This window comes from Thalassobaculum sp., assembly GCF_040219215.1.
Taxonomy (GTDB): Bacteria; Pseudomonadota; Alphaproteobacteria; order Thalassobaculales; family Thalassobaculaceae; genus Thalassobaculum_A.
The window spans coordinates 112,266-165,319 of sequence record NZ_JAVJSX010000034.1 but is presented as its reverse complement, the minus strand read 5'-3'; the positions used below and the strand labels follow the sequence as shown (position 1 = coordinate 165,319).

Annotated in this window: 50 protein-coding genes and 1 tRNA gene (1 of these 51 only partly in view); 31 read left to right on the top strand and 20 right to left on the bottom strand. The window is 66.9% G+C overall.

All coding sequences use genetic code 11. The annotated features are described in order from the left end of the window. A partial coding sequence (locus tag RIC54_RS23605) for an AMP-binding protein (RefSeq protein ID WP_350151485.1) occupies nt 1-531 on the bottom strand: 531 nt, incomplete at its 3' end. A 326-nt stretch (nt 532-857) separates the two neighbouring features. Here RIC54_RS23605 and RIC54_RS23600 point away from each other — a divergent pair. After that, entirely contained in the window at nt 858-3,035 is a 2,178-nt protein-coding gene (locus RIC54_RS23600) for a methyl-accepting chemotaxis protein (protein ID WP_350092116.1), read from the top strand. A gap of 39 nt (nt 3,036-3,074) precedes the next feature. Here the strand turns inward: RIC54_RS23600 and RIC54_RS23595 are convergent, their stop codons facing one another. Beyond that, nucleotides 3,075-3,650 carry a regulatory protein RecX gene (locus RIC54_RS23595; protein WP_350092113.1) on the bottom strand — a complete coding sequence of 192 codons (576 nt, stop codon included), beginning with the start codon at nt 3,648-3,650 and terminating at the stop codon, nt 3,075-3,077. A 110-nt stretch (nt 3,651-3,760) separates the two neighbouring features. Here RIC54_RS23595 and RIC54_RS23590 point away from each other — a divergent pair, with 110 nt between their 5' ends. From RIC54_RS23590 to RIC54_RS23560, 7 genes are all read left to right on the top strand, one after another. After that, a complete protein-coding gene (locus RIC54_RS23590) occupies nt 3,761-4,585 on the top strand; it encodes an ABC transporter permease (RefSeq protein WP_350092110.1) in 825 nt (274 codons plus the stop codon). Between the two features lie 135 nt (nt 4,586-4,720). Beyond that, nucleotides 4,721-5,905 carry an aspartate aminotransferase family protein gene (locus RIC54_RS23585; RefSeq protein ID WP_350092107.1) on the top strand — a complete coding sequence of 395 codons (1,185 nt, stop codon included), beginning with the start codon at nt 4,721-4,723 and terminating at the stop codon, nt 5,903-5,905. Nucleotides 5,906-5,930: 25 nt separating this feature from the next. Continuing rightward, entirely contained in the window at nt 5,931-6,842 is a 912-nt protein-coding gene (gene argF, locus RIC54_RS23580) for an ornithine carbamoyltransferase (RefSeq protein ID WP_350092104.1), read from the top strand. Further along, nucleotides 6,839-7,807 (top strand): Hsp33 family molecular chaperone HslO, encoded by a 969-nt coding sequence (locus RIC54_RS23575; RefSeq protein WP_350092101.1) that lies wholly within the window; start codon nt 6,839-6,841, stop codon nt 7,805-7,807. Before argF ends, RIC54_RS23575 begins: the two co-directional genes overlap by 4 nt. Before the next feature lie 21 nt (nt 7,808-7,828). After that, nucleotides 7,829-8,458 carry a hypothetical protein gene (locus tag RIC54_RS23570; protein WP_350092098.1) on the top strand — a complete coding sequence of 210 codons (630 nt, stop codon included), beginning with the start codon at nt 7,829-7,831 and terminating at the stop codon, nt 8,456-8,458. A 101-nt stretch (nt 8,459-8,559) separates the two neighbouring features. Next, on the top strand, nt 8,560-9,780 hold the full coding sequence (locus tag RIC54_RS23565; RefSeq protein WP_350092095.1) for a BtaA family protein: 1,221 nt from the start codon (nt 8,560-8,562) through the stop codon (nt 9,778-9,780). Beyond that, the gene (locus tag RIC54_RS23560) at nt 9,777-10,445 is read left to right on the top strand and encodes a class I SAM-dependent methyltransferase (protein ID WP_350092092.1); all 669 of its coding nucleotides are present in this window, start codon (nt 9,777-9,779) and stop codon (nt 10,443-10,445) included. Before RIC54_RS23565 ends, RIC54_RS23560 begins: the two co-directional genes overlap by 4 nt. A 19-nt stretch (nt 10,446-10,464) precedes the next feature. Here RIC54_RS23560 and argE read toward each other — a convergent pair whose 3' ends face one another. The 4 genes from argE to RIC54_RS23540 all read right to left on the bottom strand — a co-directional run bounded on the left by argE (nt 10,465) and on the right by RIC54_RS23540 (nt 14,087). Then, nucleotides 10,465-11,646: an acetylornithine deacetylase gene (gene argE / locus RIC54_RS23555; protein WP_350092089.1), complete on the bottom strand. Its 1,182-nt coding sequence runs from the start codon at nt 11,644-11,646 to the stop codon at nt 10,465-10,467. A gap of 16 nt (nt 11,647-11,662) precedes the next feature. After that, nucleotides 11,663-12,295, bottom strand: coding sequence for a GTP cyclohydrolase I FolE (folE, locus tag RIC54_RS23550; RefSeq protein ID WP_350092086.1), 633 nt, complete (start codon nt 12,293-12,295; stop codon nt 11,663-11,665). A 142-nt stretch (nt 12,296-12,437) separates the two neighbouring features. Then, nucleotides 12,438-12,830, bottom strand: a complete 393-nt coding sequence (gene apaG, locus RIC54_RS23545) for a Co2+/Mg2+ efflux facilitator ApaG/CorD (RefSeq protein WP_350092080.1) — start codon at nt 12,828-12,830, stop codon at nt 12,438-12,440. A 141-nt stretch (nt 12,831-12,971) separates the two neighbouring features. Next, nucleotides 12,972-14,087 (bottom strand): calcium-binding protein, encoded by a 1,116-nt coding sequence (locus RIC54_RS23540; RefSeq protein ID WP_350092074.1) that lies wholly within the window; start codon nt 14,085-14,087, stop codon nt 12,972-12,974. A 163-nt stretch (nt 14,088-14,250) separates the two neighbouring features. Here RIC54_RS23540 and RIC54_RS23535 point away from each other — a divergent pair. Beyond that, nucleotides 14,251-14,324 (top strand) — tRNA-Gly (locus tag RIC54_RS23535). A gap of 26 nt (nt 14,325-14,350) precedes the next feature. Here the strand turns inward: RIC54_RS23535 and RIC54_RS23530 are convergent. Further along, on the bottom strand, nt 14,351-15,136 hold the full coding sequence (locus RIC54_RS23530) for an enoyl-CoA hydratase/isomerase family protein (protein WP_350092067.1): 786 nt from the start codon (nt 15,134-15,136) through the stop codon (nt 14,351-14,353). A gap of 203 nt (nt 15,137-15,339) precedes the next feature. Here RIC54_RS23530 and RIC54_RS23525 point away from each other — a divergent pair, with 203 nt between their 5' ends. Next, nucleotides 15,340-17,118 (top strand): flavin-containing monooxygenase, encoded by a 1,779-nt coding sequence (locus tag RIC54_RS23525; RefSeq protein WP_350092062.1) that lies wholly within the window; start codon nt 15,340-15,342, stop codon nt 17,116-17,118. Nucleotides 17,119-17,222: 104 nt separating this feature from the next. Here the strand turns inward: RIC54_RS23525 and RIC54_RS23520 are convergent, their stop codons facing one another. Then, nucleotides 17,223-17,825, bottom strand: a complete 603-nt coding sequence (locus RIC54_RS23520) for an NUDIX hydrolase (protein ID WP_350092057.1) — start codon at nt 17,823-17,825, stop codon at nt 17,223-17,225. Beyond that, on the bottom strand, nt 17,822-18,853 hold the full coding sequence (cobT, locus tag RIC54_RS23515) for a nicotinate-nucleotide--dimethylbenzimidazole phosphoribosyltransferase (RefSeq protein WP_350092052.1): 1,032 nt from the start codon (nt 18,851-18,853) through the stop codon (nt 17,822-17,824). The genes RIC54_RS23520 and cobT overlap by 4 nt, the downstream gene beginning before the upstream one ends. 95 nt (nt 18,854-18,948) lie before the next feature. On the opposite strand from cobT, the gene cobS reads away from it, so the two are divergent. Both cobS and RIC54_RS23505 read left to right on the top strand, forming a co-directional pair. After that, nucleotides 18,949-19,746, top strand: a complete 798-nt coding sequence (cobS, locus tag RIC54_RS23510) for an adenosylcobinamide-GDP ribazoletransferase (protein WP_350092048.1) — start codon at nt 18,949-18,951, stop codon at nt 19,744-19,746. A 24-nt stretch (nt 19,747-19,770) separates the two neighbouring features. Continuing rightward, nucleotides 19,771-20,394, top strand: a complete 624-nt coding sequence (locus RIC54_RS23505) for a histidine phosphatase family protein (protein WP_350092045.1) — start codon at nt 19,771-19,773, stop codon at nt 20,392-20,394. On the opposite strand, the gene RIC54_RS23500 is transcribed toward RIC54_RS23505, so the two are convergent. Further along, nucleotides 20,357-21,133, bottom strand: a complete 777-nt coding sequence (locus tag RIC54_RS23500; RefSeq protein WP_350092042.1) for a precorrin-6A/cobalt-precorrin-6A reductase — start codon at nt 21,131-21,133, stop codon at nt 20,357-20,359. The two genes, RIC54_RS23505 and RIC54_RS23500, sit on opposite strands and share 38 nt — an antisense overlap. Nucleotides 21,134-21,261: 128 nt before the next feature. Between RIC54_RS23500 and RIC54_RS23495 the strand changes: the two genes are divergently transcribed. The 3 genes from RIC54_RS23495 to RIC54_RS23485 all read left to right on the top strand — a co-directional run bounded on the left by RIC54_RS23495 (nt 21,262) and on the right by RIC54_RS23485 (nt 23,865). Next, nucleotides 21,262-21,855, top strand: coding sequence for an SCO family protein (locus tag RIC54_RS23495; protein ID WP_350092039.1), 594 nt, complete (start codon nt 21,262-21,264; stop codon nt 21,853-21,855). 105 nt (nt 21,856-21,960) lie between these two features. Next, nucleotides 21,961-22,881, top strand: coding sequence for a dihydrodipicolinate synthase family protein (locus tag RIC54_RS23490; protein ID WP_350092036.1), 921 nt, complete (start codon nt 21,961-21,963; stop codon nt 22,879-22,881). A 51-nt stretch (nt 22,882-22,932) separates the two neighbouring features. Beyond that, nucleotides 22,933-23,865, top strand: coding sequence for a DUF6963 family protein (locus tag RIC54_RS23485; protein WP_350092033.1), 933 nt, complete (start codon nt 22,933-22,935; stop codon nt 23,863-23,865). A gap of 15 nt (nt 23,866-23,880) precedes the next feature. On the opposite strand, the gene RIC54_RS23480 is transcribed toward RIC54_RS23485, so the two are convergent. Continuing rightward, nucleotides 23,881-25,665 carry an SLC13 family permease gene (locus tag RIC54_RS23480; protein ID WP_350092030.1) on the bottom strand — a complete coding sequence of 595 codons (1,785 nt, stop codon included), beginning with the start codon at nt 25,663-25,665 and terminating at the stop codon, nt 23,881-23,883. A 104-nt stretch (nt 25,666-25,769) separates the two neighbouring features. On the opposite strand from RIC54_RS23480, the gene RIC54_RS23475 reads away from it, so the two are divergent. Together RIC54_RS23475 and RIC54_RS23470 are read left to right on the top strand one after the other, a co-directional pair. Next, the gene (locus RIC54_RS23475; RefSeq protein WP_350092027.1) at nt 25,770-27,209 is read left to right on the top strand and encodes a TrkH family potassium uptake protein; all 1,440 of its coding nucleotides are present in this window, start codon (nt 25,770-25,772) and stop codon (nt 27,207-27,209) included. Between the two features lie 124 nt (nt 27,210-27,333). Then, nucleotides 27,334-28,773, top strand: coding sequence for a TrkH family potassium uptake protein (locus RIC54_RS23470; protein ID WP_350092024.1), 1,440 nt, complete (start codon nt 27,334-27,336; stop codon nt 28,771-28,773). Nucleotides 28,774-28,797: 24 nt separating this feature from the next. On the opposite strand, the gene RIC54_RS23465 is transcribed toward RIC54_RS23470, so the two are convergent. The 4 genes from RIC54_RS23465 to ugpB all read right to left on the bottom strand — a co-directional run bounded on the left by RIC54_RS23465 (nt 28,798) and on the right by ugpB (nt 33,150). Further along, nucleotides 28,798-29,892: a sn-glycerol-3-phosphate import ATP-binding protein UgpC gene (locus tag RIC54_RS23465; RefSeq protein ID WP_350151482.1), complete on the bottom strand. Its 1,095-nt coding sequence runs from the start codon at nt 29,890-29,892 to the stop codon at nt 28,798-28,800. A gap of 11 nt (nt 29,893-29,903) precedes the next feature. Beyond that, entirely contained in the window at nt 29,904-30,839 is a 936-nt protein-coding gene (locus RIC54_RS23460; protein ID WP_350092021.1) for an ABC transporter permease subunit, read from the bottom strand. Nucleotides 30,840-30,841: 2 nt separating this feature from the next. Beyond that, nucleotides 30,842-31,726: a sn-glycerol-3-phosphate ABC transporter permease UgpA gene (ugpA, locus tag RIC54_RS23455; protein ID WP_350092018.1), complete on the bottom strand. Its 885-nt coding sequence runs from the start codon at nt 31,724-31,726 to the stop codon at nt 30,842-30,844. Nucleotides 31,727-31,824: 98 nt separating this feature from the next. Continuing rightward, nucleotides 31,825-33,150: a sn-glycerol-3-phosphate ABC transporter substrate-binding protein UgpB gene (gene ugpB / locus RIC54_RS23450; RefSeq protein WP_350092015.1), complete on the bottom strand. Its 1,326-nt coding sequence runs from the start codon at nt 33,148-33,150 to the stop codon at nt 31,825-31,827. Between the two features lie 360 nt (nt 33,151-33,510). On the opposite strand from ugpB, the gene RIC54_RS23445 reads away from it, so the two are divergent. Together RIC54_RS23445 and RIC54_RS23440 are read left to right on the top strand one after the other, a co-directional pair. Next, nucleotides 33,511-34,593: a WD40/YVTN/BNR-like repeat-containing protein gene (locus tag RIC54_RS23445; RefSeq protein WP_350092012.1), complete on the top strand. Its 1,083-nt coding sequence runs from the start codon at nt 33,511-33,513 to the stop codon at nt 34,591-34,593. A gap of 6 nt (nt 34,594-34,599) precedes the next feature. Next, entirely contained in the window at nt 34,600-34,878 is a 279-nt protein-coding gene (locus RIC54_RS23440; protein ID WP_350092009.1) for a MoaD/ThiS family protein, read from the top strand. On the opposite strand, the gene RIC54_RS23435 is transcribed toward RIC54_RS23440, so the two are convergent. Then, complete coding sequence (locus RIC54_RS23435) at nt 34,865-35,008, bottom strand: hypothetical protein (protein ID WP_350092006.1); 144 nt, start codon at nt 35,006-35,008, stop codon at nt 34,865-34,867. The genes RIC54_RS23440 and RIC54_RS23435 overlap by 14 nt on opposite strands. 144 nt (nt 35,009-35,152) lie before the next feature. On the opposite strand from RIC54_RS23435, the gene ada reads away from it, so the two are divergent. Next, nucleotides 35,153-36,259 (top strand): bifunctional DNA-binding transcriptional regulator/O6-methylguanine-DNA methyltransferase Ada, encoded by a 1,107-nt coding sequence (gene ada, locus RIC54_RS23430; RefSeq protein ID WP_350092003.1) that lies wholly within the window; start codon nt 35,153-35,155, stop codon nt 36,257-36,259. Nucleotides 36,260-36,316: 57 nt separating this feature from the next. On the opposite strand, the gene ubiB is transcribed toward ada, so the two are convergent. Together ubiB and ubiE are read right to left on the bottom strand one after the other, a co-directional pair. Beyond that, nucleotides 36,317-37,864 (bottom strand): 2-polyprenylphenol 6-hydroxylase, encoded by a 1,548-nt coding sequence (ubiB, locus tag RIC54_RS23425; RefSeq protein ID WP_350092000.1) that lies wholly within the window; start codon nt 37,862-37,864, stop codon nt 36,317-36,319. 19 nt (nt 37,865-37,883) lie between these two features. Continuing rightward, nucleotides 37,884-38,642, bottom strand: coding sequence for a bifunctional demethylmenaquinone methyltransferase/2-methoxy-6-polyprenyl-1,4-benzoquinol methylase UbiE (ubiE, locus tag RIC54_RS23420; RefSeq protein WP_350091997.1), 759 nt, complete (start codon nt 38,640-38,642; stop codon nt 37,884-37,886). A 98-nt stretch (nt 38,643-38,740) separates the two neighbouring features. Here ubiE and mutM point away from each other — a divergent pair, with 98 nt between their 5' ends. From mutM to RIC54_RS23375, 9 genes are all read left to right on the top strand, one after another. Then, nucleotides 38,741-39,571, top strand: a complete 831-nt coding sequence (gene mutM, locus RIC54_RS23415) for a bifunctional DNA-formamidopyrimidine glycosylase/DNA-(apurinic or apyrimidinic site) lyase (protein ID WP_350091994.1) — start codon at nt 38,741-38,743, stop codon at nt 39,569-39,571. A 17-nt stretch (nt 39,572-39,588) separates the two neighbouring features. After that, complete coding sequence (locus RIC54_RS23410; RefSeq protein ID WP_350091992.1) at nt 39,589-39,972, top strand: hypothetical protein; 384 nt, start codon at nt 39,589-39,591, stop codon at nt 39,970-39,972. A 57-nt stretch (nt 39,973-40,029) separates the two neighbouring features. Beyond that, nucleotides 40,030-40,806 carry an enoyl-CoA hydratase gene (locus RIC54_RS23405; protein WP_350091991.1) on the top strand — a complete coding sequence of 259 codons (777 nt, stop codon included), beginning with the start codon at nt 40,030-40,032 and terminating at the stop codon, nt 40,804-40,806. A gap of 109 nt (nt 40,807-40,915) precedes the next feature. Next, nucleotides 40,916-41,182 carry a 30S ribosomal protein S20 gene (rpsT, locus tag RIC54_RS23400; protein WP_350091988.1) on the top strand — a complete coding sequence of 89 codons (267 nt, stop codon included), beginning with the start codon at nt 40,916-40,918 and terminating at the stop codon, nt 41,180-41,182. A gap of 834 nt (nt 41,183-42,016) precedes the next feature. Continuing rightward, nucleotides 42,017-43,438, top strand: coding sequence for a chromosomal replication initiator protein DnaA (gene dnaA / locus RIC54_RS23395; protein ID WP_350091985.1), 1,422 nt, complete (start codon nt 42,017-42,019; stop codon nt 43,436-43,438). 171 nt (nt 43,439-43,609) lie between these two features. After that, entirely contained in the window at nt 43,610-44,731 is a 1,122-nt protein-coding gene (gene dnaN / locus RIC54_RS23390) for a DNA polymerase III subunit beta (protein WP_350091982.1), read from the top strand. Then, the gene (gene recF / locus RIC54_RS23385) at nt 44,728-45,960 is read left to right on the top strand and encodes a DNA replication/repair protein RecF (protein ID WP_350091979.1); all 1,233 of its coding nucleotides are present in this window, start codon (nt 44,728-44,730) and stop codon (nt 45,958-45,960) included. The genes dnaN and recF overlap by 4 nt, the downstream gene beginning before the upstream one ends. Then, nucleotides 45,953-48,400 (top strand): DNA topoisomerase (ATP-hydrolyzing) subunit B, encoded by a 2,448-nt coding sequence (gene gyrB / locus RIC54_RS23380; RefSeq protein ID WP_350151480.1) that lies wholly within the window; start codon nt 45,953-45,955, stop codon nt 48,398-48,400. Before recF ends, gyrB begins: the two co-directional genes overlap by 8 nt. 51 nt (nt 48,401-48,451) lie before the next feature. Beyond that, the gene (locus RIC54_RS23375; RefSeq protein WP_350091973.1) at nt 48,452-49,165 is read left to right on the top strand and encodes a DUF599 domain-containing protein; all 714 of its coding nucleotides are present in this window, start codon (nt 48,452-48,454) and stop codon (nt 49,163-49,165) included. Nucleotides 49,166-49,184: 19 nt separating this feature from the next. Here the strand turns inward: RIC54_RS23375 and RIC54_RS23370 are convergent, their stop codons facing one another. Together RIC54_RS23370 and RIC54_RS23365 are read right to left on the bottom strand one after the other, a co-directional pair. Then, nucleotides 49,185-49,325 carry a hypothetical protein gene (locus RIC54_RS23370; RefSeq protein ID WP_350091970.1) on the bottom strand — a complete coding sequence of 47 codons (141 nt, stop codon included), beginning with the start codon at nt 49,323-49,325 and terminating at the stop codon, nt 49,185-49,187. 105 nt (nt 49,326-49,430) lie between these two features. Next, nucleotides 49,431-50,624, bottom strand: coding sequence for a hypothetical protein (locus RIC54_RS23365; protein WP_350091967.1), 1,194 nt, complete (start codon nt 50,622-50,624; stop codon nt 49,431-49,433). 88 nt (nt 50,625-50,712) lie between these two features. On the opposite strand from RIC54_RS23365, the gene RIC54_RS23360 reads away from it, so the two are divergent. Then, a complete protein-coding gene (locus tag RIC54_RS23360) occupies nt 50,713-51,570 on the top strand; it encodes a substrate-binding periplasmic protein (RefSeq protein ID WP_502989678.1) in 858 nt (285 codons plus the stop codon). 3 nt (nt 51,571-51,573) lie between these two features. Beyond that, a protein-coding gene (locus RIC54_RS23355; RefSeq protein WP_350091964.1) for a sensor histidine kinase crosses the window boundary here: on the top strand, nt 51,574-53,054 show its 5' portion. 133 nt of this gene lie beyond the right edge of the window; only the first 1,481 of its 1,614 coding nucleotides appear in the window; the start codon lies at nt 51,574-51,576; the stop codon falls past the right edge of the window.

The following is a 53,054-nucleotide window of genomic DNA, read 5'->3' as shown; positions in this document are numbered from 1 at the left end:
GTCCTGGATGCGGTTGGCCAGGCTGTCGGGCGAGAATCCGCCGAACACCACCGAGTGTATGGCGCCGATCCGGGTGCAGGCCAGCATGGCCACCGCCGCCTCGGGGATCATCGGCATGTAGATCGTCACCCGGTCGCCCTGCTTGACCCCCAGGTCCTTCAGGGCGTTGGCGAACTTGCAGACCTCGGCGTGGAGCTGGCGGTAGGTGATCGCCTTGCTCTCGGACGGATCGTCGCCTTCCCACAGGATGGCGGTCTGGTCGCCGCGCTTGGCCAGGTGCCGGTCGAGGCAGTTGGCCGATGCGTTCAGCGTACCGTCCTCGAACCAGCGGATGTGCAGGTCCTTCTCGTCGAAGGACGTGTCCTTGACCTTGGTGTACGGCTTGATCCAGTCGAGCCGCTTGCCGTGCTCCGCCCAGAAGCCCTCGGGGTCGGCAACCGACCGCTCGTACATCGCCTTGTACCCGGCGGCGTCGACCAACGCCGCCTCAGCGATTGCCGCGGGAACGTCGAAGATGACTTCGTCGGACATGGTAGGCGTCTCCCTCAGAGGATCGCGCCGTCTTTCCGATCCAGCATTGTGCGATTCGGGTGACGCCGCTTGTCGTTCGCTCAACCGCAGTATCCACAGAGTTTGAGCCGGAACAAGACTCTGAGCCGCCGGCGGTGACGGTTAGCCCCGTTCGCCCAAGTGACGGAAAGCGGTCGCGTTAGTTGCAGTCGCGAAATTGTTTATTTATTCAAAGCAGTAAATATTTCACAAGAACATAAAAAATACAAATCGATATTGACAAATAATTTACGAATCAACGGCAGAATTAAATGATCGAAACGCATTGTGGGGAAGGGAGCGACACCATGTCGTCACTCAGTGCTCCGGCGCCCAAACTGGGCCGGACCCAGATCGGCATCGGGCTCGGCATCAAAATTCCAGCATTTATTGCCAGCGCGGCTGTCATAAGCGGTCTTGCCGTCGGAATCCTGACCTATGTACAGGCGGCAGACAGCCTGGAGCAGGAAGCATCCGAACGATTGACGACCCTCGTCAATTCGCGGCAGTCCGGGCTTTCAAGCTATCTCGACAGCATTCGGCAGGATCTGGTCATTCAGGCTGAGAATCCGTTCGTCAGCACCGCGTTGAACGAATTCTCCGAAGGATGGAAAGCCCTGGGCAGCGGCACAAAGGACCGGCTGCACGCCACCTACATCAAGAACAACCCGCATCCGACCGGCGAGAAAGACAAGCTGGTCGACCCGAATGACGGCACCGCCTACGGCAAGACCCACGCCGCCAACCATCCGTGGTTCTGGCGTCTTCAGCGCGACCGCGGCTACTACGACGTCTTCCTGGTGAATCTCCAGGGCGACTTGGTCTACACCGTGTTCAAGGAACTCGACTACGCGACCAACCTGCTGAACGGCGAGTACAAGGACACCGGGCTTGGGCGGGTTACCAAGGCGGCGCTCCAAGCCACCTCCAGCGAGACCATCGCGTTCGATGACTTCAAGCCCTACGCGCCCAGCGCCGACGCTCCGGCGAGCTTCATCGCGGCCCCCATCATCGAGAACGGCAAGACGGTCGGCGCGCTGGTCTTCCAGATGCCGATCGGCCGCATCAACGCCATCATGAACGACGCCATCGGCCTCGGTGAAACCGGCGAGACCATGATCGTCGGCACCGACGGCTTGATGCGCAGCGACAGCCGCTTCTCCAAGGAAAGCACCATTCTCAGCCGAAAGATCGAGAATGCATCCGTCAAGGCGGCACTGGCCGGCGAATCCGGCATTCTCACCCTGGACTCCAAGCACGGCACCATGATCGACGCCTACGCCCCCGTGACATTCCAGGGAACCACCTGGGCAATCGTCGGGGCGATTCAGCAGGACGAAATCCTGGCTCCGGCCCGCAGCCTGCTGATCTGGAGCCTGACGATCGGGGCCGGGGTTCTGGCGTTGCTCGTCGCCGGCGGCGTCCTGGTGGCCCGGCAGATCACCGTTCCGATCCTGCGCCTGACCACGGTGATGGATGTGCTGTCCGGCGGGGACCTGTCGGCCGAAATTCCGGCGACCGACCGTCGCGACGAAATCGGCGACATGGCCCGCTCCGTCGACTTCTTCAAACAGAAGCTGACCGAGAACGAAGCCATGCAACGCGAGCAAGAGGCGGCCACCAAGCGAGACCTGGAGCGAGCCAAGCGGCTCGACAACCTGGGCTCCGAATTCGATCGATCGGTACAGGACCTGACCAAGCGGGTATCCGGCTCGGCCGACGTCTTGCGCTCGACCGCGTCCACGATGCGTGTCCAGGCCGACGAGGCGCAGTCGCGCGCCGGAGCGGTCGCTGCGGCAGCCGAGCAATCATCGGTCAACGTCCAGAGCGCCGCGAGTTCGGGTGACGAGTTGTCGGCCTCGATCGAAGAAATCGCCCGCCAGATCGGGACCACCGCCGAAGTCGCGCGGGAAGCCGTCAATCAGGCCGTCACGACCAACCAGTCGATCGAAGGGCTGTCGGCCGCGGCAAGCCGGGTCGGCGAGGTGATGGATCTTATCGGTCAGATCGCGTCGCAGACCAACCTGCTCGCGCTCAACGCCACGATCGAGGCGGCGCGGGCCGGGGATGCCGGCAAGGGATTCGCGGTCGTGGCCTCCGAGGTCAAGGCTCTGGCCAACCAGACGGCGCAGGCAACGGAGGAGATCGCCGCGCAGATCGGCGCCATGCAGAGTGCGACCCACAGCGCCGTCGATGCGATCGCAGCCATCACACAGACCATCGAGCGGATCAGCGAGATCAGCGCCTCGGTCTCAGCCGCGGTCGAGGAACAGAGCGCCGCCACCCAGGAGATCGCCCGCGCCATCAACGAAGTGGCCAGCGGTACCCAGGAAGTTACCGTCAACATCCTGGCGGTCGACACATCGACCAAGGAGACCGGCCAATCCGCCGGCGAGGTACAGGTCGCGGTCGACGCACTTCAGTCGGAGTTCAACACCCTGACCGATCAGGTCGCGGGCTTCCTGCGCGACATGAAAGCAGCCTGACGGGCGTTCCCCCCGGATGAGCAACCGGCGACAGCCGGCTCATCCGGGGGCACCCTCCAACGGCTCATCTGCGTCAACGACGGCGAGAGCCGTCGAAAAGCCGAATCCGGCACGACCAAGGGCCGCCAGATCGCGGTTGCGGGCATCGGCACGCTGGTCGGCAGCCCGGTACGGACCGAGCCGGCGGCGCCGGGCCAGACGCCAGGCCGCCTCCAGTTCGGCCACACCCGCATCCTCGCCATCTTCTCCGGCCAAGGCGTCGGTGATGATCGACGGGTCGACGCCCTTCTCGCGCAGTGCCGACTGGATCCGCTTGGCGGAGTCGCCCCGCCGTCGCCGGCTGGCGACTTTGGCCTCGGCAAACACCCGGTCGTCGACCAGCCCGGAGCGGGCGAACCGCTCGACGATCTCGCCGACCCAGGCCAAAGCTTCCTCGCGGTCGCAGCGCTCCTCGCGGGCTGCCTTCTCGACCCGCCTAGCCAGCACCCGGCGCAATCCCTCGACCGATGCCGCGTAGCGCTCCAGATGGTACAGCGCCGCGTTCTCCAGGCTGGATTTCTTGAGGGGACCGCGCGGGCGCCTGCCGCGCGGTGGCCGTGCCGTCGTCTCTGCCATGCCGCGACTGTTGCAGCTTTCGCTCGAGCGGCCTAGAGGAAGGCCCTTCCATACCGTCACCACGATGAACCAGCCCGCTGCCGTCAGGGTTCGGTTCGTTGGAGAACCTTATGGCCGCCGCCGACAACCTCGCCTTCAGCCCCACGCCGCCGGCCCCCCGGCGGATCCGCCGCGTCAACTGGATCGGCGTTTGGACCCTTTACAAGAAGGAGGTCTGGCGGTTCATCAAGGTGATCAACCAGACGGTCGCGGCCCCGGTGGTCACGACGCTGTTGTTCCTGGCGGTGTTCACCCTGGCACTCGGCCGCGACGTCCAACTGGGTGCCGGCATCTCGTTCCCGATGTTCCTGGCGCCCGGCCTGGTGATGATGTCGCTGCTGCAGAACGCCTTCGCCAATACCTCGTCCTCGATCGTCGGCTCCAAGATGCAGGGCAACATCGTCGACCTGCTGATGCCGCCGCTCGGTCCCGGCGAGCTGACCGCGGCGTTCGCCCTGGGCGCCATTACCCGCGGCCTGGTGGTCGGCACCGTCACCGCCGTCACCATGGCGCTGGTTGTCGGCTTCGCGATGCCCTCACCGCTGCTGGCCCTGTACTTCGCGGTCATGGGCGCGCTGTTCTTCGGCCTTCTGGGCGTGGTCGCCGGCATCTGGGCCGAGAAGTTCGACCACCTGTCGGCGGTGACCAATTTCGCGGTCACGCCCCTCACTTTCCTGTCCGGCACGTTCTATTCCATCGACCGGCTGCCCGGCCTCTGGAACAGCATCGCCCACCTCAACCCGGTGTTCTGGCTGATCGACGGATTCCGGGCCGGGATGATCGGATGGTCCGACAGCACCCCCTGGATCGGCGGCGTCGCGATCGCCGGGCTGGACCTGGCGCTGTTCGCGCTGTGCTGGCGGCTGTTCGCGACCGGCTGGAAGCTCAAGGCGTGACCCGCTGCGGCAACCGACCGCAGGCTGCAGCGACGGCATCATGCGCGAATCGTTGACAAGCCGGGGCGAGGTTCCGAGTATCGCGGTTTTCCCCAGGGCCGAGTGGCGGCCTCGGAATCATCAGGAGTACGGGCCGTGGTGACCAGCGTGATGCCGACCTATGGCCGGATCGACATCGCTTTCGAGCGGGGCGAAGGCCCCTATCTGTTCGCCACCGACGGCCGACGATACCTGGATTTCGCCGCCGGCATCGCCACCAACTCGCTGGGCCACGCCCATCCGCATCTGGTCAAGGCGATCTGCGAGCAGGCCGCCAGGGTCATGCACGTCTCCAACCTGTACCGGATTCCGGAGCAGGAGCGACTGGCCGACCGGCTGGTGGCCAGCTCGTTCGCCGACACGGTGTTCTTCTGCAATTCCGGTGTGGAAGCCCTTGAGGGCTCCACCAAGGTCGCCCGCCGCTACCATTTCCACAACGGCCAGCCGCACCGCACCCGGATCATCTGCTGCACACACTCGTTCCACGGCCGCACCCTCGGCATGCTCTCGGCAACCGACAAGGAAGCCTATCGCGAGGGTTTCGGCCCGCGGGTCGAAGGCTTCAGCCACGTGGCGTTCGGCAACCTCAACGAGATGCGCGCCGCGGTCGGCGATGATGCCGCCGCCATCCTGGTCGAGCCGATCCAGGGCGAGGGCGGCGCCAACGCCGCCAGCAACGACTACCTGCGCGCGCTCCGCGAGATCGCCGACGAGTTCGGCCTGCTGCTGATCTTCGACGAAGTCCAATGCGGTGCCGGCCGCACCGGCAAGATGTGGGCGCATGAGTGGGCCGACATGGCGCCGGACATCCTGGCCACCGCCAAGGGGCTGGGCGGCGGCTTCCCGGTCGGCGCGGTGCTGGCAAACGAGAAGGCGGCGTCCGGCATGAAGCCGGGCCTGCACGGCACCACCTTCGGCGGCAACCCGCTGGCGATGGCCGCCGCCAATGCGGTGCTGGACGTGCTGCTGGCGCCGGGCTTCCTCGACGGTGTCGACCGCATCGCCAAGCTGCTGCGCCAGAAGCTGGAAGCGGTGGTGCGCCGTCACCCAGCAGTGGTCGAAGAGGTGCGCGGCGCCGGCCTGCTGCTCGGCCTGAAATGCGTGGTACCGAACGGCGACCTGCAGACCGCCCTGCGCGAGGGACAGTCGATGCTGAGCGTCGGTGCCGCCGACAACGTGCTGCGCCTGCTGCCGCCGCTGATCATCACCGAATCCCACGTCGACGAAGCCATCAAAGCGATCGATGCCGCCTGTGCCGGGTTGGCGCGTAATGCCGCTTGATCCGATTGCGGCCGGAGAGCCGCCTATGAACGCCGTGCGTCATTTTCTCGACCTCGACCAGTTCGACACCGGGACGCTGCGCGGGATGCTGGAGCAGGCCAAGGCCTACAAGGCCGGCGACGGCGTGGCGGCGCGCCCGCTCGACGGCAAGATCCTGGCGATGATCTTCGAGAAGCCGTCGACCCGGACCCGGGTGTCGTTCGAGTCCGGGATGAAGCGGCTTGGCGGCGAGGTCATCATGCTGAGCGGCGCCGACCTGCAGATCGGCCGTGGCGAGACGGTGTCCGATACCGCCCGCGTGCTGTCGCGGTACGTCGACTGCATCGTGATCCGCACCTTCCTGCACAGCACGCTGCTGGAGCTGGCCGAGCACGCGACGGTTCCGGTGATCAACGGGCTGACCGACAGCACCCACCCGTGCCAGCTGCTGGCCGACGTGATGGCGTTCGAGGAGCATCGTGGCCCGATCAAGGACCGGGTGGTCGCCTGGTCCGGCGACGGCAACAACATGGCCTCGTCGTGGATCCACGCGGCGGTGCAGTTCGACTTCGAGTTGCGCATCGCCTGCCCCCCGGAACTGATGCCGCCGCCGGAGGTGATCGCCTGGGCCACCGCCAAGGGCGGACGGATCACCGTGCTGCACGATCCGGCCGCCGCGGTGAGCGGGGCCGATGCGGTGGTAACGGACACATGGGTGTCGATGGGTGACGAGGACACCAACCGGCATAACCTGCTGGCCGCCTACCGGGTCGACGAAGCCCTGCTGGCCAAGGCCAAGCCCGATGCGGTGTTCATGCATTGCCTGCCGGCGCATCGCGGCGAGGAGGTCACCGCCGGGGTGATCGACGGTCCGCAGTCGATCGTCTGGGACGAAGCCGAGAACCGGATGCACACCCAGATGGCGGTGCTGTCCTGGTGCCTGTCGGAAACACCATGAGCGCACTAGAAGACCTCTTCGAGCACGCCGGACCCGACGACATCATCCTGCCCTTCCAGATCGACCCGTACGGGTTGCGGGGGCGGTTGATCCGCCTCGGACCGGTGGTGCACGACATCCTCGGCCGGCATGACTATCCCGAGCCGGTGGCGGCGATGCTCGGCGAGACCATGGCGCTGGCCGCCTGTCTCGCCGGTGCGCTGAAGTATGAGGGCGTGTTCACCCTGCAGACCAAGAGCGATGGTCCGATCGGCACGCTGATGGCCGACATCACCAGCGCCGGGGAGATGCGTGCCTACGCCCGCTACGACGCCGAGCGGCTGCAGGCGGTCGATCCGGTAGCCGCGGCCGAGCGCTCGGTGCCGCGCCTGCTGGGTGGCGGATACATCGCCTTCACCGTGGACCAGGGCGGCAACACCGACCGATACCAAGGGATCGTGGAGCTCGAAGGCCACACCCTGTCGGAGTGCACGCATTCGTACTTCCGCAACTCCGAGCAGCTCGAGGCCGGGGTCAAGCTGGCGGCCAACCGGATCGACACCCCGGACGGGCCGGTCTGGCGGGCCGGCGCCCTGATGATCCAGCGCCTGCCGTACCAGAAGGACCTGCCGGGCCGACCGAGCGAGGACGAGTACGACGAGACCTGGCGCACGGCGGTGACGCTGATGAGCAGCAGCACGGCACCGGAACTGCTTTCCACCGAACTGGCGCCGGACCGCCTGCTGTTCCGGCTGTTCCACTCGGAGGGCGTGCGGGCCTATCCGGCACAGCCGGTGCTGGATTCCTGCCGGTGCTCGGGTGAGCGCGTGGAGCGGGTCCTGCAAACTTTATCGGACGAGGAGCTTGCGGATCTGCGCCAGGATGGCGACATCGTGGTGGTCTGCGAGTTCTGCAAGCGGGATTGGCGCTATGATGACGGTGCCCTGGCCGCGCTTCGCGAGAGTTCCGAGAATCCGGCTTTTTGAGCTACCCCGCACGAGGATCCCATGACCGCGCATCTGATTGCCCGACGCAGCGAGTTGGTCTCGAAGGCCGTCGACCGGCGCCTGTTCCTGACCATGGCGGTTGCCGGCCTGGCCGCCGGATGCACGACCCCGGACCCGACGCAGCGCTTTGCGGACCTGACGTTCACGGGGCGCCCACCGATTCCGCTGGATGTGGCCCAGGTCGACGTGGTGGATGAATACCGCATGCCGCTGGCCGATCCGAACGTGGAGCACCGCGCACCACTGGCGCCGAGCGCCGCCGCGGAACGCTGGGCCCGCGACGTGCTGCAGGCGGCCGGCACCGGGGGCCGCGCGGTGTTCCGTGTGACCAACGGCAGCCTGGTCGAAATACCGCTCAAGACCACCACCGGCCTGAAGGGCCTTGTCACCGTGGATCAGGCCGAGCGTTACGCCGCCACGATCGAGGGCCAGCTCGACCTGTACGGCGCCGACGGGCGTATCCTCGGCAACGCCGAGGCCAAGGCCAGCCGGACCCAGACCATCGCCGAGAACGCGTCCCTGAACGACCGGCAGCGGCTCTGGTATTCGCTCGTCGAAGCGACCGCGAATGACTTCGCCGGTGCTATGGAAACCGCGATTCGCCAGAAGCTGGTCGTCTACATCCGCTGATCCCGACAAAAACACCGCCGGTTCTCGGGGCCGTGCAGACGCGCAACGCGTTTGTCATATAAAGTGGCTATCAAGGGGATCGGTTCGAACGGGAGGGCACGATGGGAGCGGTCAACGTCCTGAAGGCGGCGGTGATCAAGGCGCCGGTCTATACGCGTCGCGGCCTTCAAGAGCGGCTCTTCACCCTGGCGTTCTCGGGCTTGGTCTACCCGCAGATCTGGGAAGATCCGGAAGTCGACATCGAAGCCATGGGTCCACTTGAAGGCAAGCGGATCGTCTCGATTGCCTCCGGCGGCTGCAACGCCCTCGCCTACCTGACGGAGCAGCCCGAGGCGGTCATCACCGTCGACCTGAACCGCCATCACGTGGCGCTGAACCGCCTGAAACACGCGGCCATCAAGCACCTGCCGGACTTCGAGACGTTCTTCCGGTTCTTCGGCGAGGCCGACCGGGCCGACAACATCGTCGCCTACGACCGCCATCTGGCGGACCATCTCGATCCGGAAACCCGATCGTACTGGGACCAGCTCACCTGGACCGGACGCCGGATCTCGCTGTTCAAGCGCAACATCTACAAATATGGGCTGCTCGGCCGGTTCATCACCGTGCTCCACATCCTGGCCCGGCTGCATCGGGCCGATCCGCGCCGGATGCTGGAAGCCCGGAGCCTGGCGGATCAGCGCCGGATCTTCGACGAGCATCTGGCACCGGTGTTCAGTTCGTGGCTGGTACGGACCCTGTGCCGCAGCCCGAGCTCGCTGTACGGCCTCGGCATTCCACCGGCGCAGTTCGACGACCTGAAGTCCAACGCTGCCGGTGGCGACATGGCCATGCTGTTGAAGCACCGGCTTGGTCGCCTAGCCTGCGACTTCCCGCTCGATGACAACTATTTCGCCTGGCAGGCCTTCGGGCGCGGCTACGACCGCGTGCACCGCAAGGCCGTGCCCCGCTATCTGCAGGAGCGGCATTTCGAGACCCTGCGCCGGACCGTCGACCGGGTCGACATCAGCCAGGCATCGATCACCGCCCGTCTCGCTGATGAGCCGGCGATGAGCATGGACCGCTACGTGCTGCTTGATGCCCAGGACTGGATGGACACCCGGCAGATGAACGAGCTTTGGGTGCAGATCGGGCGCACCGCCAGACCCGGCGCCAAGGTGGTCTACCGGACCGCCGGCGAGGAGACCATTCTGCCCGCCCACCTGCCGCCGGCCCTGCTCGACCGGTGGCGGTACGACAAAGCCGCCAGCCTGGCTCTGCAACAGCGCGACCGCTCATCCATCTATGGCGGGTTCCACATCTACACGCTGATCGACGCGTGACCCGGGCTGACGGATCCGGCACGGTGGATGCGCGGGAGTCGATGGACCGGATGTACCGGCTCCAGCGCCATTTCTACGACCTGACGCGAAAGTACTACCTGTTCGGCCGGGACGGGCTGATCGAGCGGCTGAACGCCCGGCCGGGCGAGACGGTGCTGGAGGTCGGCTGCGGAACCGCGCGCAACCTGATCAAGATGGCGCGGCGCTATCCGGAGGCATGCTTCTTCGGCCTCGACGCGTCGGACGAAATGCTGAAGACCGCCGAAGCCGCCGTCGCCCGCGCCGGGCTCCAAGGCCGTCTGCCGCTCGCCCAGGCCTTTGCCCAGACCTTCACCCCGGCGACGTTCGCTCTCGACCAGCCGTTCGACCGGATCGTGTTCTCCTACACCCTGTCGATCATTCCGGGCCCGATGGAAGCGCTCGACAACGCGCTGATCCAGTTGCGGCCCGGCGGCACGCTGCACGTCGTCGATTTCGGCGATGCCGCCGCCCTGCCCGGCTGGTTCCAGCGGGCTCTTGTTTGGTGGCTCGACAAGTTCCACGTCGCCCACCGCCCGGAAGTCGGCGCCTGGTTCGAGCGACGGGCAGCCGAGGGTCACGGCCGGCTCGAGACCCGCACCATCGGCGGTCGTTACGCCGAGTTCTTCACGCTGGTGAAGTCCTGACGGTTCGGATCAGCGGAGGTCACGCCGCGGTGCGCGCCCACTCGGTCAGCTTGCCGATGAAGTCGGCGCAGGCGTCGATCTGGTCGATCGCCACCCATTCATCGGCCTTGTGGGCCTGGTCGATGCTGCCGGGGCCGAAGATCACCGCCGGGATGCCGGCGCGCTGGAACAACCCGGCTTCGGCGCCGTAGGCGACCACGCCGGACGCGTTCAGACCGGTCAGGTGCCGGACCAGCGCCTCGGCCGCCGAGGTCTCGTCCGGCGCCAGGCCCGGCACGTCGGTTATCATCTCGGTCGTCACTCCGGCCTGCGGCGACAGCACCTTCAGAACCGGATCGAGATGCTCGGTGCAGAACGCCCGGATCCGCGCCTCGATGGCGTCGGCATCGTCGGTCGGTACCAGGCGCACGCTCCAGGTCAGCCGGCAGATCTCGGCGACGATATTGTGCGCCGTGCCGCCGTCGATGACTCCGACGTTGAAGGTCGAGCACGGCGGATCGAATGGCGAGTGCGGGTCGGCATTGCCTGCCAGCTCCTTGCCGAACTCTTCCAGAAAGTCGATCAGTCGGGCCGCCGCGACGATGGCGTTCGCGCCCTGGCTCGGCTGGCTGGAATGGGCCGGCACGCCGGTGACGGTGGTGCGGTAGACCCGGGTCCCCTTGTTGCCGCCGATCAGCGTCATCGAAGTCGGCTCGCCCACGATCACCGCCCGCGGCCGCGGCAGGTTGGCGGCGATATCGGTGATGATGTGGCGCACGCCGAGGCACCCGACCTCCTCGTCGTAGGAGAACGCGAAATGGATCGGCACCGACAGCGGCGTCGCCACCATCTCCGGCACCAGCGCCAGGGCGGTTCCCACGAACCCCTTCATGTCGCAGGTGCCGCGGCCGTACAGCCGACCGTCGCGGCGCACCACCGTGAAGGGATCGGCGCTCCAGTTCTGGCCGTCGACCGGAACCACGTCGGTATGGCCGGACAGCACCACGCCGCCGGCGACAGGCGGCCCGATGGTGGCCCACAAATTGGCCTTGGCCCCGTCCTCGTCGTAGGTCAGGCGGGCTTCGACCCCGTGCTCGGCCAGATAGGCCTTCACATCCTCGATCAGGCTCAGATTGGAGACCCGGGACGTGGTGTCGTAGGCCACCAGACGCTCGGTCATGGCAAGCGCTCGATCCAGGCGGGCACCGGATCCGACGGTCATGGACGACTACCTTTGCTCAGCCACCCTGGCCGATCAGTTGCAGAAACTCGCGGCGGCGCTCCTGGTCATCCTTGAAGCAGCCGAGCATCCGGGTGGTTACCATACTCACACCCTGCTTGTGCACGCCACGGGCACTCATGCACTGGTGCTCGGATTCGATCATCACCGCAACCCCGATCGGGTCGAGCACCGACTGGATGGCTTCGGCAATCTGGGCGGTCAGGCGCTCCTGGATCTGCATGCGCTTGGCGTAGGCATCGATCACCCGGGCCAGCTTGGAGATCCCGACGACCCGGCCCCGCGGGAAGTAGGCGACATGCGCAACCCCGGTGATCGGCAGCATGTGGTGCTCGCAGAACGACTCGAACCGCACCCCTTTGAGCAGCACGATCTCGTCGTACGACGCCACTTCCTCGAAGGTCCGGGCCAGCAGCTCGGCCGGGTCGTGGAGGTAGCCGCCGAACAGTTCCTCGTAGGACCGCACGACCCGCGCCGGCGTATCGCTCAAGCCTTCGCGTTCGGGATCTTCTCCGATCCACTCGATTAAGGTGCGCACGGCCCGCTCGGCCTGTTCACGGGTGGGTTTGCGGCGCGCAATCTCCAATTCGGTGTCCTGGGTCTTGGCCACCGCGGTGTCGTATGGACTCATGCCATGATCCTTGTTTCGGGAGGGGATGCCGCAAGGGCAGAGCCAGTTGCCGAAGCGCACGTCGAGATGTGCGGGGATTTATGGGGAGTTATATGTGCACCGGGGCGCTCAAATCAAAGAACGCTCGGTCAATCTCGCGTGATCAGTGCAGGCTGATCGGCTGGTGGGGGCTGTCCAGCGAGAACGCGGGGATCGCAACCTCGATCCGCTCGCCGTCTTCCGCCTCCATCTCGTACGACCCGACCATCATCCCCGACGGGGTCGGCAGCGGGCAGCCGCTGGTGTATTCGAAGCTGTCGCCGGGGCGCAGAATCGGCTGCTCGCCGACCACCCCCGGGCCCCGCACTTCCTGGGTCCGGCCGCGGGCATCGGTGATCGACCAGTAGCGGTTGCGCAGCCGCATCGTCACGGCCCCGAGATTCTCGATCCGGACCTGGTAGGCCCAGACGTACTGGCCATCTTCCGGCGAGGACTGCTCGTCGAGGTAGACCGGCTGTACGGTGACACGAATGTCATGAGTCGTGCTGCTGTACATCAATCCATCCTTGGGCGACCTAGTGTCCGCTGATGTATGCGACCCGTGTCCCAGTGTCCAATCGCGACGCCACAACTGCATGATGATGGAACGGCCACGGCTCGGTAGAGTTCCCCAAGCCTGAGCGTAGGCACAGCACTGTCAGCCGGTCGTGAACCAGCCGTCAACCACCGATGACGACGTGACGCCGGTCAAGGTTACCGTGCCGCCGGTCGAGAACGTCACCACCGCCACGCTGTTCACGTCGGCTGCGGACCAAGTGATGCCCGACGACAGCCGCATCCGATCGCCGGCGGCGAAGTCGAAGTCGCTGATGGTGTCGGCACCTTCCGGGCTGCCCATCCAGAAGATATCCCCACCGGTGCCGCCGATCATCAGGTCGTTGCCGCGGTTGCCGGCCAGCGTGTCGACACCCTGCCCGCCCGACAGCACGTCGTTGCCCTGGCCACCGTACAGCATGTCGGGTGCGCTGCCGCCAAACAGCGAGTCGTTGCCCAGGTTGCCGTACAGAATGTCGCGGCCGTCGCCGCCAAGAAGCGAGTCGTTGTCCTGGCCGGCAAACATGGTGTCGGCGCCGTCGCCCCCGGCGATGGTGTCGTTGCCGAGGTTGCCGTAGATCACGTCATCGCCCGCTTCGCCCAAGATCGAGTCGGCGCCGCGATTGCCCCACAGCCGGTCGTTTCCCTCGCCGCCGAAGATCGTGTCGTTCTCCAGGCCCCCGAAGATCGTGTCGATGCCGCTGCCCCCCGACAGCAGGTCGCTGCCGACGTTGCCGTAGATCAGGTCGGCCCCATCGCCTCCGAACAGGCTGTCGGCCCCGTCGCCGCCGCGCACCGTGTCGGTGCCGGCGCCGGCGACGATGCTGTCCTCGCCATTGCCCACGCCGCCGGTGATCGAGTCGTTGCCGACCCCGCCGATCAGGGTGTCGTCGTCCGGCCCGCCGATGATCGAATCCGCACCTTCGGAAGCCGTCACGCTGACCTTCAGCAGGGTCCCCGTCAGGTTGGCGCCCGTGAACGAGACCCCGATCGTGCTGCTGATCACCATCGTCACCGTGCCGGTGGTGGTGGCCAGGATGGTCGACGGCAGGCTGATGACGTGCGCGGCGTTCGCGCTGACGTTGATCGTCGAATAGCCGATGATCGAGGTAAGGCTGGTCGAGAGCAGCGTACCGGAGGTGATGTTCAGCGTGCCGGTATCGGTGCCGTCGGTCGCGACCGCTGACAGGCCGGTAACCGAAGTCGTGACGGTAGCCATGGCGCTCTCCTGATTCTCAGGGCAACACGGGCGTTCTGCCCTGCCAGAAATCCGAGCCGCAATCAGCGTAGCACCAACGCAAGCGCCGGTCATCCGGGTCGTATGCCGGGCGCACCGGGGCACTTGCAAGATCGCGCCGACTGACGCATGTTCCCGGCAGAGTGCGGGTGTAGTTCAATGGTAGAACGGCAGCTTCCCAAGCTGCATACGAGGGTTCGATTCCCTTCACCCGCTCCAATCCGCTACCACGCTCGGCCGACCATTCAGCGTCGGTGAAACGCCGGGACACGGCGTTCTGCGGTCGCCTTGATCCCTTCGGCAAAGTCCTCGGTCTCGCGCAGCAGTGCCTGCTCGTCGGATTCGTGATCGGTCCGCTCGGCGATCTGCCGCGCCAGATCCATCCGCAGGGTCGCCCGGGTCGACTCGACCGCCAGCGGCGCGTTTGACGCGATCTCGGCGGCCAGTTCGATTGCCGTCGCGCGCAATTGGTCGAGCGGCACCAGGACGTCGGCCAGGCCGATGTCGAGTGCCTCCTCGGCCTTCAGACGACGGCTGGTGTAGAACATCATCGCGGCGCGCTGCTGGCCGACAACGCGCGGCAGGGTGACGGTCAGGCCGAACCCCGGATGAATGCCGAGCCGGGTGAAGTTGGCCGCGAACCGGGCCTCCGGGCAGGCCACCCGAAAATCCCCGACCAGCGCCAGTCCGAGCCCGCCGCCGACCGCCGGACCGTTGACCGCAGCCACCACCGGCTTGCGGCACGAAAACAGCCGCACCGCCTCGCGGTACAGATCCCGCGTCCGGCGGTCGCGCATCAGCCGGTCGCCGGAGCCGTCGCCGAAATTGGCGCCGGCGCAGAACGACTTGCCCTGGGCGCACAGGACGACGGCTCGATAACGGTCAATCCGGTCGATCGCCTCGAACGCATCGGCCAGGCTGCGCACCACGTCGATGTCGAAGAAGTTGTGCGGCGGGCGCTGGATCTCCACCGACACGACGGGGCCGTGGGCTTCCAGCCCGAGGTCAGGGAAATCGCCGAGATCGGTCATTGCGGTGGTTCCTTCCGGGGGTCAGTCGAGCGTCGGCGGGGCCGTTCCGCCAACTGTAGTCGGCGGCGCCCGATCTGGCATCCTCGGAGGGCGGGCGGCACGGGAACGCGAGCCGTGCCGGGACGCGAAAGCATTTGCCCCTCGAATTCCGTCGCCGTTAGGTTTGGACCGCTGTCACCGCCCGACCACGAAGAGAAGCATCCATGCACGCGCCATTGGAGGTCAGCCCGACTCGCACCGTTTCGGACTGGCTGGACGGGCTGAACGCGGCGATCCGGGCCGGTGATCCAGATCGCATCGGCGCGTTGTTCGAGGCGGACAGCCACTGGCGAGACGCACTGGCGCTGACCTGGACGATCGCGACGGTCAGCGGGCGGCCGGAGATCCAGCGGCGCTTGGCGGTGTCCGGCGTGCAATGCGGGATAGGGAATGTCGCCGTCGATCCCGACCGCTGCCCGCCGCGGATCGTCGAACGGGCCGGCGTGGCGACCGTCGAGGCAATCCTGCAGTTCGAGACCGATGTCGGCCGCGGCGCCGGATTGGTCCGGATTCGGTCCGATCGGCCAGCCGGCGCGACGCCGCAGGCCTGGACACTGTTCACCGCTCTCGAAGACCTTAAGGGTCACGAGGAAACCGCGATTCAGGCTCGTCGCGACGAGCCGGCGTTCGCCCGCGAGTTCCATGGGCTCAACTGGCTGGACCGCAGGCAACAGTCGCGCGCCTACGAGGACCGCGATCCGGCAGTGCTGATCGTCGGCGGCGGACACGCCGGCCTGACCGCGGCCGCCCGTCTCGGCCAATTGGGCGTGGACACCCTGGTGGTCGATCAGGAGGAGCGGATCGGCGACAACTGGAGGCTGCGCTATCACGGCCTGAAGCTGCACAACCAGCGGCACAGCAACCACCTGCCCTACATGCCATTCCCCGGCACCTGGCCGACCTACATTCCCAAGGACAAGATTGCCAACTGGCTGGAAACCTATGCCGAGTCCATGGAGATCAACTTCTGGACCCGGACCAGCTTCGAGGGAGCGGCGTTCGACCGCACGTCCGGGCACTGGGCGGCCCGGCTCAGGCTGGCCGACGGTGCCATCCGCGAGATCCGGCCGCGCCACATCATCATGGCGACCAGTGTCAGCGGCACGCCGAACATCCCGGCGATCCCAACGCTGGACCGGTTCGGCGGCGCCATTGTGCACTCCAGCGGGTTCCGGGACGGCGCGGAATGGCAGAACCGCGACGTGATGGTCCTCGGAACGGGCACCAGCGCCCACGACATCGCCCAGGATCTGCACGGCAACGGCGCCCGGGTCACCATGGTGCAGCGCAGCCCGACCCTGGTCGTCAACATCGAGCCGAGCGCCCAGCTTTATGACGGCGTGTATCTCGGCGACGGCCCGTCACTGGAAGACCGCGATCTGATCAGCGCGTCGATGCCCCTGCCGTTGGTCAAGGCGGCGCACAAGCGCATTACCGATGCGGTCAAGGAGCACGACAAGCCGCTGCTGGACGGACTGGAGAAAGTCGGGTTCAGCCTCGACTTCGGCGAGGGCGGTACCGGCTGGCCGTTGAAGTACCGCCAGCGCGGCGGTGGCTACTACTTCAACGTCGGCTGCTCCGAACTGATCGCCGCCGGCGAAATCGGCCTGATCCAGTACAGCGCCATAACGGAGTTTACCGAAGGTGGCGCCCGACTGAAGGATGGCGGGCTGCGACGCGCCGAGCTGATCGTGCTCGCCACCGGCTACAAGGGCCAGGAGCATCTGGTCGAGACCCTGTTCGGCGCCGAGGTGGCGCAGCGCGTCGGCCCGATCTGGGGCTTCGACCCGGCCACCCAGGAACTGCGCAACATGTGGATGCGGACCCGCCAGCCCGGCCTGTGGTTCACTGCCAGCGCATTCTCGCAATGCCGGATCTACTCGAAGCTTCTGGCCCTGCAGATCAAGGCCGCCGAGATCGGACTACCGATGCCGCCGGGGTGACGCTCTTGATGCCCGCGGCCAGCGAATGACCCTGGGCAACGGGTCTTCCTGGCTCGCTGCGCTCGATGCTCGGGTGGATTTAGGAGAAGCGGGACAGCCGATCGTCACCGCGCCAACGGTGCCAAGCGTGGGTCCCCGGCGGCGTGCATCCGTGCGTAGTGGTGCGCCAGCATCAGACCGGCGGCGTGGAGCCCCGAGATGACCCAGGTCCCGGCCATCAGATCGGCGAGCGCTTCGCCCGCTGGTTTCAGCACCACATCGATTGTCTCGCCCGGATCCAGCGACTGTCCGCCAAACGGGCGGGCGCCGAGGGCGAGGTAGCTGTGCACCCGGTTGGTCTGGGTCGCCGGGTTGCCCCAGGTCGACGGCAGCGTGATCCAGGTGTCCGCGGAGTATCCGGTCTCCTCGGTCAGCTCGCGCGGCATGGCGACAGCCGGGTCCTCTCCGGCCTCCACCGTTCCCGCCGGCAGGCCACGCACCACCCGCCCGGCGGCGTGGCGGTACTCCTCGACCAGGACCACCTCACCGGCCTCGGTCAGAGCGACCACATGGCACCAGTCACGCAGCTCCAGCACATGGTACGGGTCGAGGATGTTGCCGCGCTCGGTCAGGCAGCGGTCCATCCGGTGGGTCAGGAAGCGGTCGGTGTATTCGACCCGGCTGGTCTCGACGGTCCACGGCGCCGGCCTGATGGGGGCCCTCGTCATGCCGGCCCCGACACGCCGGCATCGGCGAAGGTCGCCATCCCGGTGTGGCATTCCACTGCCGCCCGGAGCACGCCGAGCGCCAGCGTGGCGCCCGAGCCTTCGCCGAGCCGCATTCCGAAGTCGAACAAGGGCTCCTTGCCAATCGCCTCAAGCACCCTTGAGTGACCTGGCTCGACCGAGCGATGGCCGACGATGCAGTGTTCCAGCGCCTTGGGGTCGACCTTCCACAGCACGGCAGCCGCAACCGTGCAGGCGAAGCCGTCCAGCACCACCGGCGTGCGCGCCAGCCGCGCCGCCATCACCGCCCCGGCGATCGCCGCCAGTTCCAGCCCGCCCAGGGCTGCCAACAGGTCCAGCGGATCGCCGGCGCCGCCGTGCCGCGCCACGCCCTCGCGGACCACCCGGATCTTGGTTTCCAGCGCATCGCCGGAGACCCCGGTGCCGCGCCCGACCCAGTCCTCGACCTCCCCGCCAAACAGCGCGCAAGCCAGCGCCGCCGCCGCGGTGGTGTTGCCGATACCCATTTCGCCCAGGCACAGCACGTCGAGGTTCGGCTCGACCGCCATCATGCCGTATGCCATGGCGCGGGCGCAGTCGTCACCGGTCATCGCCGGACCCTGGGTGAAGTCGGCCGTCGGCTGCTCCAGCGCCAGTTCATAGACCCGCAGGTCGGCGTCGAACGCCCGGCACAGCTGGTTGACCGCCGCCCCGCCGGCCACGAAGTTCTGCACCATCTGGGCGGTCACCTCGGCTGGATAGGCGGACACGCCCAGCGCCGCCACACCGTGGTTCCCGGCGAACACGGCGGTGCGCGGATGCTGCAGGCGCGGCGGGTGCCGGCCCTGCCAGGTCGCCAGCCACGCCGCCAGTTCTTCCAGCCGCCCCAGCGCACCGCGCGGCTTGGTCAGTTGCGCCTCACGGGCTGCCGCCTGGGTCCCGGCCTCCAGGTCCGGTCCGGGAAGCTCGCGGAACAACGCCCGCATCTCGTCGAGCGATACGGTCGTCGGGTCGAAGGGCTTGTCGGGCATCGGGCCTCGCTCGGTGTCGCAGCAGGATTGCCTTTTCGGCCGCAAGCCTATAACCGCGGGGGACCGCACAGGAAAGGGCCGAGACGGTCAGCAGCATGAACGACAGCGCCTCGCAACCAAGCAGTTCCGGCCGGCCGACCCATTTCTGGCGCGAGGAGATCGGGCTGGCCGTGATGTTCCTGACCCGCCTGCCCTGGCCGGGACGACTGCCCGAAAGCCGGCCGCTGATGGCGGCGGCCTGGGCGTTTCCGGTGGTCGGCGTGGGCGTCGGTCTGATCGCCGCGTTCGCGTACTGGATCGCCCAGGGCGTCGGCCTGCCGGCATCGGTCGCAGCGCTCGCCGCCATTGCTGCCGCGGCCGTGGCTACCGGTGCGCTGCATGAGGACGGGTTGGCCGACGTCGCCGACGGGTTCGGCGGTGGCGCGGACGCTGACGCCAAGCGCCGGATCATGCGCGACAGCCACATCGGCAGCTATGGCGTGCTCGCTTTGGTCCTCGCGACCGCTGCCAAGGTTGCCGCGCTCGCCGCATTGGCCGACGTCGAAACGGCGGTCGTCGCGCTGGTCGCGGCGCATGCCCTTGGGCGCTCGGCGATCCCGGCGCTGGCCCACTGGCTGCCCCCGGCGGCACCGGACGGACGCGGGCGCGACGCCGGCCGTCCGGATGCTCTCGGCGCGCTGTGGGCCGCCGGCATCGGAGCCGGAGCAGCGCTGCTGATCCTGCCTGCTGGAATCGGCCTGGCGGCCGCGCTGGCAACCGGCGGAGCCGCCTTCGCGGTCGGCTGGCTGGCCCGCCGCCAGATCGGTGGCGTCACCGGCGACGTGTTCGGAGCAGCCGAGCAGGTGGGCGAGATCGCCGCCCTGTTCGCGATCGTGTCCTATCTCGGCTCATGACGATCTCAGCGTAAGGAAACGGCGATGACCCCGACCCGCTGGTGGCTGGTGCGCCACGCGCCGGTGATCAACCCAACCAAGGTGATCTACGGCCAGCACGACATCGACTGCGACGTCGACGACGCCACCATTTTCAACGCGGTCGCCGAGACCCTTCCGTCCGGGGCGCTGTGGCTGCAGAGCCCGCTGGGCCGGACCCGAAAGACCGCCGAGGCGATCCGGGCCGCCGGCTGTGCCGGTGACGACCCGGTGGACGAACCGCGCCTGATGGAACAATGCTTCGGGGACTGGCAGGGTCAGGTCCGCGAGCACATTCTGTCGCGGCAACCCGAGGCCTACCGCCGCTTCTGGCTGGCGCCCGCGGACGAGTGCGCACCCAACGGCGAGAGCTTCGTCGACGTCATCGGCCGCGTGCGCACCGCGCTGGGCGACTGGTCGGCGCGCGCCGCCGGCCGCGACGTGGTGGCGGTCATGCACGGCGGGTCGATCCGCGCGGCCCTGGCGATCGCGCTGGACATCGCACCCGCCAAGGCGCTGGCGTTTCATACCGAAACGGTCTCGGTAACCCGGATCGACCATTATCCGGATGGCGCCTGGGGGGTCGCCTTCGTCAACGCCACGCCGGGACGTCCAGCGCCTCGGCACTGACGCCGGACCGGACCGCCTCGATCCAGTCGACGGCAACGTCGATCGTGCGCGCCGGCACCTCGCCGCGCTCGACCGGGCGGCGGATCATGACGATCGGCAGGTCCAGCGATCGCGCGGCCGTCACCAGCCCCGTGTCGGCCTCGCAGCCGGTCGCCCGCATCACCACCGCCCCGGCCCCGGTCGAGCGCAGCAACCGGACTTCCGCCTGGTGGTGACACTGACTGCCACCGGCGTGCACAGTGAAGCGGGGCGGACGATCCCAGCGCGCCGGCGGCCTCGCCATCCGCACTGCGAAATCCACATCGTCCACCAACGTGAACGCTGCAATGTCGGGCTCGGGAAGCGCCAGCAGGACGGTTCGGGCGATCGACGGAACGGCCGAAACCGCTCCGGCAAGATCGCGCACCTCGACCCAGCGATCGAGCGGATGGCGTTGCCATGCCGGCGGGCGGAACGCCAGACGGGGTATGCGCGCCCTTGCCGACGCGTCACGGACCCGTTGGACCAATCGGCGGCCGAACGGATCCAGACCGTCGATCACCGCCGCCGCTCCGGCGAGATCGGGCACGCCGTCACCGATGCAGTCCGTCAGGCAGCCGCGTGGTACCGGACCGTTTCCGCACAATGCGACCGCGACCGTCAGACGTCCTTCGAAACGCGCAGCCATCGCCGTTGCCAGGCGAACCGCGGCGCGGGTGCCAGCGAAGATCCGAATGACCGGGAGCGGTTCCGGAGGCATGATCCGTCCAGGTTATGCCCGTCGCTGGCTTGCGGCAATTCCGCCGACCCCGTGCTGTTCACTTGACGGCGGCGCACGCCCCATGCCCGATGGCCGCTCGTTGCAGACGACAATCGCCGGAGCATCCGATGTCGACCCGCACCTTCGTCCTGGTGGTCACCCTGCTGTCGGCGGCGCTGGCCGCGACCGTGGTCGGCGGGTATCTGATCTGGACCCGCACCCAGGAAGGCACTGCAGCCCTGATCGGCGGGCCGTTCGAACTGGTCGACCAGTCCGGCCGGACCGTCACCGACCAGACGCTCATAGGGAAGTGGAGCCTGATCTACTTCGGTTACACCTTCTGCCCGGACGTCTGCCCGACCTCGCTCACGGTGATGACCCAGGCCCTCGACCAGGTCGGGCCGGCCGCCGACAAGGTGACGCCGGTGTTCATCACCGTCGATCCGGAGCGCGACACGGTGGAACAGCTTGCCGGATACCACGACCACTTCCACCCCGGCTTCGTCATGCTGACCGGCACGCCCGCCCAGGTGAAGACTGTCGCCAAGGCCTACCGGGTCTACTACCGCAAGGCCGAGACCGAGGCGTCGACCGACTACCTGATGGACCACTCGTCGATCACCTACCTGATGGATCCGGACGGCAACTACGTGACCCATTTCGCCCACGACGCCACCCCGGAAGGTATGGCACGGACGATCCGCGAGAAGGTCGGCGGCTGACCGACGCCGTCGCCGGGGCAATTCAATCCTGCCGTACGACCGCTTGATCGGAAGTGCCGCCGCCGCCTATGGTGCGCCGCAGATTTCAATCCCCGGAGGACCCTCATGAGCGAGCGTATCAAGGGCGTGATGGCCGCCGGCCTGACCGCGTTCAACAACGACCTGTCGATCGACGTCCAGGGCACGATCGCCCACAGCCGCTGGCTGCTGGCCAACGGCTGCGACGGCGTGCTGCTGTTCGGCACCACCGGCGAGGCGAATTCGCTGTCGCTGAAGGAGCGGCTGGATTTCCTGGACGTGCTGGGCGCCTCCGACCTGCCGATGGATCGCATGATGATCGGCACCGGCTGCTGCGCGTTGCCGGACACGGTCGACCTGACCCGGAAGACGCTGGAGATCGGCATCGAGTCGGCGCTGATGCTGCCGCCGTTCTACTACAAGAATCCCAGCGATAACGGCCTGTACACCCACTTTGCGCGGGTGCTGGAACAGGTCGCCGACCCCAAGCTGAAGGTCTACCTCTACCACTTCCCGCAGATGTCGGCGGTGCCGTTCAGCCACGAGTTGATCGGCCGGTTCCTGAAGGACTTCCCGGGCGTGTTCTGCGGTGTCAAGGACAGCTCCGGCGACTTCGAGAACATGAAGGCGATGGCCGCCGCGTTCCCCGGCTTCGACGTGTTCGCCGGTACCGAGCGCTACCTGCTCGACACCCTGAAGGCCGGCGGCGTCGGCACCATCACCGCCACCGGAAACTGCACCTCGTCGATGTGCGGCGCGGTCTATGCCGCCTGGAAGGCCGGCTCGCCGGAGGCCGAGCGCCTGCAGGACGCGTTGACCGCCCAGCGCCTGGCACTGCAGGCCTATCCGGCCGCCGCGGCGCTGAAGGAACTGCTGGCCCGCGAGAGCGGCAAGGCGGCGTGGCGCAACGTCCGGGCACCGTTCCTGCCGCTGCCGGCGGAGCGGGCCGACCAGCTGGTCGCCGACATGGCGAAGGTCGACTTCCAGCTGCCGGCGCTCGCCGCCTGACAACCCGATGATCGGCCCCCTCCCGTTGTCCGCGAGGGGGCCGTTTCCGCGATGACGATCGGTATCGCCGCCTTCGGACCGTCTGCCGGTGAGGCCGTGCTTGCCGGGCTGGGCACCGTCGAATCGGTCGGGGTCGGGGAAATCCGCGGCTTCGGCGTGTTCGCCGCCCTATGCCCGGACGGCACGCTGGTTCGGGCACGCACACAGCGTGGCGGCGGTTCGGTCATGCTGGCCGATCTCGGCCGCCAGGGCGTTCTATCGCAGGCTGAGGCGGCGACCGTCGCCGCCGTGATCTCCAGCGGACCGGACCGGCCAGAGCCGTTGGATCAGTTCCTGCCCGGCAGCCCGGCCGGCCTGGTCACCGGCCACCGCCTGCCCAACACACCCGGTGCCGACGGCGTCCCGCTGAACCTCGCCGTCCTGCAACGGATCGGGGCGGGTGAAGCGCCCGTGGCCGCGGTGCAGGCCGTGATCGACGCCAACCCCGAGGTCGACGCCGGCCTGATCGCGGTGTCGAAGGGCGCCCTGTCCCTCGGCGAGACGCGGCGGGTCGAGCGGCGCAACGACCGCGGGCAAGCCCGTCTCGACATCCGGGACGGCACCGCCGGTGTCGCGGTCCTGCACAACGCGATCCAGCCGTTCGAGGGCCTGGCGCTGCTGGCGGCGGGTGCCGCACGAGCGGTGCTGGAGGCCGCCCTGCCGCTGCTGGCGCGCTTCCGGATCGAACCCGGCATCACCCTGGAGGCTGCCAACGCCGACGGCGTCTGGCTGACCGCCGACGGCAGGGTCGAGCGCGTTGCCAGCGCGAACCCCGGTCACCCGCACTACCAGGGCTGGACATCGTCCGCGATCTATCTCGGCACCCCGGTCTACCAGCACGGCCACCGGATCGGCGTCACGGTCGGCGAAGCGCGCTGCCGGCTCGACCGCGGCAGGGTCGCGGAGGTCGACCCCGAGCGGTCGTCGGTGACCTGGCGCCCGTGAACCCGGCGAGGGGCGTCAGAACGGCCACGCAATCGGAATCAGCCATACCCCCAGTCCGGTCAGCAGCATTTCCAGCGGCAGACCCATGCGCCAATAGTCGCCGAAATGGTATCCGCCCGGTCCCATGACCAGCAGGTTGTTCTGGTGGCCGATCGGGGTCAGGAACGCCGCCGAAGCGCCAACCGCCACCGCCATCAGCATCGGGTCGGCGTTCACACCCAGAGCCGCCGCGACGCCAACGCCGATCGGCGCCATCACAACCGCGGTAGCAGCGTTGTTCATCACGTCTGACAGCGTCATGGTCAGAACCAGCAGCAGGCCGAGGAGCACCCGTGGCGGCATTTCCCCCGCCAGCGACGCAAGGCCTTCGGCCATCAGCCGGGCGGTGCCGGTGGATTCCAGCGCGCCGCCGACCGGGATCATCGCGGCCAGCAGAACGATGACCTGCCAGTCGATCGACTCGTAGACTTCGCGCACGTTGATCGTGCGGCTCAGCACCATGCCGACCAGCGCCGCGACCAGCGCCACGACCGCGGGAAAGATCCCGAGGGCGGTAGCCGTCACCGCCGCGCCGAACAGGGCCACCGGGACCAGGGCGCGTTCGGGATGCAGGGCGATGCGGCGTTCCGCGAGCGGCAGGCATCCGATCGCCCGCACCGAGTCGACCAGCCCGGCACGCTCGCCCTGCAGCAGCAGGACGTCGCCGGCATTGAAGCGCTGGTCGCGCAGCCGTCGGCCGAGCGCTGCTCCCTCCCGCGAGATCGCCAGGAGGTTCAGGCCGAACCGCGCCCGCAGATCGATCTCGGCCGCCGAACGACCCTCGACCCAGGCGCGTGGCGGCACCACCACCTCCATCAGTGCCAGCGCTTCGCGGTCGACCGTGCCGCCGCCGTCCTCGCGCTCCAGGTCCTTGGCCGCCACCAGTTCAAATCCGCGGGTCACCAGGGCCTGGATCGCCTCGGCTTCGCCGTGGGTGATCAGCACGTCGCCCCGCTGAAGGACCGCGTGGTGCAGGCGCCGCACCACCTGGGCCCAGCGCCGCACCAGGGCGTCGATCGCCGGCGGCTCCTCCAGGGTTTCGAGAACCTCGCTCAATCGCTTGCCGATCACCGGCGAACCCTCGGGAACCCGCAGTTCCGTCAGATAGGCGTCGACGTCGAACGGCTGGCCGTCCGAGCCGCCGGAGCGACCCCGCACCGGCAACAGCCGCCAACCGATCAGGGTCACGAAGGCGATGCCCGCCACCGCCAACGGCACTCCGACCCACGCGAAGTCGAACAGCGCGAAACTCTCGCCGGTCACCTGTTTGCGGTAGCCGGCGATCAGCAGGTTCGGCGGCGTGCCGATCAGCGTGGTCATGCCGCCAAGGATGGTGGCGAAGGCCAGCGGCATCAGAACGCCGCCCGGCCTGTACTTGCCACGCTTGGCCATCGACAGGGACACCGGCATCAGCAGCGCCAGCGCGCCGACGTTGTTCATGAAACCGGACAGCACGCCGCCAAGGCTGCACAGCGCCCCGGTCTGGACCAGCCGGTTGGAGGTCAGGCGTCCGATGCGCGACGCGATCCAGTCGATAGCACCGGACCGGGCAAGCGCGGCCGACAGACCGAGGACGGCGGCCACGGTGACCACCGCCGGGTGCCCGAATCCGGCAAACGCCTGATCACCGGGAACCAGGCCAAGGGCGGTCGCAACCAGCAAGGCGGACACCGCGATGACATCGACCCGCAGGCGACCCCACACGAACATCGCCACCACGGCAATGAGAATGGAGAGGATGGCAACCTGATCGATGGTCATGGACGCTCTTGTGCATAGGAGGAGATCAAGACACCTTACCGGCTCATCGACCCCGCGTCGCCCAACGCAAGCTAGGGGGTCAGGGTTCCGACGGGGGGAGGGGTATGCCTGCGTTTCGGCCCGTCGTGTTCATCGGCGGCATTCTCGTTCTGGTGCTGTCCGCGACCATGGCGATCCCCGCACTGGTCGAACTGGCGCTCGAAGCGGATCATGCCGCGGAGTATCTGCCGTGCGTCGCCGTGCCGTTGTTCCTGGGCGCGACCGCCGTTCTGGCGTCCCGCGGCGGGCCGATGAAGCTCGGGCTGCGCGAAGCCTATCTGCTGACCTCCGGACTGTGGTTCGTGCTGCCGATGGTGGCGGCCCTGCCGTTCATGTGGACGGTGCCGAACCTGTCGCTGACCGACGCCTACTTCGAAGCGGTCAGCGGCCTGACCACCACCGGGTCGACCGTGATTACCGGTCTCGACGACCTGCCGCCCGGCGTTCTGCTGTGGCGTTCGATGCTGCAGTGGGTCGGCGGCATCGGCATCGTCATGATGGCCGTCGCCGTGCTGCCGCTGCTGCGGGTCGGCGGCATGCAGCTGATGAGCCGGGAATCCTCGGACACCTCCGATAAGATCCTGGCCCGGCCGCGCGAACTGGCAACCTGGCTGCTCAGCGTCTATCTCGGCATGACGATCCTGGCGGCGATCGCCTACGGTTTCGCAGGGATGGGCGGGTTCGACGCGCTGAACCACGCCATGACCACGGTATCGACGGCCGGTTTCTCCACCCGCGACACCTCGCTGGGCAGTTTCTCGCCGGCCGCGCAATGGGTGTCGGTGGTCTTCATGCTGGCGGGTGCCGCTCCGTTCCTGCTGTACGTCCAGGTGCTGCGCGGAACGTCCGGCTTCGTGCCGTGGAGCCAGATTCCGCCGATGCTCGGGGTCGTCGCGGTTGGCGGCGGCCTGCTGGCCTACTCCGCGATCGACAGCGGGCACGACGTGCTGGAAGCCATACGGCACGGCGTGTTTACGGTGACCTCGATCATCACCACCACCGGTTATGCCTCGTACGACTGGCAGACCTGGGGACCGATTGCGGCCGCCCTGGCGCTGGTCCTGTCGTTTTGCGGCGGCTGCACCGGCTCGACCACCGGAGGGGTGAAGATCTTCCGCTGGCAGGTGCTGATCCGGCGGTTTCGCATCACCACCCAGGAACTGATCCGCCCGCACCGGGTCGTGGCCCAGGTATACCAGGGTCGTCCGGTCGGACCGGAGGTCGTGCAGGGGGTCATGGGATTCGTGCTGCTGGTCGGCGGGGTTACCGCGCTGGTGACGGTGGCCCTGGCGGCAACCGGGCTCGACCTGGTCACCGCATTCTCCACCGCCGCCACCGCCGTCACCAATGTCGGTCCCGCCCTCGGAACCATCGCCGGCCCGGCCGGGACGTTCGCACCGCTGCCGGATACCGCGAAATGGATCCTGTCGTTCGCCATGCTGCTCGGCCGGCTGGAACTTCTGACCGTCCTCGTGATGCTTGATCCCGATTTCTGGAAGCGTTGAGTTGGGGTGGGCCGCCGGATCGGACTCGCGCTTGTACCGGGCGGGCTTTCCCTGCATTTTGCCGATCCGTTGACGCCCGAGACGTTGACGCGCACGACCTCAGGGGTTCGCTGGAGGGATACAGATGCCTTCGTTCCGGCCGGTCGTTTTCATCGGCGGCCTGCTCGTGCTGGTGTTGGCTGCGACCCTGGTGATCCCCGCCCTGGTCGAACTGGCCCTCGACGCCGATCACGCCCCTGAGTACCTGCCCTGCATTGCCGTGCCGGCCTTCCTGGGTGCGACCGCCGTGCTGGCGTCGCGGGGTGCGCCGATCAAGCTCGGCATCCGCGAAGCGTATCTGCTGACCTCCAGCCTGTGGATCGTGCTGCCTCTGGTGGCGGCTCTGCCGTTCATGTGGACGGTACCGAATCTGTCCCTGGCCGACGCGTATTTCGAGGCGGTCAGCGGCCTGACCACCACCGGGTCGACGGTGATCGTCGGGCTTGAGGCGATGTCGCCGGGCGTCCTGTTGTGGCGATCGCTGCTGCAGTGGGTCGGCGGCATCGGCATCGTGGTGATGGCGGTCGCGGTCCTGCCGTTGCTGCGGGTCGGCGGCATGCAGCTGATGAGCCGGGAGTCCTCCGACACCTCCGACAAGATCCTGGCCCGGCCGCGCGAGCTGGCGACCTGGCTGTTGAGCGTCTACCTGGGGCTGACAGTGCTGTCGGCAATCGGCTACGGCTTGGCCGGCCTGGGCGGGTTCGACGCGGTGAACCACGCGATGGCAACGGTGTCGACGGGCGGATTCTCAACCCACGACAGCTCGTTCGGCGCCTTCTCGCCCGCCGCCCAGTGGGTGGCGGTGGTCTTCATGCTGGCGGGAGCCGCACCGTTCCTGTTCTACGTCCAGCTTCTGCGCGGCACATCGGGCTTCGTGCCGTGGAGCCAGATTCCGCCGATGCTGGGTGTCGTCCTGATCGGCGGCGGACTGATGGCGGTAACCGCGGCCGGCTCAGGGCAGAGCCCCATCGACGCCATCCGCCACGGCGTCTTCTCGGTCACCTCGATCATCACCACGACCGGCTTCGCCTCCTACGACTGGCAGAGCTGGGGTTCATTCGCCGCGTCGCTGGCCCTGATGCTGACGTTCTGCGGCGGCTGCACCGGGTCGACCGCCGGAGCGGTGAAGATCTTCCGATGGCAGGTGCTGATCCAGCGGTTCCGGATCATCACCCAGGAACTGATCCGGCCGCACCGGGTGGTGGCCCAGGTGTATCAGAGCCGGGCGGTCAGTCCGGAAGTGGTGCAGGGGGTGATGGCGTTCGTGCTGCTGACCGGTGCGGTGACGTCGCTGACGACCATGGCGCTGACCGCCACCGGGCTCGATCTGGTCACCGCCTTCTCCGCCGCGGCGACGGCTATAACCAACGTCGGCCCGGCCCTGGGGCCGATTGCCGGGCCCGCCGGCACGTTCGCGCCGTTTCCGGATGCGGCGAAGTGGATCCTGTCGTTCGCGATGCTGCTCGGTCGGCTGGAGCTGCTGACCGTCCTGGTGATGCTCGAGCCGGGGTTCTGGCACCGCTGAGCGCGCGGCGCCGGGCCTCGCGGGTCAGATGCGACGGCCGGTCGCCACATCGAACAGGTGCAGGTGCGACGGATCGGCGACCAGCGGGATGACCGTCCCGGCCGGCATGACATGATGGCCGGACATACGAACCGTCAGCAGGCCGCCCTCGCCTGCCCCTTTGACCGCAGACGCAAGCCCGTACAGCAGCGTGTCGGCGCCAAGATGCTCGACCAGCACGATCTCGAACTTCAGCGCCGAGTCGGTGTCCGAGGACGGCATCAGGTGTTCCGGGCGCACGCCGATGGTGACCGATCGGCCCGCTTCGACCGCCGCCCCGTCAGCCGGCAGGACCAGCCGCGATCCGTCCGCCAGGGTCAGGTGCCGGCCGTCGGCCTCGACCTGCGCCGGCATGAAGTTCATGGCGGGGGAGCCGATGAAGCCGCCGACGAACACGCTGCTCGGGTTTTCATACAGGTCGATCGGCGTGCCGATCTGCTCGGCCACGCCGGCGTTCATCACCACCAGCCGGTCGGCCATGGTCATGGCCTCGATCTGGTCGTGGGTCACGTAGACGCTGGTGGTGCCGAGACGGCGCTGCAGCTGCTTGATCTCGACCCGCATCTGCACCCGCAGCTTGGCGTCGAGGTTGGACAGCGGCTCGTCGAACAGGAAGGCCGCCGGTTCGCGCACGATTGCCCGGCCCATCGCCACCCGCTGGCGCTGGCCGCCTGACAGCTGGCGCGGACGCCGGTCAAGCAGGCCGTCGAGCTGCAGGATTCCGGCCGCCTTCTGCACCCGCTCCTCGATCGCCGCCTTGGGAAAGCCGCGGTTGCGCAGGCCGTACGACATGTTCTGGTAGACCGACATGTGCGGGTACAGCGCGTAGTTCTGGAACACCATGGCGATGTCGCGGTCCGCCGGCTCCAGGTCGTTGACCACCCGGTCGCCGATCTGGATGGTGCCGCCGGTCACGGTCTCCAGCCCGGCGATCATGCGCAGCAGCGTGGACTTGCCGCAGCCGGACGGCCCGACCAGCACGATGAATTCGCCGTCCTCGACCTTCAGGTCGATCCCATGGATCGCCTTGAACCCGTTCGGATAGACCTTCTCGACGCCTGAGATCTGCAGATTCGCCATCCGCCGTGTTCCTATTTCTCGGTTTCAACCAGGCCTTTGACGAACAGCCGCTGCATGCCGATGACGATCGCCACCGGCGGCAGCATCGCCAGCATGCTGGCCGCCATCACCAGGTTCCATTGCGGTTCGATGTCGGCCACGTTCACCATGCGCTGGATGCCCATCACGATGGTGGCGTAGGACGGGTCAGTGGTGACCAGGAGCGGCCAGAGGTACTGGTTCCAGCCGTAGATGAAGAGGATCACGAACAGCGCCGCGATGTTGGTGCGCGACAGCGGCAGCAGGATGTCACGGAAGAACTTCATCGGCCCGGCACCGTCGATCCGCGCCGCCTCGGTCAACTCGTCCGGAACCGTCAGAAAGAACTGCCGGAACAGGAAGGTCGCGGTCGCCGAGGCGATCAGCGGCAGGGTCAGGCCGGCGTAGCTGTCCAGCATGCTGACGTCGAGGTCGATCGAGAATCCGGCGATCACCACGTCGGTACCCTCGTAGCCGAGCAGCGCCAGCAGCTTGGTCAGCGGGGTGAAGACGTTGGCGATCACTTCGTAGGTCGGCAGGATGCGGACTTCGACCGGCAGCATCAGGGTGATGAAGATCATCCAGAAGCAGGTCATGCGAAACGGGAACCGGAAGTAGCAGATCGCGAACGCCGCGATCAGCGAGATGGCGATCTTCCCGATCGCGATGCTCAACGCCATGATCAGGCTGTTGAGCATCATCCCCGTCAACGGCTGTCCCGACACGTGCTTCATGCCGGACGACAGCATCTGGCTGTAATTCTCGAACATCTGGTTGCCGAACCACATGGGGATCGGCGAACGCAGCAGATCCTCGCCGGCGTGGGTCGAGGAGACCAGCGTGACCCACAGCGGCAACACCACCACGCCGATGCCGAGGATCAGCACGAGGTGGGAGAACACCGTCAGCCAGGGGCGGTTCTCAACCATCGTCAGTACTCCACCCGCCGCTCGATATAGCGGAACTGCACCACCGTCAGCGTGACGACGATGACCATCAGCACCACCGACTGTGCCGCCGATCCACCGAGATCGAGGCCGATGAAGCCATCATTGAACACCTTGTAGACCAGTGTGTTGGTGGCACCCGCCGGGCCGCCGCGGGTGGTCGCGTGGATGGTGCCGAAGGTATCGAAGAAGGCGTAGACGATGTTGACCACCACCAGGAAGAAGGTGGTCGGGCTCAACAGCGGGAAGATGATCGTCCAGAACCGCTTGAACGGCGTGGCGCCGTCGATTGCCGCGGCCTCGATCAGGGAGCGCGGGATCGCCTGCAGGCCGGCCAGGAAGAACAGGAAATTGTAGCTGATCTGCTTCCAGGCCGCCGCGATGACGATCAGCAGCAGCGCGTCGGTGCCGTTCAGGGTGTGGTTCCAGTCGTAGCCGAACACCGTGCGCAGGATCCAGGCGTTGATGCCGACCGCCGGGTTGAACATGAAGTACCAGAGCACGCCGGCGATCGCCGGGGCGACCGCGTACGGCCAGATCAGCAGGGTCTTGTAGGTGGTGGCGCCCTTGATGATCCGGTCGGCCATCACCGCCAGCATCAGCGCGAACGACAGCGACAGCAGGGCGACCGCGATGCTGAACACGATCGTGACGTCAAAGGACTCAAGGTAGATCGGATCGGAGAACAGATAGGTGAAATTGTCCCAGCCGACGAACGCGGTGCGCAGGCCGAAGGCGTCCTGCTGAAGCACCGACTGGTAGAGCGCCTGGCTCGCCGGCCAGATGAAGAAGATCAGCGTGATCAGCAGCTGTGGCGCCAGCAGGGCGTAGGGCAACCACTTGTGCCGGAAGGTGACGCGTTTGATCACGGCATTGTGCCTCGGCTGTCTCGACGGCGGCGCGAAAGGACGCGCCCGGAAGGATCGGCGGACCGACCTTCCGGGCGCTGACTATGCACCGGATCCGATCAGGATCCGTTTTCCTTTTCGAACTTGCGCAGCAGGTCGTTGCCACGCGACACGGCGGTGTCGAGACCTTCCTGGGCGGTCTTGGTGCCGGCCCAGATGGCTTCGAGCTCGTCGTTGAAGATGTCGCGGATCTGCACGAAGCTGCCGAACCGCAGGCCCTTGGAGTTCGGGGTCGGCTTGTTCAGCGTCATCTGCTTGATCGAGACGTCGGCGCCCGGGTTCTTGTCGTAGAAGCCCTGCTGCTTGGTCAGTTCGTAGGCCGCCGTCGTGATCGGCAGGTAGCCCGTGAACTGGTGCCAGTCGGCCTGCACTTCGGCGGACGACAGGTAGTTGAAGAAGTCGGCCACGCCCTTGTACTCGGCCTTCTTGTGGCCGGTCAGCACCCACAGGGTGGCGCCGCCGATGATCGAGTTCTGCGGAGCGCCGGCAACGTCCGGCCAGTACGGCAGCATGCCGACGCCGAACTCGAAGTCCTTGGCGTTCGCCTTGATGCCGGCCAGGGCGGCCGAGCTGTTCATGTACATGGCGCACTCTTGATTATAGAACTTCGGTGCGCTGTCCGACCGGCGTCCGCCGTAGTCGAAGATCTTGGTCTTCTGCCACTCGGCAAGCTGGCCGATGTGCTTGACGTGCAGCGGGCTGTTGATCTGGAACTCGGTGTCGAGACCGGCGAAGCCGTTCTCCTTGGTGCCGATCGGGACGTTATGCCAAGCCGAGAAGTTCTCGATCTGCACCCAGCTCTGCCAGCCGGTGGTGAAGCCGCACGCCACGCCGGCGGCCTGCAGCTTCTTGGAGAACTCGCCCATCTCGGGCCAGGTCTTCGGCGGCTTGTTCGGGTCAAGGCCGGCCTTCTCGAACTGGGTCTTGTTGTAATACAGGACCGGGGTCGAGCTGTTGAACGGCATCGACAGCATGTTGCCGGCGGTGTCGGTGTAGTAGCCGGTGACCGACGGCAGATAGTCGCTCGGATCGAACTTGGCGCCCGAGTCCTTCATCAGCTGATAGACCGGGTACACCGCACCCTTTGCCGCCATCATGGTGGCGGTGCCGACTTCGAAGACCTGCACGATGTGCGGCTGCTTCTTGGCGCGGAACGCGGCGATCGCGCCGGTCATGGTCTCGGTGTAGTTGCCCTTGTAGACGGGCACCACCTTGTAGTCCTTCTGGCTGGCGTTGAAGCCGGCGGCGATCGCTTCGACCTTCTCGCCGAGCTTGCCGCCCATCGCGTGCCACCACTGAATCTCGGTCTGCGCATACGCCTGACCGGCGACGGTCAGTGCGAGGGCGCCTGCCGCGACCGCGGCAAACTTCCGGTGCAACGTCATGGAATCGTCTCCCTCTGGGGGTTTTCGTCAGCAAACGGGACGGATCATCCCCCACGACCCGACCATCCATTTCATAGTAATCGAAGAGTCCGACGCGTCCATCCGAATTTTCGGATTCGAACACGAGAATCATCCCGGTCGACCCGTCGGACGGTACACACGGACTCTGCGGCGGATACGCCGGCACGCAGGGTTGGCCGGACCCTAGGCGGGACGCATGACAGTTCGGTGAAATGTCTGTGACGCTTCGATTAATCCGCGCTCAGAAGAATCGTTTCAGCTGGCGCTGGGTTGACGCAATCCATTAATGTTGATATCAACTTATAAACTTTCGCACTCGAAACGCTGAAGGAACTCGACATGGCAACCAGGGTTCTTTTGTTGCTCGGAACGAAAAAAGGCGCGTTCATCGCCGAAAGCGACGCTGCGCGGCGGAGTTGGACCCTGCGTGGCCCATACTGCGAGACTTGGCCGATGAACCACGTCATCGGCGACCCCCGGACGGGCACGATCTATGGGGGCGGTGGCAACGAATGGTTCGGACCGGCCGTGTGGAAGTCCACCGACCTCGGCGAAACCTGGACGCATTCTAGCGCCGGACTGGCCTATCCGGCCGGCGAGGAGCCGATCAAGGCGGTATGGAGCATTGCTCCCGGCCCGGACGGGCTGTACGCCGGTGTTCAGCCAGCGGGGCTGTTCCACAGCGCCGACGCCGGCCAGAACTGGCGGCACGTCGAAGGACTGCGCCGCCATCCCTCGCAGCCGCATTGGCAGCCCGGAGGCGGCGGCCTGATCCTGCATTCCCTGGTCCGTCATCCGCACGATGACCGCCAGCTATGGGTGGGCATCTCCACCGCCGGGGTGTTCCACACCGCCGACGGCGGCGACACCTGGGAGCCGCGCAACCACGGAACCCGCGCCGACTTCATGCCGGAAGGCCAGAACTACCCCGAGGTCGGGCAGTGCGTTCACTGTCTGGTGACGGCCCCGGGCATGCCGGACCGGCTGTACCAGCAGAACCATTGCGGGATGTACCGCAGCGACGACGGCGGAAAGCGCTGGGAAAGCATCGAGGCCGGCCTGCCCTCGACCTTCGGCTTCCCGGCGGCAGCCCACCCCCGTGACCCGGAGACGCTGTACCTCCTGCCGCTCAACGGCGACTCCGCCGGCCGCTACGTGCCGGACGGCAAGGCCGCGGTCTGGCGCACCCGCGACGCCGGCCGTACCTGGCAAGACCTGCGCGACGGCCTGCCGCAGCAGAACGCCTATTTCGGGGTGCTGCGCCAGGCAATGGCTACCGATCCGCTGGACTCCGCCGGCGTGTACTTCGGAACCAGTTCGGGCGCGTTGTTCGCCAGCCGCGATGAAGGCGACCGTTGGGAGTGCATTGCCGAACACCTGCCGGCGATCCTGTCGGTGGAGACCCTGACGGTCGAGGGCTAGCGGGCGATGACGGAACCGCCGATGGTCGTCGTGACCCTGCCGGGCGCCCTGCAACGGCTGTTTCCCGGATCGCCGCGCCGGGTCGCGGTGGCCGGCGCGACCGTGGACGAAGCGCTCGACGCCCTGAACGCGCGCTGGCCCGGCATGCGTGATCGGATCTGCGACTCCACCCCGGCGATCCGCCGCCACATCAACGTGTTCGTCGACGGCGAGCGTGCGGCGTTGGACACCCCGCTGGCGAGCGGGTCGACGGTGATCGTGCTGACGGCGGTCAGCGGCGGCTGAGTTCCAGGTACACGCTGTCGCACCACTCCTCGCCGATCTGCAAGGTCCGGGTGGCTCGACCGACCTCGGCGAAGCACAAATCGCCGTCAACGCGTCGCAGGCGCAGCCGCGGGGTGATCAGCTCGTCCATCACGCTCTGTAGCCGGGGTATCGCCTTCCGGCCAAGCCCCGTCGGTGAGCGTTTTCACTTTCTCACCACCCTCGCAAGAAGCGGATGGAGGCGGTCCGGCGTTGCGCCCACATTGCGGCCATGCGATGACCCAAGGAGGAGATCATGAACGCAGTGACCGCGATGGTCCCGACCGCAGCCGCAGGCGAGACGTTCGCCACCGACGACGCCCGTTACCGGGCGGTCGAGACGCGCGACAAGTCAGCTGATGGCCTGTTCATCCTCGCCGTGAAGACCACCGGCGTGTACTGCCGGCCGCATTGCCCGTCGCGCACGCCGAAGCGGCAGAACGTGCAGTTCTATCACCGCCCCGAGGAAGCTCGGGCGGCCGGCTTCCGGGCCTGCCGGCGCTGCAACCCCGATGCGTCGGCGCCGCGCGACACCCGGCTCGACGCCGTGCGCGCCGCCTGCCGGCTGATCGAGTCGGCCGAGGATACCGCGCCCACCCTGGAAGAACTCGGCGAGGCGGCCGGGCTCAGCCCGTTCCACCTGCAGCGCACCTTCAAGGCGGTGATGGGCATCACCCCGCGGCAGTACTGGGACGCCCGCCGGGTCGGCAGGCTGAAGGCCAACCTGAAGGCCGGAGAAGGTGTGGCTTCGGCGCTGTACGGAGCCGGGTACGGCTCCTCCAGCCGGCTGTACGAGAAGGCCGGCGCCCAGCTCGGCATGACCCCCGCCAGCTACGGCAAGGGCGGCGAGGGCGCGGTGATCGCCTATGCCTTCACCGAGACGGCGCTCGGCCAAGTCCTGGTCGGCGCCACCCGGGCCGGCATCTGCTTCGTCGGCGTCGGCGACGACGAGGCGACGCTGCTTGTCGAATTGCAGGGCGACTACCCGAAAGCCACGCTGGCGGCCGACCCCGACGGGCTGGGCGATACCGTGGCCGAGGTTGCCGCCGCCCTCGACGGCCGCGAACCGCATGCCGGCCTGCCGATCGACGTGCGCGGCACCGCGTTCCAGCGTCAGGTCTGGGAATCCCTGCGGGCAATCCCGATGGGCGAGACCCGCACCTACTCCGAACTGGCCGCCGCCGCCGGCCGGCCCAAGGCGGTGCGTGCCGCCGCCAGCGCCTGCGCCAACAACCCGGTGGCGCTGATCGTCCCGTGCCACCGGGCGATCGGTACCGACGGCACCATGCGCGGCTACCGCTGGGGGGTGGAGCGCAAGCGCGCCCTGCTCGACACTGAGCGATCGGTGGCCGCCCGCCGATGACCGGCGCGGTCCGATGATGCCCCGAGGCGGTGGCCATTGAGGCGCCCGCTTCGGGGATCAGCCGATCAGCACCCCCAGCAGCAGCCCGGCGATGACCGCTGCCCAGATCGGCCAGGACGAGAACCGGGCCGGGGCGTGCAGTTCGGCATAGATCCGCAGGCTCTCCGGGTGGACCTTCAGGCCGCCCTCATCCAGGTGCTGCAGCATGCGGTCGGCGGCGCGCACCAGCGCCGGCAGGCGGGTGATGGCGCGGGCGATGTCGTCCGCGCTGCGGGCCAGCAGGGCCTCCGGGCCGCGGTTCTCGATCATCCACTCTTCAATCAGCGGCCGCGCCAGCGCCCACATGTTGACGTCGGGATTCAGCCGCCGGCCCACCCCTTCCGACACCACCATCGTCTTGTGCAGCAGCAGCAGCTGAGGCTGCGCGCGCATCTCGAAGGTCTCGGCGATCCGCAGCACCTGGCCCAGCAGCTTCGCCACCGAGACCTCGTGCAGCGGCTTGTCGATCAGCGGCTCGCCGATCGACCGGCAGGCCTGGGTGAACAGGTCGATCGACTTGTGCGCCGGCACGAAGCCCATGCGGAAATGGATGTCGGCGACGGCGTGCCAGTCGCCGTTCAGGAATCCGGTCAGGGTGTCCGCCAGATAGAACCGGGTGGCTAGGTCGACCCGGCCCATGATGCCGAAGTCGACCGGCACCAGCGTGCCGTCGGCCTCGACCAGCATGTTGCCGGGATGCATGTCGGCATGAAAGAAGCCGTCGCGGAACACCTGGTTGAAGAACACCCCGGCAGCCTTGGCCAGCAGCTCGGTCGGGTCGATGCCGGCGGCTGACAGGGCCGCGGTATCGTCGATCCGGCAACCCTCGATCCAGGCGCATGTCAGCACCCGGCGCGTGGTCCGGGACCAGTCGACCGACGCCACCCTGAAATCCCGGCTGCCCGCGAAGTTCTCGGCCAGTTCAGCGGCGGCGGCGGCCTCGAACCGCAGATCCATCTCCATCTCGACGGTCTGACGGAACACCTGCACGGTCTCGATCGGCCGCAGCCGCTCGGTCCAGGGCAGCAGGCGCTCCACCGTCTGGGCAACCCATTCGAACAGGTCGAGGTCGCGGGCCACCGCGACCTCGATGCCCGGCCGCAGGATCTTGACCGCAACCTCGTGGCCGTCGGACGTGCGGGCCCGGTGCACCTGGGCAATCGAGGCGGCCGCCACCGGCGTGTCGTCGAAACGCTCGAAGAGTTCAGACACCGACGCTTCCAGCTCATGCTCCAGGGTCGCGCGGGCAACCTCCGGCGGAAACGGCGGCAGCCGGTCCTGCAGCATGGTCAGGTCGGCCGATGCCTGATCGCCGATCAGGTCGGCGCGGGTGGCCAGCGACTGGCCGAGCTTGATGAAACTCGGGCCGAGCGCGACCAGGGCGGCGGCCAGCCGTTCGCCCCAGCGTCCAGAGACATCGCGGTCGCGCAGCCGCCGGGACAGCCGGGCGAACAGCGCCAGGGCTGGCGCCTCGGCCACCGCTTCCAGCGGTTCCAGGACGCCATGGCGGGCCAGGATCCAGGCGATCCGGATCAGCCGGAACAGGTTGCGCAGCGCCCGGATCATTGGATCAGCGGGCCACTGCCTAGAGCCGCCAGCCGGAATGGATGGCCGCGATGCCCGCCGACAGGTTGCGCCAGCCGACCTTCTCGAACCCGGCGCGGCGCATCCGCTCGGCCAGATCCTGCTGGTCCGGGAAGCGGCGGATGCTCTCCGCCAGATATTGGTAGGCGGCCTCGTCCTTGGCGACGACCCGGCCAAGCCAAGGCAGCACCTTGAATGAATAGGCGTCGTACAACGGGTCCAGCCAGGGCTGGGTCGGCTTGGAGAACTCCAGGCACAGGAACCGGCCGCCGGGACGCAGCACCCGGCGCATCTCGGCCAACGCCAGATCGATCCGGGTGACGTTGCGCAGCCCGAAAGCGATCGTGACCCGTTCGACCGAGCCGTCGGCCAGCGGCAGGCGCTCAGCGTCGCCGACCACCCAGTCGATGCCGGCATCGCCCCCGACACGCTCCAGCCGGTCGCGGCCGACGGCGATCATCTCGGCGTTGATGTCGCACACCGTCACCGGCCCGCCGCCGCGCCGCCGCCAGCGCTGGGCGATATCGCCGGTACCGCCGGCGACGTCGAGCAGGCGCTGCGACGCGCGCGGCACCGCCCAGTCCAGGAAAGCGTCCTTCCAGAGCCGGTGCACGCCCAGGCTCATCAGGTCGTTCATCCGGTCGTAGCTGCCGGCGACCGAGTCGAACACGCCGCGGACCCGGGTGGCTTTTTCCCCGACCGGAATCTCGGTAAAGCCGAAATCGGTCAGACCGTCGTGGATCTTGCGATCGTCGATCATGGCGGCTCCCAAGAGAACTCCTCCGCGGGCATAAGGTATCGCGGGCGCGGCCTATCAAGTCGCTTGGCGGGCGCTGAATCAAGCGATACCGTCCGGCCATGCCCGAGCTGCCCGAAGTCGAAACGGTGATGCGCGGCCTGACGCCGCGGCTGGAAGGTCGGATTCTCGCCCATGTCGAGGCGCGCCGGCCCGATCTGCGCTGGCCCCTGCCCGACGGTTTCGCCGGCCGGCTGACGGGGCGGCGGGTGGTCGGCCTGCGGCGGCGCGCCAAGTATATCCTCGTCGATCTGGACGACGGCGCCTGCTGGATGATCCACCTCGGCATGTCCGGTCGGATGCTGCTGTCGAACGGTGGCGACCCGGCGTTCGAGAAGCACGACCACGTGGTGCTGCGGACCGACGAGGGCTGGTGGTTGCGGTTCAACGACGCACGGCGTTTCGGCATGATGGATCTGTGGCCGACCGCCGACGTGGAGAACCACCGCCTGCTTGCCGGGATCGGCCCGGAGCCGCTCGGCAACGCCTTCTCCGCGACCGCCCTGGAAACGGCCCTGGAAGGTCGGCAGACCGCGATCAAAGCGGCTCTGTTGGACCAGCGGGTGGTGGCCGGCATCGGCAACATCTACGCCTGCGAGGCGCTGCATCGTTCCGGGATCGCACCCAAGCGGCTGGCCCTGAATGTCCGGGGTGCGCGCGCCGATGCGCTGGTCTCGGCGATCGGCGCCGTGCTGACCGACGCCATCGCTGCCGGCGGCTCGTCGCTGCGCGACCACCGGCAGACCTCCGGGGAACTCGGCTATTTCCAGCACACCTTCGGGGTCTACGACCGCGAAGGCCAGCCGTGCCCAAAGGAAGGGTGCCGGGGTACCGTTCAGCGAATCGTTCAGACCGGCAGGTCGACTTTCTATTGTCCGTCCTGTCAGCGGTGATGTAGAAGCCCCCAGCCATGAGCAAGCCGCACCGGCTCCTCGCGCGTCTCGCCGCCTCCGTCGTCATCGGGGTCGGCCTGCTGTGGGGAGCGGCGTCCACGCCCGTCCGCGCGGATGCCTTCGTCGATGGATTTGAGGATCTTCCGCTGATGCCGGGACTGACCAACGTCCCTGCTGCCAGCGTGAGTTTTGACGCCGCGGCCGGCCGCATCGTGGTCGCCTTCGCGGAAGGCAAGGTGCGCATGCCCGATGTGCGCGCCTTCTACGCCGAAACCCTCCCCCAGCTTGGCTGGTCGGTCGATCAGGCCGGCCGCTGGATGCGCGAGGGCGAGGTTCTGACCGTTGATACCGTGGTGGAGGGTGACGGCCTGGTTGTCCGTTTCGAACTCACACCCCGCTGAAACTGCACGATCCATAGTTCCGACCGCCGATGGCGGATCTGGAAAGGAGCATATGCGATGGCTTACGAGACGATCCTGGTCGAACGCCGCGGCAAGGTCGGCGTCATCACGCTGAACCGGCCCAAGGCGCTGAACGCGCTGTCGTCGGCCCTGATGGATGAACTTGCGTTCGGACTGGACGAGTTGGAGGGCGACGACGCCATCGGCTGCATTGTCCTGACCGGCAGCGAGAAGGCTTTCGCGGCCGGCGCCGACATCAAGGAGATGCAGTCCAAGTCCTATATGGACGTCTACAAGGAGGACTTCATCACCGCGCGCTGGGAGCACATTACCCGGATCCGCAAGCCGGTAATCGCCGCGGTGGCCGGCTATGCCCTGGGCGGTGGCTGCGAGCTTGCGATGATGTGCGATTTCATCATCGCCGCCGACTCCGCCAAGTTCGGCCAGCCGGAGATCACGATCGGCACCATTCCGGGTGCCGGGGGGACCCAGCGCCTGACCCGCTTCGTCGGCAAGTCCAAGGCGATGGACATGTGCCTGACCGGCCGGATGATGGACGCCCAGGAGGCCGAGCGCGCCGGGTTGGTCAGCCGGGTCGTGCCGGCCGCCGAACTGATGGACGAGGTCATGAAGGTCGCCAACCGGGTCGCCGACATGTCCCAGCCGATTGTCATGATGGCCAAGGAGGCCGTAAATCGCGCCTACGAGACGACAATGTCCGAGGGCGTGCGCTTCGAACGACGGCTGTTTCACTCGACTTTCGCCACCGAGGATCAGAAGGAGGGCATGGCGGCGTTCGTCGAGAAGCGGCAGCCGGCCTTCCGGCACTCCTGACCCTTTCAGCTTTTCCGGTACCCGGAACCACCCACACCGGTTGACGCAGATCAGGCGCAAGGTTATAAGGCGCGCCTTCCGCGTATCCGCCGGGCTTTAGAGAGTTACCATGGCGCACCACAAATCGGCCAAGAAGCGCATTGTTCGCAACGCGCACCGCTTCGAGATCAACCACGCGCGCACCTCGCGCATCCGCACCTTCGTGAAGAAGGTGGAGAAGGCGATTGCCGCCGGCGACCACGCCGCCGCCAGGACCGCCTTCGTGGAGGCGCAGCCGGAAATGCATCGCGGGGTGTCGAAGGGCGTCCTGCACCGCAATACGGTTGCTCGCAAGCTGTCGCGCATGAACGCGCGGATCAAGGCGCTCGGCGCCTGACGATCCGGCGGCCCTGGCCGCCGACTGCACAGCGCTTCAAAGGCCGTCGGCTTCCGGCGGCCTTTTCGCGTGTTCGATGAAGAAGCTTCTTGCCACTGCGGGTCGCGCCGCACCGGCCTCGACGGTCCGCCCGCCGTCGGACTGATATCCGATCATATGTCTTGCGAACATATCGGGCCACGACGAGGCGCATGACGGCTACTGGGGCGGGCTGCGGAAGCAGTCGTGTGACAGAAATGCGTCAGCCTCTAAGCCGCTCCACCATCAACACTTTCTCCTTTGGTTAATGCTTTGCGGGTACCTTCTCGATATTGCTTTAATGTCGAGACACAAGGCGTTGAATCAAGTTTCGTCTCGATAAGTCAACTTGCGATTCGGCTCGTCTGGGCAAAAAAAAATCGTCATCCATCGACCGACTCGGTTGCGTCCGGCGGGGCCCCCGAGTAACTTACGCACCTCAGCACGGAACGCTGATTACTGCAAAAAATAAAGGAAAAATTGCAGTAATTCCAGTAATTGCAGAAACGCAATGCGCGAATTCTTGGGTATGCCTAAGTAACGTCCAAGCACTGGTGCTGACACTCTTAAGCGCTGGCTATAACGGGACGGGACGACTGAGGTCGTCTTGGTTGGGAGAATATTGTTCTGGCCGATCGAGCGGGGGGCTTGGCGGGCGGATCGGCCACGAGGCACAAAAAGCCGGGCGAATGTCCGGGAGACACAAGAGGCAAGCGGTGACGACAGATTTCGGCTTGGGGAGCCAAAAGGGGGACGTGCGGATCCAATACGGTTTGGCGTGGGGCGTCGACCGGTTTCGTATGGGAGGCACGTGTGATGATTGACCACAATGGCGGAGGCGAGACTGCCGCCCGCTGGGCGCGGGTGCGCGGCCGATTGCGCACCGAGTGCGGAGAGACCGTGTATCGCAGCTGGCTGCGGTCGCTGACGCTGGTCCGTTGCGACGGCGCGTCGGTGGTTCTGTCCGTTCCCAGCCGGTTCGTACGCGATCGGGTTACGACGCAGTACGGTGATCGCCTGCGCGCGCTCTGGGCGATCGAGGACGCCGCGATCCGATCGGTCGAGGTGACTGTGGCACAAGGCGCCGCCGCCGAGGCGCCGGCCGACCGGGCCTTGGCGGCGGCAACGGCCGGTGACGGCGATTCCGCCGAACACCACGAGCCTGTCGAACTGGCGGCACCGGCGGTTTTCCGCAGCAACGACCCGACCGACGCGTTGAGTGCGCCTCTGGATCCGCGTTTCACATTTGCGAACTTCGTGGTCGGCAAGCCGAACGAACTGGCGTTCGCGGCGGCGCGGCGCGTCGCCGACAGCGAGACCGTTCCGTTCAATCCGCTGTTCCTGTACGGCGGGGTCGGCCTCGGCAAGACCCATTTGATGCATGCCATCGCCTGGAACCTGCGGGAGAAGCACCCGCAGCGGCGCATGCTGTACATGTCCGCCGAAAAGTTCATGTACCAGTTCATCCGCGCCCTGCGCTTCAAGGACACGGTGGCGTTCAAGGACCTGTTCCGGTCGGTCGACGTGCTGATGATCGATGATGTCCAGTTCATCAGCGGCAAGGATTCGACCCAGGAAGAGTTCTTCCACACCTTCAACGCCCTGGTGGACCGCAACCGCCAGGTCATCATCTCGGCGGACAAATCGCCGAACGACCTCGACGGACTGGAGGAGCGGCTGCGTTCCCGGCTCGGCTGGGGGTTGGTCGCCGACATTCACCCGACCACCTACGAGCTGCGGCTCGGCATTCTTCAGTCGAAGGCTGAGCGGCTGGAGGTGTCCATCCCCTCGAAGGTCCTGGAGTTCCTGGCCCACAAGATCACCAGCAACGTGCGCGAGCTGGAAGGTGCTCTGAACCGCATCGTGGCACACACCACCCTGGTGGGGCGGCCGATCACCATCGAAAGCACCCAGGAGGGGCTGCACGACCTCCTGAAGTCCCATGACCGGCGCGTCACGATCGAGGAGATCCAGCGCAAGGTCGCCTCGCATTTCAACCTGCGTATCACCGACATGCATTCGGCCCGACGGTCCCGGTCGATTGCCCGGCCGCGCCAGATCGCCATGTATCTGGCCAAGCAGCTCACGCACCGTTCGCTGCCGGAGATCGGCCGGAAGTTCGGCGGGCGCGACCACACCACGGTCATGCACGCGGTGAAGAAGGTCGACGAGTTGAGAGCTGCCGACCGGCATTTCGACGAGGATGTCGACATGCTCCGGCGCATGCTCGAAAGCTGACCGAACGGCCCGCTGCCGGGCCGTTTCAGGGCTTGTAAAACTCATCCTTACGGCGGCGTTTCATGGTATAGAAGGGGCGTACGATTCGCCCAATCGCGGGCATGCGAGTCCGTCGTCCTTCAGGATCGGCGGACGTGTCCCCGAGACCGTTCGAAAGGCCCGAGCGAGCCCATGAAGATCACGATCGACCGAGCGGCGCTGCTGAAGCCGCTGGCCCATGTCCAAAGCGTCGTTGAGCGGCGGAACACCATTCCGATTCTGGCCAACGTGCTGCTGCGCGCCGCCGACGGTACGCTGTCACTGACGGCCACCGACATGGACCTTGATGTGGTGGAAAGCGTCGGATGTTCCGTCGATCAGCCGGGGCAGACCACGGTACCGGCTCACACCCTGTACGAGATCGTCCGCAAGCTGCAGGACGGCTCGGAGGTCGAGTTGACGGCCGCTGGCGACAGCGGCCGGATGACGATCCGCGCCGGCCGTTCGAACTTCTCGCTGCCGACCCTGCCGATGGAGGAGTTCCCGGCGCTGTCCGGCGACACGCTGCCGACCAGCTTCGTACTGTCGGCGGCCGACGCCAAGACCCTGATCGACCGGACGCGCTTTGCGATCTCCACCGAGGAGACCCGGTACTACCTGAACGGCATCTTCCTGCATGAAGCCAAGGCCGGCGACGTCGCGGTGCTGCGCGCGGTGGCAACCGACGGGCATCGTCTCGCCCGCGTCCAGATGCCGCTGCCCTCCGGCGCCGCCGGGATGCCGTCGGTGATCGTGCCGCGCAAGGCCGTCCAGGAGATCCGCAAGCTGATCGAAGAGACCGACGGCGACGTCCAGGTCTCGCTGAGCGAGAACAAGCTGCGCTTCGCGTTCGAGTCGAGCGTGCTGACCACCAAGCTGATCGACGGGACGTTCCCGGACTACGAGCGGGTGATCCCGACCGGCAACGACAAGATGTTGCGGGTCGAAAGCTCGATGTTCAAGCGCGCCGTCGACCGCGTGGCGACGATCTCGACCGAGAAGTCCCGCTCGGTCAAGCTCAGTCTGGCGAGCGGCACGCTGACCTTGTCGGCCAACAGCCCGGACAACGCGCAGGCGACCGAAGAGGTCGATGTCGACTACGCCGCCGCGGCCATCGAGATCGGTTTCAACTCGCGCTACCTGATGGATATCGCCGACCAGATCGATGAGGGCAGCAAGGCGGTGTTCGCCATGGCCGACGCCGCATCGCCGACCGTGGTGACGGACGAGAGCGACGACGGCACGCTCTACGTCCTCATGCCGATGCGGGTGTGACCAGCCGCGTGATCGCCCGACCACTCATGGCCGACCCGGCGGTGCAGACGGCCGCCGTTCCGCAACGGCTTGCCGTGCGCCGCTTGACCCTGACCCGGTTCCGCAACTATGCGGCGGAGAGCCTCGACATCGACGGCCCGGCGGTCGTGCTGACCGGACCCAACGGGGCTGGCAAGACCAATCTGCTGGAGGCCGTCTCGTTCCTGACCCCGGGGCGCGGGTTGCGGCGTGCCCGGTTGTCCGAGGTCGACCGGTTGACCCCGGGCGACATGGCGGACGCCGGTTCCAGCGCCTGGGCCGTGGCCGCGCGGGTCGATGGCAAGCTTGGTGCGGTGACCATCGGCACCGGCCGCGATCCGGATTCCGACGGTGAGCGCCGCCTGGTCCGCGTCGACGGCGCTCCGGCCCGGAGCCAGTCTGCCCTTGGCGACCATGTCACCGTTTCCTGGCTGACGCCGGCCATGGACCGGTTGTTCCTGGATGGTGCGTCCGGCCGCCGACGGTTCCTGGACCGGATGGTGTTCGCGTTCGATCCGGAGCATTCGACCCGGGTCAACCACTACGAGCACGCCTGGCGGGAGCGAAACCGGCTGATCAAGGACGGCGTCCGGGATCCGGCCTGGTTCGCCGCGCTTGAGGAGACGCTGGCCGCCACCGGGATCGCGGTAGCCGCCGCCCGGTCCTCGCTGGTCGCCCGGCTCAACCAGGTGTGCGCCGAGACCGAGCCGCCGTTTCCGGCGGCCGAGTTGACCTTGGACGGCACCGTCGACCGCTGGCTGGACGAAGCCCCGGCCCTGGAAATCGAGGACCGGCTGCGCGCGACCCTCGCCGCCGGCCGCCGGCCTGGTTCGCCGGAAGCCGAAGGCCCGCACCGCAGTGACCTGCTGGTGCGGCACGTACCCAAGGACATGCCGGCCGAGCGCTGCTCGACCGGGGAACAGAAGGCCCTTCTGGTCGGCATCGTTTTGGCGCATGCCCGTCTTCAGGCGATCGACGAGGGTGCGTCCCCGATCCTGCTGTTGGATGAAGTGGCCGCCCATTTGGACGACCGTCGGCGCACCGCCTTGTTCGAGGCGGTTCTGGCGCTGGGGGGACAGGCTTGGCTGACCGGCACCGATCGGGGGGTATTTGCCCCGATCGCCGACCGGGCCCAGATAGTTGAGGTGACGGACGGACGGCTTGCGCCGGCCGGCACCATCGGACTCCGAGGAGAGAAATCGAATGGCTGACGAGACCCTTCCCGAGAATGGGAACGGCGGATCCAATGGCTATGACGCCGATTCCATCAAGGTGCTGCGCGGGCTGGATGCCGTGCGCAAGCGGCCGGGCATGTACATCGGCGACACCGACGACGGCTCGGGCCTGCACCACATGGTCTACGAGGTGGTCGACAACGCCATCGACGAGGCGCTGGCCGGCTATTGCGACGCGGTGATGGTCACGCTGAACGGTGACGGATCGGTGACCGTTTCCGACAATGGCCGGGGCATTCCGGTCGACATGCACAGCGAGGAAGGCATGTCGGCTGCCCAGGTCATCATGACCCAGCTGCATGCCGGCGGGAAATTCGACCAGAACTCCTACAAGGTTTCCGGCGGCCTGCACGGGGTCGGCGTATCGGTCGTGAACGCGTTGTCCGAAACCCTGGATCTGCGGATCTGGCGCGACGGCAAGGAACATTTCATGCGCTTTCGCCACGGCGTGCCGGAGGCCGATCTGGTCGTGGTCGGTCCGGCGACCCAAAGCGGCACAGAGGTGACCTTCAAGCCCTCGAAGTCGACCTTCACCATGGTCGATTTCGACCTGCCGACCTTGGAACACCGCCTGCGCGAGCTGGCGTTCCTGAACTCGGGCGTGCGGATCGTGCTGACCGACGACCGCACCGCGGAATCCAAAACGATCGATCTGCACTACGAGGGCGGGCTTCAGGCCTTCGTGACCTATCTCGATCGGGCGCGCCACGCGCTGCATCCGACGCTGATGATGGGCGGCGAGCGTGACGGCATGACCGTCGAAGTGGCGATGGAATGGACCGATTCCTACCACGAGACCATGCTGTGCTTCACCAACAACATCCCGCAGAAGGACGGCGGTGCCCACCTTGCGGGGTTCCGCGCGGCGCTGACCCGGCAGGTCAACAGCTACGCCCAGAGCTCCGGCATCGCCAAGAAGGAGAAGGTGACGCTGTCCGGCGACGATGCCCGCGAGGGGCTGACGTGCGTGCTGTCGGTCAAGGTGCCGGACCCGAAATTCTCCTCCCAGACCAAGGACAAGCTGGTCTCGTCCGAGGTCAAGCCGGTGGTGGAGAACATCGTCGCCGACAAGCTGCAGCAATGGTTCGAGGAACATCCGGCCGACGCCAAGCGGGTGGTCGCCAAGGCCTACGAGGCGGCAGCAGCGCGCGAAGCGGCGCGCAGGGCCCGCGATCTGACCCGGCGAAAGGGCGTGCTCGACATCGCCAACCTGCCGGGCAAGCTCGCCGACTGCCAGGAGCGCGATCCGGCCAAGGCCGAACTGTTCCTGGTCGAGGGTGACTCCGCCGGCGGCTCCGCCAAACAGGGTCGCCACCGCAAGTCGCAGGCGATCCTGCCGCTGCGCGGCAAGATCCTGAACGTCGAGCGGGCGCGCTTCGACAAGATGTTGGCAAGCCAGGAAATCGGGACGCTGATCGCGGCGCTGGGCACCAGCATCGGCCCGGAAGAGTTCGACATCACGAAACTGCGGTATCACCGCATCATCATCATGACGGACGCCGACGTCGACGGCAGCCACATCCGCACCCTATTGCTGACCTTCTTCTTCCGGCAGATGCCGGAGCTGCTGGAGCGCGGCTACCTCTACATCGCCCAGCCGCCGCTCTACCGGGTCAAGCGCGCCAGCGAGGAGACCTACCTAAAGGACGACAGGGCGCTGGAACGCTTCCTGATCGACGAAGGCACCAAGGGTGCCGTCCTGACGCTGTCGACTGGATCCCAGATTGCCGGCGTCGATCTGGCGGGCCAGGCCGAACTGGCGCGCCAGGCCAAGCAACTGATCGAGCCGTTGGCGCGGCGCCTCGGCAGCGCGGTGGTGGTCGAGCAGGCGGCGGTTGCCGGCGCGCTCGGTGCCGGTTTGCTGGCGGATCCCGAAACCGCCCAGGCGACCGCTGAGTATCTGGCCCGGCGCCTCGACGCGCTGTCGGAAGAGCATGAGCGCGGCTGGAGCGGCCAGTTCGAGGAGACCGAAACCGGACCGGCTCTGGTGTTTGCCCGCACGTTGCGCGGCGTGACCGAACGGTACCGGCTGGACGGCGCGTTCCTGAAGACCCCCGAAGCGCGCAGCCTGGACGAGCGAGCCAGCGACCTGCAGGACCTGTTCGCCAAGCGGGCGAGCCTGGAGAACAAGGACGGCCCGCGCGTGGTGCACGGCCCGATCGGTCTGATCGAGGCGGTGTTCGCGATCGGCCGCAAGGGCCTTACCGTGAACCGCTACAAGGGTCTCGGCGAGATGAACCCGGGCCAGCTCTGGGAGACCACGCTGGACCCCGATCGCCGCACCCTGCTGCAGGTCAAGGTCGCCCACGCCGACGAGGCCCAGGAGGTGTTCTCGACCCTGATGGGAGACGTGGTCGAACCGCGCCGGGACTTCATCCAGACCAATGCCTTGAAGGTCGCCAACCTGGACGTCTAGCCGCTTGGTCCTGATGCAGTCGACGGCAACGGTCACCGGAAGGGTTGTCAGGTGCCGACCATAGCCGATGTCCTGGCGATCTTCTCGGTTCTGGATATCGCGGCGTTCGCCGTGTTTGCGCTCGCGTGGGTCGGCTACGAGGCCTACAGCACGCGGGCGACCCGGCGGGGCCATAGCCTCCCGGCCCGGATGCAGGTCTGGCGGGAGCGCTGGATGGAAGCGGCGGTCGGGCGGGACAACCGCATTCTTGACGTCCAGATCCTGCAGTCGCTGACCGGCAACTCGGCGTTCCTGGCGTCGACCGCGATCTTCGTGATCGGCGGGCTGGCGGCGGCGCTGGGTACTGCCGCCGACGTGGTTGGCGTTCTGAACGATTTCGACTACTTCGCGACCACCAGCCAGAACCGGTTCGGCTTCAAGGTCGCGCTGATGATCCTGATCTTCATGCACGCCTTCTTTCGACTGGCGTGGTCGATGCGGCTGCACAACAACGCGGGTGTCGTGCTCGGATCAATTCCGCAGCCGGGTCACGGGGATGAAATGGTTGCAAAGGCGCGGGCCGGTGTAGCGGCGCGTCTGGTGACGCTGGCCGCCCGGCACTACAACGGTGGCATGCATTCGTATTATTTTGGCTTGGCGGCCTGCGCCTGGTTCCTGCATCCCCTGGCGTTGATCGCCACCACGGCTTGGGTGGTCGGCACGCTGTACCGCCGCGAGTTTCGCTCGCGCGCGCACGCGGCCTTGGTGTTGGTCGACGGAGGCTGACATCCGTCGGCCAGGCGGATCAGGCGGCTGCGCGCTGCTCGAAGCCCAGGATCGTCATCCGGATCAGGTCGGCAATGAGCCGGAACTCCGGCTCCCGAACCGTTCCGATTTCGGCTTGGCTCGCGATCTCGTCAATGGATGGCTGGTCGATGTCCGGCATCTTGGTGACCTCCTGATTGCCGTCCGATCGTGCCGTAAGGTTGTAAACACCTCGTCAACGGTAATGGTTAACAGAACAGGAAATTGATTCATCCGGCAACGGTCACTACACGATCACCCGCCCTAGAATCTCGAGGAGCGGCTTCAACTCGTCGGCGGTGAGTTTTCCTTCGGAAGCGTTGCGGGTCCGCTGGTTCCAGACCGACACGCCGTGATTCAACGCCGAGATCGACGCCGCGATGTCCCAGAAGAACGTACTGGAGTCGCGGAGGAACTCAATGAACGGGCGAGCCTCCCCGCCTTTGACGAACAGGTTCTCGTAGCCCTGATTGTAGATCCGCAGGATGTCGGAGCTGTTCTTCAGATGCCGGGCGAAGGCTCCCGCCACGTCGCGGACCGACTCCTCCAGCTCCTCGCGCAGGTTCGCCTTGACGTAATGGGAGGGTACGGCCCGGCTGTGCAGCCAGTCCGCAAAACCGAGCATGGTCCGTTGGCCACGCTTGTACTGGTACTCGTAGTAGGTGACGCCCTTCCAGGAATAGTAGATGTCGGCGGCTTGGCTCGGATCGATCCGGAACACCTCGGTGATCGGCCTCAGGTAGTCGAGGTCCTTGGCCTCCCACAGCTTCATGATGAACTGCTCGGTGACCTGGGCGGCGTTGCGGGAGTTGGGGTCGACCACCCGCTCGGTGATCGGTCGGAACTTGGTCAGGATGTAGGCCTTGATGTCCTGAAACTCGGCCTCTGGGATCGTGAAGTACTCCTCCGGCACCGTAAGGTTCTCGACGGCAACGCGATCCTTCAACAGAAACGGGTCGAGCGACGGCAGATTCTCGATCACCTCCAGCAGGCGCAGGTCACTGCGTACGCTGTCGCTGTCGGCGCGAGCGTCAAAACCGGCGATGTCGAGCAGGGCCTGGGTTCGCCCCCGGCCGCCGAGTTCGAAGCTGTTGCCGCCGTCGGACACGTTATTAGGATCGTAAGGAATATAGACGACGGTAGCGATATCGCCCTTCTCCACACGCACCCGGGTGTCGACGGTGAATGTCCGCAGCTGTCCGTTTTCCAGAATCTCCGCCGACGTGTTCAGCGCCGCGCTCGGCGGCGGGGCAAACTCCTTCGGCCGCTTGATGAACACCGCCCGGTTCAGGCCGCGGTGCCTGAACAGCAGCTGGTCCGGCGGTTTGCCACCGGCGTCACGCGCCGCGTCCTCCAGGCGCCGGGTGATCTCCGCCACGTTGAAGATCCGACTGGCACCGGAGCTGAGGGTCTCACGCAGTGAGCGGTCAACGTCCGTCATCGGTTCGGCGACCAGATTGTGTTCGTGTCTAATTCATGCTTTCACACCGCCGGGCGCCCTGCAACGGGCGCCCTCTTGGGAGGGATTGTTGGCATCGGTGACAGACCTTGGGCGCCGCACCGCCGCCGGCGTTGGTAGCGTATTGTTCATGCTTGCCGCGCTCGGTGCGTTCAACCGCGCGCTTGCACAGGCCCCGGCGACCTTTGATGGCCGCCCGACCCTGCGTATTGCGTACGAAACAGTACCCAATCCGCCGCGTCATTATGGCGAAGGCACGGCAATCGACTGGAGCCGGCCGGGACTGACGCTTGAGTTGCTGAAGCAGGTCGGTCAGCGCCTGGAGGTCAACCTGTCGTTCAAGCGGGTGCCTTGGAAACGCGGGCTTCTGATGGTCGAGACCGGTGAGACCGACGGCCTCTTTCACGCCAGCTACAAGGCCGAGCGGGAAGCGATCGGTGCCTATCCGAAGACCGAGGACGGCCGGCCGGACGAGAGCCGTGCGGTGTTCTTCCAGTCGTACATGCTGTTCGTTCCGGCCGGCTCGTCCATCACCTGGGACGGAACGACCCTCGGCGGCCTCGACGGCCGGCCGATCGGCGCCACGGCCGGGTACGCGGTGGTCGATCTCCTGGAGCGTCTTGGCGCGCGGGTCGAGGTCGGTCGTACCCCGTCGCTCAACTTCCCCAAGCTGCTCGAAGGCCGGCTGGCGGCCTATGCCGAGATCGAGAACCTTGCCGGGGCCGTCATCCGGAGCGATCCGGTTCGCTACGCCTCGGTGTCAAAGCTCGAACCACCGCTGCGCACCAGCGCCTATTACCTGATGCTGTCCCACAGGTTCGTGCAGCGCGACCGCGTTCTGGCCGAGGCGGTATGGGATGCCATTGCCGAAGTTCGCAAATCGGACGAATTCCGTGCACTCAGCGACCGCTACGCCGACGGCTCCTGACGCATGACTGGTCTCGGCATAGGCGGCAAGTCGCCGCATAAGGAGACTGGCACCGTCCAATCTCCGGTCACCCGGAAGCTGTTTCGGGCGGCCTTTGCGCTCTATCTCGGCGCGGCCATCGTCATCACGGCGGCGTTCGTCGGCGAGGCCTGGTACAGCGCGCGCAACGACCTGAAACGCGAACTGTCGATCTACCGCCGGACGCTGGAGGAGGCGCTGGCCGCACCGTTGTGGTCGGTGGATATCGAAGCCGCGACGGCAATCGCGACCGGAATGCTTGAAATCCCCGAAATCGTCGGCGTGCGGATCGCCGACCATACCGGCACCCGCGAGTTCGTGCTGTTGGGCGCGCCGGCACAATCCGGATGGTTTGGTGATTCGATCACCGTGAACTTTCCGGTCTACTACCGGCATGCAGTCGGCCGCGACATGGTCGGCATGGTCTCGCTGATGTCGTCGTCCACTGTACTGGCCGAGCGCCTGCAGTGGCGGATCATCCTGATCATCGTCGCCGCGATCCTGAAGACCGCCATCCTCTGGGTGATCTTCGATCGACTCGGCCGCTCGATCCTGGCGCGGCCCTTGATCCAGTTGACGCGGGCGGTTCGGGAGTCCGGCTGGGGGCGCCTGCATCCCGTGGAGTTCGACGCACGGACCGCGGCCTCGGCGTCCGGTACCGAGATCGAGCACCTTCGCGTCGCCTACAATGATCTGGTTTCGGCCCTCACCCTCGGGCAGCGCGAATTTGCCGCCCTCAATCAGGATCTGGAAACCCGGGTGGCGGCACGCACCAGGGAGCTTCAGGAGCGGACCGTCGAACTGTCAGCCGCCCTGGCACGGGTCGACCAGGCCAGACGGCAGACCGCGGCAGCCCTCGACGCCGCCGAGCGGGCCGGGCGCGCCAAGTCGGAGTTCCTCGCCCTGGTCAGCCACGAGCTTCGCACCCCGCTGAACTCGATTCTCGGCTTCTCCGAACTCGTGCGCGACCAGGTCGTCCGCGGCGCTGACCGGGAGCAGATGTCGGAGTACGCGGCCGATATCCACGACAGCGGCGCGCATCTGCTGACCTTGATCAACGACATCCTTGATCTCTCCAAGATCGAAGCCGGGCAGATGGAGATCCATCCCGAATGGATCGATCCGGTCGCGATCACCCGCACCGTCGTGGAGCTGATGCGCGCGCAGGCGGCCCGCAAGGACTTGGCGATCGAATGCCGGCTCGATCGGTCCATCGGACCGATGAGGGCCGATCCACGGCGGTTCCGGCAGATGCTGATGAACCTCCTGTCCAACGCGGTGAAGTTCACCGACCCGCCGGGAACCGTGGCGATCGAAGGCGGGGTGACGCCGGAAGGCGGGGTCACGATTGCGGTGGTGGACACCGGCATCGGCATGCGCAGCCAGGACGTCGCCCGCGCACTCGAGCCGTTCGGCCAGATCGACAGTCCGATAACCCGCAGCCAGCAGGGAACCGGGCTTGGCCT

Coding starts and splice junctions, on each gene's coding strand:
- RIC54_RS23530 (WP_350092067.1), bottom strand. CDS start 15,136: ATGACCGATCTCGGCGATTTCCCTGACCTCGGGCTGGAAGCCCACGGC.
- RIC54_RS23575 (WP_350092101.1), top strand. CDS start 6,839: ATGAGCGCACTAGAAGACCTCTTCGAGCACGCCGGACCCGACGACATC.
- gyrB (WP_350151480.1), top strand. CDS start 45,953: ATGGCTGACGAGACCCTTCCCGAGAATGGGAACGGCGGATCCAATGGC.
- RIC54_RS23525 (WP_350092062.1), top strand. CDS start 15,340: ATGCACGCGCCATTGGAGGTCAGCCCGACTCGCACCGTTTCGGACTGG.
- RIC54_RS23590 (WP_350092110.1), top strand. CDS start 3,761: ATGGCCGCCGCCGACAACCTCGCCTTCAGCCCCACGCCGCCGGCCCCC.
- RIC54_RS23600 (WP_350092116.1), top strand. CDS start 858: ATGTCGTCACTCAGTGCTCCGGCGCCCAAACTGGGCCGGACCCAGATC.
- RIC54_RS23595 (WP_350092113.1), bottom strand. CDS start 3,650: ATGGCAGAGACGACGGCACGGCCACCGCGCGGCAGGCGCCCGCGCGGT.
- RIC54_RS23405 (WP_350091991.1), top strand. CDS start 40,030: ATGGCTTACGAGACGATCCTGGTCGAACGCCGCGGCAAGGTCGGCGTC.
- dnaN (WP_350091982.1), top strand. CDS start 43,610: ATGAAGATCACGATCGACCGAGCGGCGCTGCTGAAGCCGCTGGCCCAT.
- RIC54_RS23470 (WP_350092024.1), top strand. CDS start 27,334: ATGCCTTCGTTCCGGCCGGTCGTTTTCATCGGCGGCCTGCTCGTGCTG.
- RIC54_RS23445 (WP_350092012.1), top strand. CDS start 33,511: ATGGCAACCAGGGTTCTTTTGTTGCTCGGAACGAAAAAAGGCGCGTTC.
- RIC54_RS23500 (WP_350092042.1), bottom strand. CDS start 21,133: ATGCCTCCGGAACCGCTCCCGGTCATTCGGATCTTCGCTGGCACCCGC.
- ugpB (WP_350092015.1), bottom strand. CDS start 33,150: ATGACGTTGCACCGGAAGTTTGCCGCGGTCGCGGCAGGCGCCCTCGCA.
- folE (WP_350092086.1), bottom strand. CDS start 12,295: ATGAGTCCATACGACACCGCGGTGGCCAAGACCCAGGACACCGAATTG.
- argE (WP_350092089.1), bottom strand. CDS start 11,646: ATGACCGTCGGATCCGGTGCCCGCCTGGATCGAGCGCTTGCCATGACC.
- RIC54_RS23460 (WP_350092021.1), bottom strand. CDS start 30,839: ATGGTTGAGAACCGCCCCTGGCTGACGGTGTTCTCCCACCTCGTGCTG.
- mutM (WP_350091994.1), top strand. CDS start 38,741: ATGCCCGAGCTGCCCGAAGTCGAAACGGTGATGCGCGGCCTGACGCCG.
- cobS (WP_350092048.1), top strand. CDS start 18,949: ATGAACGACAGCGCCTCGCAACCAAGCAGTTCCGGCCGGCCGACCCAT.
- RIC54_RS23565 (WP_350092095.1), top strand. CDS start 8,560: ATGGGAGCGGTCAACGTCCTGAAGGCGGCGGTGATCAAGGCGCCGGTC.
- RIC54_RS23365 (WP_350091967.1), bottom strand. CDS start 50,624: ATGACGGACGTTGACCGCTCACTGCGTGAGACCCTCAGCTCCGGTGCC.
- RIC54_RS23435 (WP_350092006.1), bottom strand. CDS start 35,008: ATGGACGAGCTGATCACCCCGCGGCTGCGCCTGCGACGCGTTGACGGC.
- apaG (WP_350092080.1), bottom strand. CDS start 12,830: ATGTACAGCAGCACGACTCATGACATTCGTGTCACCGTACAGCCGGTC.
- ada (WP_350092003.1), top strand. CDS start 35,153: ATGAACGCAGTGACCGCGATGGTCCCGACCGCAGCCGCAGGCGAGACG.
- argF (WP_350092104.1), top strand. CDS start 5,931: ATGAACGCCGTGCGTCATTTTCTCGACCTCGACCAGTTCGACACCGGG.
- RIC54_RS23370 (WP_350091970.1), bottom strand. CDS start 49,325: ATGCCGGACATCGACCAGCCATCCATTGACGAGATCGCGAGCCAAGCC.
- RIC54_RS23570 (WP_350092098.1), top strand. CDS start 7,829: ATGACCGCGCATCTGATTGCCCGACGCAGCGAGTTGGTCTCGAAGGCC.
- RIC54_RS23540 (WP_350092074.1), bottom strand. CDS start 14,087: ATGGCTACCGTCACGACTTCGGTTACCGGCCTGTCAGCGGTCGCGACC.
- RIC54_RS23490 (WP_350092036.1), top strand. CDS start 21,961: ATGAGCGAGCGTATCAAGGGCGTGATGGCCGCCGGCCTGACCGCGTTC.
- RIC54_RS23495 (WP_350092039.1), top strand. CDS start 21,262: ATGTCGACCCGCACCTTCGTCCTGGTGGTCACCCTGCTGTCGGCGGCG.
- RIC54_RS23520 (WP_350092057.1), bottom strand. CDS start 17,825: ATGACGAGGGCCCCCATCAGGCCGGCGCCGTGGACCGTCGAGACCAGC.
- RIC54_RS23465 (WP_350151482.1), bottom strand. CDS start 29,892: ATGGCGAATCTGCAGATCTCAGGCGTCGAGAAGGTCTATCCGAACGGG.
- rpsT (WP_350091988.1), top strand. CDS start 40,916: ATGGCGCACCACAAATCGGCCAAGAAGCGCATTGTTCGCAACGCGCAC.
- dnaA (WP_350091985.1), top strand. CDS start 42,017: ATGATTGACCACAATGGCGGAGGCGAGACTGCCGCCCGCTGGGCGCGG.
- RIC54_RS23475 (WP_350092027.1), top strand. CDS start 25,770: ATGCCTGCGTTTCGGCCCGTCGTGTTCATCGGCGGCATTCTCGTTCTG.
- RIC54_RS23480 (WP_350092030.1), bottom strand. CDS start 25,665: ATGACCATCGATCAGGTTGCCATCCTCTCCATTCTCATTGCCGTGGTG.
- RIC54_RS23410 (WP_350091992.1), top strand. CDS start 39,589: ATGAGCAAGCCGCACCGGCTCCTCGCGCGTCTCGCCGCCTCCGTCGTC.
- RIC54_RS23440 (WP_350092009.1), top strand. CDS start 34,600: ATGACGGAACCGCCGATGGTCGTCGTGACCCTGCCGGGCGCCCTGCAA.
- ubiE (WP_350091997.1), bottom strand. CDS start 38,642: ATGATCGACGATCGCAAGATCCACGACGGTCTGACCGATTTCGGCTTT.
- ubiB (WP_350092000.1), bottom strand. CDS start 37,864: ATGATCCGGGCGCTGCGCAACCTGTTCCGGCTGATCCGGATCGCCTGG.
- RIC54_RS23505 (WP_350092045.1), top strand. CDS start 19,771: ATGACCCCGACCCGCTGGTGGCTGGTGCGCCACGCGCCGGTGATCAAC.
- cobT (WP_350092052.1), bottom strand. CDS start 18,853: ATGCCCGACAAGCCCTTCGACCCGACGACCGTATCGCTCGACGAGATG.
- RIC54_RS23485 (WP_350092033.1), top strand. CDS start 22,933: ATGACGATCGGTATCGCCGCCTTCGGACCGTCTGCCGGTGAGGCCGTG.